The sequence below is a fragment of the Microseira sp. BLCC-F43 genome (assembly GCF_041929235.1).
In the GTDB taxonomy this organism is placed as follows: domain Bacteria; phylum Cyanobacteriota; class Cyanobacteriia; order Cyanobacteriales; family Aerosakkonemataceae; genus Microseira.
The window spans coordinates 1-56,125 of record NZ_JBHFNP010000283.1 but is presented as its reverse complement, the minus strand read 5'-3'; the positions used below and the strand labels follow the sequence as shown (position 1 = coordinate 56,125).

Here is a 56,125-nt window from a genome sequence, read left to right as displayed (position 1 = left end):
AATAAAAAGTAGTTTTGGTAAGGTGAAAAAGCCTATGTAGCAGAGGTTAGTATTATGTCTTTACAAGAGCTAGGAATGTTAGCATTATTACTAAGTCCCGGTCTTTTACTTTCCATTTTGATTATGGTGACGTTCGCGGCGGGTGGTTGATCGCAAGGAGTGCGAATTAGATTCTACATGGGAATCCGGATACCAAAGATTAACGGCTTGTTAAGTTTATTCCTGCAATCGAATTGTCCCATCTGCCAGCGTCAAACGCCGGAAGTGTTATGTCTGTACTGTCAGCGACAACTGCAACGGTGTCAACTCAATAGCGCGAGGCAACTTTGGCACTCTGAGTTGCCAGTGTTTGCTTGGGGTAGCTATGGCGGTGCGGTTAAGCGATCGCTCGCTGCGCTGAAATACGATAATAAACCCCAAATCGCCCAACCCTTGGGACAATGGCTCGGTAAAGCATGGCTCAATTCTGACCTCGCCAGGACCGAGAAACTGACAGTCGTCCCGATTCCCCTCCACGCCAGCAAACAACGCCAGCGCGGATATAATCAAGCCGAATTGCTGGCAGAAAGTTTTTGTCAGGTAACGAGATTACCCTTGCAGCGACACGGCTTGGAACGAGTGCGGGAAACTGAAGCTCAGTTTACACTGGGAGCGGCAGAACGGGAGAAAAACCTCCAGAGCGCTTTTGCAGTGGGGAAAAAATGGCAAAAGTCAGGTTCTGCTGCCAGCGTGCTGTTATTAGATGATATTTACACAACTGGGGCGACGGCGCGGGCGGCGGCTGATGTGTTGCGCCGACAAGGGATAAGGGTGTATGGTTTGGTAGCGATCGCTGCTTCCGGGCAGAATGTTTCTCCCCGATAATTTTTAGATAAATTTAAGATGCGGCTGCTGCCAATCAAAGAAAGTCTAAACAGCGACCTCTATAATTAACACGCTTACGCTTTTTTTGCCGAAATACTGCGCTTTATCATGATTCAAGCTTTCGCTACTCGGTTTAGATCCGTACCGATAGTTCCTGCCACCTTGCTAGCGCTCAGTCTGTGTGCTGGCGGCGTTCGCGCTCAACAATGTCAGGCGTATAATCCACAGCCTTTACCCCCTGGTGGCGAGGTGAGCGGTAACCTCTCAGATAAAGATATTCCCACGGGACAGGGCGGGTTTGCGCAAGACTATACGGTGACTCTGACTGGGGGAGACAATGTAGCGATCGATCTAACGTCTGAGGGCTTTGATACGATTGTGACGCTGCTATCTAAAGACGGCGCAACGGTAGCGGAAAATGATGATGGCCCAGATGGCAGCACTAACTCGCTTTTATTCACGCGCATTAAAGATGGAGGGACTTATATTGTCCGGGTGCGAGCTTTCGGCGAAACCGCAGGGGGTGATTTTAAGCTTAAGGTAACGCGGTTGCGACCCGTTCAGTAATGGAGACGCTTTGACGCGGGGAGGCGGGGACGCAAAGATGGGGGGACGCAAAGATGGGGGGACACGAAAACTCTTGAACTAGAAGTAATTTCTTCCCGATTTTCCAAATCTTCTCTATCTTCCCCATCTTCCCCATCTTCATCATTATTTCCCCCCTCGCCTCCTTAGCGTCCCCGTGTCCTTAGCGTCCCATTTTCCCCACCAATTTAAAGTCCAGTTAGCAGACAGAGTAATAAAGCTTCTGTCCACTCGACGACGGCACCGTAAGTATCGCCGGTATGACCGCCCAATTTATGATTAAACCAGGCACCTGTGAGAACTGCGATCGCTCCTCCACCAAAGGTCATACCAGCGGCTAAAATCCAACTACGCCGCTCCAGGAAAATTTGTAAGGCGCTTAGTGCCAACAATAGCACCAGTCCCGGCAACAAATCGTTAGGCGAATGAATCGATTCTTTATGAATGGCACCTTTGCCCTCTGCTTTGAGGTAAGGATAAGAAATAATTGCCACCAGCTGTCCCCACCTTCCCCACCCCGCTGCTGCCATTAACACAACCGGGCGATAGGATTCTAGATCGCACAGAGCGGTGGTTTTGAGCAGTAATACCGCGATCGCTGCCATCGCCCCAAATGCCCCCGTCAGGCTATCTGACATCACCTCTAAGCGACGTTCGGGATCTTGAACTGCCAGTCCATCCGCCGTATCCATCGCTCCATCGAGATGCAGTCCCCCAGTCAAAGCGATCCACGCCACAACTACGAGGGCAGATCGGGTGAGGTCAGGCATTCTTAGCTGTTGTAAGCCAAAATCAAGCAATCCCAACATTCCCCCAATCATCAATCCGATCAGGGGGGCGAGGCGCGCCATTCCCCGGAAGGCGAGCGTCCAACTCGTGGGCACGGGGAGACAGGTGTAGAATGCGATCGCGGCGGCGAGTGCCGCCCCCTGTCTTTGCCAAAATGGGCTTTTCGATTGTTCCAAGCGTCGATGATTCACCGTCACACTCCTACCGCCTACCGTATCCCTACGCCAGTGCGTGTATCAAATAGCTAGATTTGAGGTCGTCAAGTAAGTAAATTCCATTACGAAGGGGTGATAAATTCTCCAAATAACATAGTGATTATTTCGGACATACCAGCTATTCTGGAATTAAAGCCGATTCTACAAGTCTTCGCCCAACCCATACCCTGGATTTGAGGCATCCTGTTTCAGGCTGCTTGATGTTTTTAATCTTAAGGCAAGCCTGTAGGGTCTGACCCCTGTTGTTGTATCTACCAATTTCCTGCCAATATCAAGGCGCGTTGAGGCCAAAGGTATTTATCTTTATGCGACACGATCCATCCCCTACTCAGCTGCCAGCTCCCTGTATTATCGATACGGGCATTGTTGTTAACAAGTTGGACATGCATAGACTGCTAGCAGATTTGCACCAGGTCCGTTATCTCCACATCCAGGACGAACGCTTGCAAAGTCAGGGAGAAGGATACGTGCTGGAAGTCTTTGCCGATCCAAATCGCGCTACGTTAGTTGCTAACCGCGCAATTTATTTGAATCTCTATAGTTTCGATTATCTGGAATTAAAACAATCCCCAGAGAGCGAGTGCTATTTCGATCTAGTTCAAGATAGTCGCCGCTTGCGCTTGATTCCGATCTCAAATTCCCTGCAAGAGCGATGCACTGCCAAATTTAATGCCGCCGCCCTAGATGCAGTCGTCGATCAAGTCCTCTCCGGTAAGTGGGATCTGCAAATTGACGAAGATGATGAGCCTTTTTAATCTAGTGCAGGTGTGCAGGGTAGCACAGGCGTCTCGCCTGTGTGAGCGGGTGAGAATTACTTTTGCCCGATGCCCTATTTTGCCAAATATAGCAACCGCACTGGCATAATGAACGTTCTTAGAGCCTGAAATCCAAGATTGCTAGACCCTTCAACCCCATTGCCCCTAGCCCCTAGCTATATCAGCCGGTTTGAATTAATTTTGAGCTACAAATTTTCTTTTCAATGTCAGGCTCGCTGTAGCCATACTAAAGCGCGTGTAGGTGTTTTTACTACGCCACATGGAATTGTAGAAACACCGCGCTTTATGCCCGTCGGAACCCTAGCCACCGTCAAAACTGTAACTCCGGCGCAATTACGGGACACGGGGGCGCAGATGGTTTTAGCGAATACCTATCACCTCCACCTCCGACCAGGAGAAAATATTGTAGCCAGTGGTGGTGGTCTCCACAAGTTTATGGGATGGAACGGTCCGATGCTCACCGATTCGGGCGGATTTCAGGTTTTTAGCTTAAGTGGAATACGTAAAATTACTGAAGAGGGAGCAAGATTTCGATCGCCGTATGACGGGCGCGTCATTGAATTAACGCCAGAGCGATCGATTCAGATTCAAAATGCGCTGGGGGCAGATGTAATTATGGCGTTTGACGAATGTCCGCCTTACCCCGCGAGTCGAGAAGAGGTGGAAGCGGCAACTGGGCGGACTTACCGCTGGTTAGAGCGATGTATCAAGGCACACGGGCGTGCCGATCAGGCATTGTTTGGAATTGTGCAAGGCGGGGTTTATCCTTCTTTGAGGCAAGAAGCCGCAAAAGCTTTGGTAGACTTGGATTTACCGGGATATGCGATTGGCGGCGTCAGTGTGGGAGAACCGGCAGCACTGATCGAAAAGATTGTAAAAGTTACTACACCGATTTTGCCATTCGAGAAGCCGCGCTATTTGATGGGGGTGGGGACATATCGCGAAATGACGCAAGCGATCGCCGCTGGTGTGGATCTATTCGATTGCGTGATACCCACCAGGTGGGCGAGACACGGGACGGCGATGGTAAGCGGGGAACGCTGGAACCTGAAAAACGCCCAATTTAAGGAAGATTTTACACCGCTGGATGAGAGTTGTCCTTGTTATACTTGCCAGAACTTTAGCCGTGCTTATTTGTGCCACTTGGTGAAGTCGCGGGAAATTTTGGCATACACGTTACTATCGATACACAACATTACCGAACTGATCCGTTTTACGCAGCGGATCAGGGAGGCGATAGCGAGCGATCGCTTTGCAGAAGAATTTGCTGATTGGCTTGCGCCTGAACCCGATTCATAAGGCGCATAGCATGTTAAGATATACGACAATTATGAAAAAAGCTGTGTTGGAGAGGAAACATAATTCATGGAAGCAGCGCTGTTGTTGGCAAAACTGCCTGAAGCTTACTCAATTTTCGACCCCCTGGTAGATGTTCTACCTGTGATTCCCGTGTTTTTCTTGCTGTTAGCCTTCGTATGGCAAGCAGCTGTTGGTTTCAGATAAACCGATAAAAGGATTATCTAAAAGAAAAATAGGTGGCTACTCTGGAGACGGGGTAGCTGCTTTTTTTGACCTCTCCCCCTACCCCTCTCCTGCAAGGAGAGGGGAGTAACCTCTTGACCTCTCCCCCTACCCCTCTCCTGCAAGGAGAGGGGAGTAACCTCTTGACCTCTCCCCCTACCCCTCTCCTGCAAGGAGAGGGGAGTAACCTCTATTTGTAGGGTGGGTTAGCCCGCAGAGTACGGCACCAGTTGACGATATTTAGTATCTATGAGTTCTTGGGCGTAAAGCGGCAAAATTGGCTCGTAGTAAGCGCTTTAGCGAAGACAGCGCCGCGTCAGGGAATCGCGCATCGTATGTGCAGTTACAGTAAGAGCAGCCTAACATGGTGAATATCTGACCTAAGATTGTATAACCCTGTATGCTTACCAATAACCAAATCGTCAGTTCATCCCCAGAAGTTATGGGGGGTACGCCAGTTTTTACAGGAACTAGAGTCCCCGTTCAAACGCTCTTGGATTATCTGAAAGCGGGAGAATCTATTGATGAATTTTTGGATGGATTTCCGACTGTAACAAGAGAGCAGGTGATTAGTTTGCTAGAAATAATGGAAACGCAAATTACGAATATGGTTGCATAGCATGAAACTGCTACTTGATGAGTGTATCGACCGCAAACTAGCGAGGGAACTGACAACTTATGAGGTAAAGACAGTTCCGCAAATGGGATGGGCAGGAATTAAGAATGGTCAACTTCTTACCCTCGCCGAAGCCGAGTTCGATGTTTTTATTACAGTAGACCGCAATTTGTCATTCCAGCAAAACCTACCAACATTTAACATTGCTGTTCTCGTACTACAGGCATCATCAAACCGATTAGCCGATCTCAAACCCCTCGTCCCTAATATTCTGTCTATTTTGCCCACAGCAGAAAAAGGTAAAGCTACAGTTGTGAGCATTTAATTGAGAATTGGCGATCGCCTGTGGATACAATAATTGATATAAGGAGAAATTGAACCATGCAACTAGAAGATTACTTTAACTTTCTCGCACCTAATGACATTCGTCTCAAAGGTTCGCGCATCGGCATTGAAACTATTTTGTACGAGTATATCTATCGCGCCAGGACTCCAGAGGAAATCGCCAATATTTATACATCCCTAAGTCTCGAACAAGTTTATGCCACAATTCTTTATTACTTGCACAACAAAGAAGAAGTTAGCAAATATATTGCTGACTGGCTAGAGTGGGGACACAAAATGCGGGAGGAACAAAAACGCAATCCGCCGCCAGTTGTGCAAAGATTGATGAAAATTAAGGCAGCAAAAGCAGAGATGAGAAAGGCAAGCAATGCTTAAATATCTCATTGATGAAAATGTCAATCCAGTTTATAAGCTGCTACGCATTTAAATCCAATAAAGAGGCGGGCAAGATGCCCACCCCACAAGAAGAAGGGAAAATTTGACTCTCAAATTAGGTGCGTAGCAGCTTACCCATCAACTGCGACGACGCGAACCGGATTTAGTAGTTCGTGCAGTAGGAGAACCTGGCTGTCCTGCAAAAGGCACGTTAGACCCGGAAATATTGATTTGGTGTGAAGAATATAACTTTGTGCTAGTGACAAATAATCGCACTTCAATGCCCGTCCACTTAATCGAACATATTACCCAAAATCGTCATGTGCCAGGGATTTTGATTCTCAATCCGGATATGAGTATTGGCGAGACTCTTGAAGAGTTGATTTTGATTGCGGGTGGTTCTTTTGATGAGGAATATCAAGACCAAATTGTTCACTTGCCCATTCCTCAATAAGGATGCGATCGCGCGGGGGGCGGGTTTATCAATACAATTCGCTTTTGATCAAAGGAAACTTGTAAAACCCGCCCCAAAAACACCATTAACTGTATGAGTAGAGACGTTACATGTAACGTCTCTACTACAGGACTGGATATAAGGATGCGATCGCACCGTTCTTAGTAGGCGCTTCAGCGCCGTCAGCAGTTTCACCATACTACGCAGTTGAATTGTAGAAAAACTCTATTTAGCAGCGCTGTCGTCAATATTTATGTCTTGTATTGACACTTCTGAAAGTTTTGATGTTGGTATTCTCAGGTTAATCAGAAATACTATTTGATTATTATCAATAGTTATATTAGTTATATTAACTACACTATTTCCAGGTAGCAAACTATTAACTGGCACTTGAGCATTTGACTGAGTTTTATATCCTGCATCCTCAAGCCATTCAGTAATATTTCTCCAATTACCTATCTTTTCATTACATTTATCCAGCAGACTTTTAACATACCTGTAAATAGTGGCACATAGATCGGTTTCAACTCCCTTAACATCCTTGCCAAGCTTTTCCGCTATTTCAGCCGGACTATAACCGCAAAGCAACCCCCGCAGGTGCAGCTTCTCCACGGGTGTCAAACGCTTCCCCTTAGCAGATGCCAAATCTGCGTACAGCGTTTCCAAGTCCCAGTGGTTCGCCGCTTGGGTAAACTGCTCATTAGCCGATGCCATAGCTGGAAGTAGCGGAAATTACTTACGTAATCCTAGCATACTTCCTGATATTTATCAGGAGACGGCTAGTTATAGCTTGTTTATTCTAGGTAAAGAATAACTGAGAGCAGGTAAGTTTAAGGGTGCTGTAAGTGGAACGGAGGCGGCAATATAGGCAAAAAGCCACTCCAAGACGGAAAAGCCTCGGTTTTGCGACTATTTCTCGGAAAGTCTGGTTTTGACAACGGTTGTGAAAAATTAAATTATGACTTTAAGTACATTCTTGCAAGGAGATGATAAGACTTCTATAGAAAAGGCAGAAGTCCTATACATTACCAAAAAAACAGTCAGGTTTGGTGATGATGTTTATCAATTTCGCAATGTTACTGGATTTGGTATAGGTGAAGTACAGACTAAAAAAATTCCGTATTTATTTATTTTTGTCTTGTTTGTATTGGGAGCTATTGTTGGCAATTTTGCTCAAGAATGGGGAGGGATACTAATTATGATTTCAATTGCAGCCTTGATATATAATATTGCTCAACCCAAAATGTACGGACTAAAATTATATCTGAACTCTGGAGATGGAAAAATATTTATAACTAGCGATACAGCTTGGTTAAAGAAGGCAGTTATGAAACTATATGATTTTACAGAAAATGCTCAAGACGGCAGTTCCATGACTATCCAAATTGGCGGAAGTATTACAGGAAATATCATACAAGGGGGTAAAGTTGGTGGGGATGTATCAAGTAAACATTAATAATTATAAAGTGATATGAAGCTCAATTCAGGTGTCATTTTGGAGAATTGTGGTATGGCAAATAACTCAATCAGCATTGGCGGAGATTTTGAAGGAAATCTGATACAGGATAGTACTGTGAAAGGTAACGTATCAGCTGCTATCAACAAAATACCTCCATCTACTGACCCTGAGAAACCAGGAATAAAAGAGCTTCTGGAAAAGCTAAAAACAGCTATTGAAACTGAACCTGGTTTGGATGAAAAGAACAAAATAAAAGCCTTGAAGCAAGTAGGAGAACTCGAAAAAGCGGCTCAAAATTCCAATGAAGGAGAAGTGCAGGGGAAGGCAGATAATGCTATTACGATGTTGAAAGGAATCTTTTCTGGATTACAAACTGGGGCAACTTTGCTAGAAGCTTGGAATAATATACTTCCCTTGTTATCCAAGCTATTCGGTATCTGATAGTTTAGAGAAACCCGTAAATGCGATCGCTCCCCCATCACCCTATCAAATTGAGGAGCGATATGCCGACCGCACGCTGCGCGTGAAGCGAAGCTACCCTTGCAGCGAATCGCACTAGAGTTTACTCAGTGAAAGTTCATTACGAATCGACTCGGTAATTGCGTCTATCAAGACTAAGCGCTCCTTAATTAATAATTGTAAAACTGGCTGCATTAACTCTGGCAAAGATAACCCTTCTAAGTTTGTTAATGAACTATCTTTCGTTTGAGGGGAAACACCTTGTTCCAAACTTTTTGCTAAGTCTGTCCTCAGTGCTGCCAAAAACATAGAGTCATTGCCGAGATCGGATGCCTCATCCTCATCTATATCTTCTATGTTATTGAGACGTTCTTGATAGGTTTCCATCAAACGATCGATGGCTTCAATGATAAACTGTATGTCTTTAAATGATAAATTCATTTGACTCTCCTCAGATGCGATCGCTGGTAGGTAAACAATCCTATCATTCAATTAAAAATGCCAAATCTGTTAACTTACTTTATAAAAAGATGCACGTATTAATCGAAGTGCTGCGTATTCATCCATCAGCATAGTTTTACTCGGTTTCCATAACCAGTGGTTATCGCGGTCGTTAAGCAATTATAATTCCTGTGGGATGTCAGTACCAGGGTCTAATTTCCACCAGTTTTTCCCAGATCCTTGGGTGGCAAATGTAGAAACCCCTCCTGGTGATTTGCCATCGGCTAAAGTAGTCATCACCCAAACTTGCTCGTTCTCATTATAAGTGGCAATATCCTTATTAGGTCTAACATTGTCCATTCTGGGAGAATTAGCATTGCCTTGTCGATAGAGAGCAATTGGTGTTTTCGCGATTTAGTCAGGGTTAAACTTCAACTCGATCGTAACTTTCAACTTTAGTTATTTAGGGTTGGTTGATTTAGATGCGATCGCACTCTTCCATCCCCCCAAATTCCATCATAACCAGCGCATCGGCTACAATAGGAATACTAGCCAGATTTGCTCGCAATATGAACAGTATTGAGTGCAATTACAGGCGAAAACCCCATAAAACCCGAACAACGCGGAAGAGTCAAACAGATGGCCCAGGCGTGGCTAGAATAAGGTAAAAATCAGAGTTGTAGGGGCACGGCATCAATAAGCTTTGCTCTTAACGATAAGGTTTTCTCCCGCCGTGCCCCTACCAGGATCGTTGACAATAAGCCTCCGAAGACTGGCTGAAATTAAGCAATACTCCAATCTTCAAACACCAAACCGGGAACTCGTTCAAAATCCCGTCGATTTCGCGTTACCAGAATACCGTTTCTAGAGATTACAGTAGCAGCAATGCGTAAATCTTGGGTACCAATACGAACTCGTTGCCGAACTAATTCAGCGTAACAATCATAAGCATCTTGGTCAAAATCAAGCACATTCACAGTTTTGAAGTAATTTAGAGCCGCTGCTAATTTTGCATAAGCTGAAATCAGTGCATCTCCAGAATTTGCCCTCCTAATACGATTCAGCCGTCCATAGACTTGTTCTTCAAACGTGATAATTGTGACAGCAATTTCTTCAGGATTGGTTGCATTAACACGCTGCCTTACAACTGGATGATCGTTTTGAAAAAGCGAGACACAATCTGTATCAAGTATCCACAAACTCACTTAGCTTGTTCCTCTGCATCAAGTTGTTGATAATACGCTTCCATCTCGGCATCGAGTTCGCGACGATAGGCTTCAATATCTGCTTGCACCGCCTCGAAGTCTGGATCGTCTTTGAACATACCAGCAAATTTCATCCAAGGATGCTCGGCTTTAGAAGGTAAATCGATTTTATCAGTAATAACTTCTACTTTTTCCAAACGTGCTGTTAAAAGCTGGTTGATACTTTTTAATACAGTTTCTTTCGTCTCCCCAGTTGCTTGAATTTCTGGTAATCCCCACACCGTCGCTTGATAATTTCCTTCTGTTTCTTCAACTATTACGGTGTAAGTTAATTTTGAGAGGGGGATTTCTTGCGAGACTACTTCAGCTTTTTCTAGACGCGCTTTTAGATGATGGCGGAGATTGGCGATCGCACTCTCTTTCGTCTCCCCAGTCCCTTGACAATCTGTTAATCCCCACACCGTTGCTTTATAACTTCCCTCTGTTTCCTTTTCAACCAATATAGAGTAAGTTAATTGGGTCAATGGTTGGCCTAAAGTCGTTACTAAAGTAGCGTTCATAATCTGTCTTAGCCTCGGTTTTTATTGATTATAACTTACAAATTTTTGAGCCTGTTTGGGACGCGATCGCCGAGCGATTTTATAATTAAATCGCTCGGCGATATGCCATTGGCACGCGCTTCGCGTGAAGCGAAGCTACCCTTGCAGCGAATCGCATCCAGATAAAATAAGAGCAAATCGCTGCTTACAACTGTTCTGGGTTAATCCCTCTTTGCCGTAATTGTTCGAGTAAAGCTTGATACCGTTGCTGTTCTTGTTCTAGTTGCGCGATCGCTTCTTCTGCTCGTTGTCGTTCTTCTTCTGCTCGTTGTCGTTCTTCTTCTGCTTCAGCTAAAGCTATTTCCTTAGCAATACGTTCTTGTTCTCGCAATCGATCCAACTCTACAAAAGTGAGAAAACGCTGACCATCTGGATGATAAATTTCCAGCGTATTTTCTGTCAGTTCAAAACGAATTCCTAACCGAGGACTTACCCACCCATTCATATTCTCAATCCGCTCTAACCAATCTCCGGAACGGATTAATCCAGCTATCTCTATACCATCTGGATCGTAGATGTAGTATTCTTCCACACCATAGCGTTGATAAAACAGCAGTTTATCTGCCATTTTTCCGGCACGATTTCCTGGAGATAACACTTCAAACACAACTTGGGGAGGAATATTATCTTCTTCCCATTGTTTGTAAGAACCCCGCCTTCCTTTTGGTCTACCAAAGGCAACCATAGCATCAGGAGCTTGACGAATTTTATTGTTGCCCCGAACGGGATACCAAAGCAAATCGCCAGCGACAAAAACATCAGCCACATCAGCAAATAAAATCTCTAAGTTTTCCTTGATAACTACAATCCATTTAAACTGTTCGGTGTTATCTGCCATTGGTTGTCCATCGCTGTCGGGGTAGATAATTTCTGGGCTGGTTTCAGAGGAGAGTTGTTGTACCATATTTTTTGCTAGGTGTAACTCCTAGTTGTAGGATAGCTTGCAAGTAATTGAAATGGCGATCGCTCACCCCCCAGAAACCCGGTTTTTTAGAAAAACCGGGTTTCTTTCATGGCTAAAATTTACTTTTTAGCAGCCACAAATGATGGATTAGACAAAGATTCTGGCATTTCAGCTAACAAATCTCCTTCTAAAATAGAACCATCGGGTGCTTATAAAACAAACCCAGCATCGCGAATCATTTCTAAGTCCATTTTGGCAGCTTGTCCGGCTGTGGTCAGATAATCGCCAATAAAGATAGAATTGGCTGGATAAAGTCCAAGGGGTTGGAGCGATCGCAGATGCACTTCCCTTCCCCCCGCTATCCGGATTTCTTGAGATGGCAGTATAAACCGGAATAAACAAAGAATCCGCAAGCATTGACGCGGATTTAGTTTTTCCAACGCTTCAAATGGCGTACCGGGAATCGGAATTAAAAAGTTAATCGGCACGCTGGTGACTTCTAATTTGCGTAACGATAAGGCTAAATCAATTACATCATCGTCGGATTCGCCCATGCCGAGAATTCCGCCAGAACAGGTGGTGATTCCGGCAGCTTTTACATTTTGGACTGTTTGAGTGCGATCGCTAAAATTATGCGTGGTACAAATTTCCCCATGATAATCTTCGGAAGTATTCAGGTTGTGATTAACCCGATCGACTCCTGCTGCTGCTAATCTTTGCGTTTGTTCTTCACTCAATAAACCCAAACAAGCGCAAATTTTTAGGTCGTAATTGGCTTTAATTTCTTGTACCGCTTCTAAAACCCTGCCAAAAACCTTCTCTCCCGGCGATCGCCCGGAAATAACCATGCAGAATGTGCCTGCTTTTAATTGTGCAGCACGTCCGGCGGCTTCCAGAATAGTTTCTTTTGCTAGCAGCGGGTATTTCTCAATCTCTGCTGTCGAAATTTTAGACTGAGAGCAGTAATGACAATCTTCCGGACACAAACCGCTCTGTGCGTTGAGTAAAAAGTGTAACCGGACTTTATTTCCCCAATAATGACGGCGCACTCGGTACGCCGCCGCTAATTGCTCCAAAATTACTTCATCAGGGGCGCGAAGGACTGCAAGTGCTTCATCGCGAGTAATTAACTTGCCAGCGAGGGAACATTCGGCTAGTTTATTCCAATTGGGAAGATGGGTCATGGTTATTGAAACTAATTTTGTTGCGGACAATTGGGTAGAATTTATATCTTGCATCCAAAGTGTGTGGGGCGGGCAAGATGCCCACCCCACAAAGCTAAAAAAATTATTGTGGGGTAGGCATCTTGCCTGCTGCCTCCCCACCCCACAAAGCTAAAACAATTCTTGTGGGGTAGGCGTCCCGCCTGCCCCTCAATAGATCCTTAAGCCGCAGTCCTTGCGCCGATCGCCTTTTGGTAAGCCGGACGCTCGGTCATGCGCTTAATATAATCCAAAACAGCCGGATAAGCGCTCAAATCCAACTTCAGCATCATCGGGATGTAAGCTAAAATCGACCCAACCGCCACATCGGCGACGCTGAATTCTTCGCCCAGCAGGAATGGTTGCTTTTCAAAGATTTCATTCAACGGAGTCAGCAGGCGGGGTGTTTCGCGATCGCGACTCGCTTCCACAAAAATCCCCGGTCCTAATGTCGCATTCCCAAACAGCACCCATTGGGCAATTTCGGCTTGCTTCTCTAACGAGTCCGATATTTTACCATACTTTTGCGCCAAATACAACAAAATGGCTCCGGATTCCCAAAGTTTAAAATCCCCATCGACAATAGCGGGGACTTTCCCCATCGGGTTAATTGCGAGAAATTCGGGTTGCCGATGTTCCCCATTTTGCATGTCCAACAGAACAAACTCGTAGGGAACGCCGATTTCTTCTAGATACCACTGCACAATTGAAGCCCGACTGCGGGCACCGCCGTAAAGTTTTAGCATGTTTAACTTGGGTAATTGGTAATTGGTAATTGGTAATTGGGCAGAGGGGCAAAAGGGGTAGGGGGGCAGGGGGGCAGAGAGTCAGAGGGGCAAAAGCGGATTTTGAATCTATATTCTCCCCATCTCCCCATCTCCCCATCTCCCCATCTCCCCATCTCCCCATCTCCCCATCTCCCCATCTCCCCCCTGCTCACCTGCCTATAATACTTTGTGGGTGTACTCGTGCTGTTTGACGTTGTCCTCAGTGCGGACGATGCGCTGCGAGTTTAGCACCCGCTTGCGGTCTACCGAGTAGTTGAAGTCATTTTTTATGCTTCCTGGGGGAATAATATTTTTGGCAGCGGGTTTGCGCTTGTAGGTGCGGACAGTGGCGATCGCTCGTTCCACAAACTCCGCCCCAAACTGCGCCGCAGCGGGAAACTCTGCTGGAACAAGCAGTCTATCGTCCGCTAAAACCGCTCCCAAGGTTGTCCCCACAGCCATCTGATAGGAAGTTGGGATTCCCTTAACAATTGCTTCCAAAGCTGCTGAGGGAATCGGTTCTACAATGGGAACCTGATGTACTTCGCCGTCTTCTTTAATAAAACAGGTCGCCAAACCAACAACCAGGTAGTCATCTGCGGATACATCTGGGGCATTGGTATAGGATGTTGCCGTTGTCATGGGAATCTTTTTAAGTGTTTAACGGATGGATACAGATAGTGTCTATCCGTTGGATTTTACCTCTGTTTTGGGTGCATCATCGATGGTTTAATACAGCCAACAACGTTTGCATTTGCTAGGAAAGATTACCTATTGACCAGAAAATTTGGCTTTGTTTCCGAAATCTCGAACTACGGGACTGTAGTTTGTATTGGGTTGAACAAAACCGATTGCGATCGCTTGCATCATCTGTCTTTTAACAGATTCTCTGCCAAACAGAGGTTTCTACCCCAAGACACATCAGCAAGTGACACATTGGCAGAGCAATAAAGCTCTGAAAATTCATAAATTAATGTAACAAACCACCGCAAAAAAAAGGATCGCATGAACGCTCGCTTTTCTCTCAACAATCAAGACAGTGGGATACACCAGGGTCGCTTGACTGTTCCTCTAGCAGCAGCGGCGTCTCATTATAGCCAGCGGGAGCTTAAAGATTGTCAATGCTTTCATCCTGAAACATTTATTTCGGCATCTAACCAAAGAGAGATTTCATCACAGACTCGATTAGAAAAAGACAACCGCTTGCGTCAGGTTGCCCTTGAGAAAGCACAACAAGGGGAATATAGCAAGACAATTGAGATTCTAACTCAGTTGATCGATCGCAATGCAGGGAATGCAAACGACTACAACAATCGCGGTTTAGCATATTTCCAGAGCGGTCAACTCGAATTGGCGATCGCTGATTATAACCAAGCTATCCAACTCAATCCCCATCTGGCGGGTGCTTATAACAATAGGGCGAATTACTATGCTTCCCAAGGAAGGTTAGAAGAAGCGATCGCCGACTACGACAAAACCATTGACCTCAATCCCGTCCATGTCCGCGCCTGGATCAACCAAGGAATTACATTTCGCGACATGGGAGAATACGAACAGGCAATTGATAATTTTGAGTTTGCCCTGCGCTTGGGGTGGCTAAAAGGTCACGTCTATGCCGAACGCGGTCGGACTTACCACCTGCTGGGGGATTGGAACTGCGCGATCGCCGATTACCAACGCGCCCTAGAACACTTATCTCAATCGAACCCATCAAGCGCTAGCGCAGCAACACGCCTGCGCCAGCAAGTAGAAAATTGGTTGAACGAGCTACTGAGTCCGTTTCAATCTTGAGGTCCGGTGAGATTATCTTCGGCATCTCGATTCTTTTCCATCAAAATAATCTGACGCCGCTCCGGATCGACGCGGTGGCTATTGTCTTGCATCACACTTTTCGATTGTTGCGGATCGAACGCGCGTTTGAATTCGTTTTGCAAGCCATTTACACGCGCTTGCGTTTGCTTGACTTCCTCGCGAATTTCCCGCAACTTGGTTTGAGTAGAGAAGTGATAAGGCAACAATTGCACTAGAGCAGCCACAGCAGCGATAGAGAGGGTGACGTTGACCGCTAACTTGGCAAATGTTTCTAGAGCGATCGCCCTATAAGACTGACTGCGCCGCTGGTTTTGAACTCGGCGAGTACGGCGGCGAGGTTCTGGTGCTGGGAGGGGGCGTCTTGACGATTGAGTTGCGTTCATTGTCCGGTAGTCGTAAAGTACAACCTTTGGGGTAAATGCCCAATAATAGCCACTTACGCGCTTTGCTTTGGCTTGGGATTGTGACGAAACATTGCGCGAACGAACTACACTCTCCCCGCCGCAAGCAAGCTAGCAGCGTCAACATCCTAACAGTTGAACGGTACTTCTGCCAGATAGTACATCCCCACACAGAACGCTCTCCCACGCTGCACAGAGAGAGGGAGAGGGATAGGGAGAGACAAGGGAGACAAGGAAGACAAGGGGACAAGGGGATGTTCCTTCTCGACCCGTCTCCCCCTCTCCCATTCGACCCGTCTCCCCCCATGCCCTCAAGAGGGGTTATTTATAAAGTTCGGTTGACAAGCGGAAGGCGAGGATAGCGGGAATCAAGGCTACAACCAGCGCCACGTAAACTTGGGTATCGCTTATAGACATAGTGGGATAACTCCTGATTAATGGGTTAATCGTTCACCAATTTCAACCAAATAGGCGCTCATGTGGAATATTTTGTTACAACTTGCAACAATAGTAGGGCGATCCCCACTCGCTTAGGTAGGATCTTTGGGATTAAGCTTAGGTAAAATAGCTGGGTCTGCCCAAATTGAAACCCCGCTGGTGGCTGTTGATTTACAACTCTGGTAAGAAAAATCGTTAATGCTCGACCAAATACTAAACTCTCCATTTAATCAAGGACTTGAGGCGCTGCTGCTGTTGCCGGTTCTGATTGCTTTAGAAGCGGTACTATCGGCGGATAACGCGATCGCTCTCGCTGCAATCGCCCAAGGACTAGAAGACAAGAAACTTGAACGTCAGGCACTCAACCTCGGCTTGTTAGTCGCCTATGTGCTGCGAATGCTGCTAATTTTAACCGCCACCTGGGTGACTAAATACTGGCAGTTCGAGGTATTGGGTGCGGCTTACCTGCTGTGGCTCGTGTTCCAGTATTTTACGTCCGATGAGGACAAAGAACACCACCACCACGGCCCTCGCTTTACCAACCTCTGGCAAGCCATCCCCACGATCGCGCTTACCGATTTAGCATTTTCCCTCGATAGCGTCACGACTGCGATCGCTGTTTCCAAACAAACTTGGCTGGTACTTTTGGGAGGCACTATCGGCGTGATTACCCTGCGGTTTATGGCAGGTTTATTCATCCGCTGGTTGGGTGAGTACGTTCATCTCGAAGATGCTGGATATTGTACCGTAGCCCTGGTGGGCGTGCGATTGATGGTGCGAGCCATTAACCCAGATTTAGTGCCGCCAGAGTGGTTAATGGTGAGTGCGATCGCTTTACTATTCCTCTGGGGCTTCTCCAAACGCACCGCCCCCGATACCGCAACCGAAGTCGAAGTACAAGAAGTACAAATTGATACCCGCGAGCAAGTGGAAAAACGGTAAGCCCAAATCCGACACCCTTAAGGGTGTCGCTATACAAACTAAGGCTGCCAGAGCAGCCTGTAAAAATTTTAGCCCGCGCAGGCGTCTCGCATATTTGCTTAAAAACCCGGTTTCTCAAACAATACCTGCGCCAAAATCCCACCCTCTTGGGTGGGATTTTGGGTCAAAAGCTTCTGTAGATGGCTGGTGCAAAATAGTTTGACCGCTGAGGCGGGATGGAAATGAGCTGCTGGTGTGGGTGTTTAAAATTGTTTCAATCCTGGCACAAAAAGCGAAATCCCAGCGGCAAAACAATTATCTTGGCGGCAATGCTGCCATCCGACTCACTCGGTGCGATCGCTTGCTTGTAACTAGCAACTTGAGCTAATTATTATTCACCCCACTGATCGGGTAAACCTGTGGGAAGTAGCATCAATGACGGGGTAGGGTCACGGCATCAATAAGTTTCGTCGCTAACCCGAAATTATTTAATGCCGTGCCCCTACAATCTTGGTCGGTGTTATGGCGATCGCACCTGACCCATCTCCCCAAAAGCTTACGCACCTTACCGCCATTCAAGAAACAGGCGATCGCTCACGCTAGAAACCCGGTTTCTGGCCTCTTTTTACGTAAGTTCTGCTGTACTCTGCTTGGGGAAACTCTGGTAGAGCAAGTTGCGACGATGAGTAACACAATCCCCGTGTATGCGCTCAAGGGGAAGTGGCAATTGAATTGCCTACTCCCCTTTTACTCAGCTAATTCCTATCACCTCACTTAAGCTAGAATTGCCAAGTGTGTGCATCGATTTCCCACTAGCTGAACACATGGCACATTCACAATCCACGGGTCTCAGTGGCAAGGGTGAATTATAAGGGGACGCAGCAGTGGCAGTTAATCCGGTAGTAGCTTGGTCGGGAGCAACTGAGTTAATCGCTGGAGCAGATGTTAATTCCCAACCAGTAGAAGCATTGTAGGTGTAATAGTTACCGGCAACTAAGAATTTCATGGAACCGCTAGATCCGTAGTAGTTTTGAATCGATAGCGAACCATTTGACCCCAAACCTATGTTTAAATTCGTGCCGCTGACTGTAGGTGTTAAGTTAGAGAGGCTTTCGCCAGACAATTCCAAAACATCTGAAGAACTGGTGGATTCAAAGATATCGTTTCCAGTGAAAGTGCCAAAACTATAGCCCAAGAATTGATTGGCAGCACTATTAGCAATGATCCGATCGTTCCCTCCAGAGTTGATCAAGTTTTCAATTACTGTGTTGTAGGCAAGTGTAGTGCCAAAGCTAGAAGTGGTGTATGTGCCTCCCGTAGACCTATCGGTATAGGTTAAGCCGTTGTAAGCTGCTTGTGTTGTGAGAATACCCCCTTGATTCATGTCAAAGTAGTAGCTTGTTGCAGCTGCTAAACCCGAAAAATCTAAAGTGTCGATGCCGCCACTGTCCCACAGAGATTGCTTGATTTGGCTGGTACTACCCTTAAACTCACCGCCGACGGTGTACCCATGAACGGTGCTGAAGGAGTAGGTTGTGTTTGCGGCATTATTACTTTTGGCTCCATAAATGTATTGCAATGCTTGAATGTCATAAGCCATTGGTGTTATTGCCTTAGAGCCATTGAAGTTATACGACATTACCGTATTGGTAGTGTTGTCTTGTGCAGGTGACAAGAATGGTCCTTCCCCAGTCCCTGAACCGTTATAGTTACCTGGGTGTTTGAGTCCTAAAGCATGGAAGGTTTCATGAATCAGCGCCATGTAACCATGATTACCAGGGGTTCCGGAAAAACGGTTCACAGAGTCACTCTCGTAGTTTGGGTTCAAATGTACGTCACCAGAGAGTTTGTCAGTATTCGAGTAGGGATAGTAGGCGTAGGCGTAGCTTGGGCCATCAGAGAACATATAACGGATCACACCATAGTTGGTGGCTGTATCCGCAACTTCAACAAAACGAACGTTAATCAGTGACTCAAGGGATGAAAGAATTGAACGGACATTGCTCTTAATCCCCTCGCTGACAGGAGAAACAATTTCGCTGCCGTAGTAAGAAGTGGCACCTGCGCTGCTGAGGAAGCTATAGCTAATGGTGCCTCCATTGGAACTGGTGTTCCAATATGCGAAATTGGGGTTCGATAAGGCATTGATTAACGAGTTGGATGAAGCAGTGCCGGTTGCAACAATCGGATCGGTAACAGTAGCAGCGTCATTGTCCCCAATATTCACCGTCGCCCCATTGGCGCTGCCGATAGTGTAAGCGGCATTCGTCAATAAAGTGACAATCGCCGTCTCATTACCTTCGACCAAACTGTCATCGATGACGTTAATGGGAAGCGTGACTGAAGTCGCCCCCACTGGAATCACCACGCTACCCGTGAGGCTACTATAGTCGCTGCCATTGGTAGCAGTACCGCCGACACTGTAGTTGACCGTCAGTGCTGTTGCGGTGCTACCAGTGCGGGTGATGGTAAATTGACCGGGATTAGGAGTTTGACCAGTTAAGGTTTCTGCGGCAGATGTGTCTGTGGCGCTGATGGTGATGGTGGGAAGTGCAACATCATTATCTGCGATCGCTACCGTCGCACTGTTGGCAGTCCCTAAAGTGTAGGCACTGTTCGATGCTAAAGTGACGACAGCTGTGCTATACAAAACTTGGCTAAACTTATCTTGTGCTTCACCATTCAACTAGAAGTAATTTCTAGAGGGTCTGCTTCCTGCTTCCACCAAGGGAGTCGGATCCTTCTTGTCCACAGGCGTAAATTCGGATGTAGCCCACCCTATTTTAAGATGAGTAACTGTTTTTTGAAGCTTTTAGCCATTGTTCAACCATTATTTTGCACCAATTTAGCGAATCGTAGTATCCCGTTCGACCTTTTTACAGGCTGGTTAGTTTTGCAGCGGCTGTGGTTTACAAACCAAACAATTTTAAGCCTTGGTTTTCGGCCTTCTCAGAAACATAGCAGAAAATTACAACCGAGTCAACACTATCGCGATAAGTAAAAACTATGAGTAACTTTAGCAAAGTATTTTGCTATTTAGTCAAGCTCTCGTTGCCTTCTACCTGAGTGTCATCGATGACATTAATAGGTAAAGTAACCGAGGTAGCACCCACAGGAATAACGACGCTACCCGTGAGGCTACTATAGTCGCTGCCATTGGTAGCAGTACCGCCGACACTGTAGTTGACCGTTAATGCGGTGGTGGTACTACCAGTGCGGGTAATGGTAAATTGACCGGGATTAGGGGTTTGACTTGTTAAGGTTTCTGCGGCGCTGGCGTCTGTGGCGCTAATAGTGACAGTGGGTGGGGATACCACAGGGTTAGCCGTCAAGCTGAGATTGTAATTAGTATTTACCCCACTGATTGGGTAAACCAGTGCGAAATAAGTACCGGCATTGAGGGTACGGCTAATCGCGTCTGGAGTTGTACCGACGTTTTGGGAACGTTGCAACACATCGTTACCATTGATGATGCCGTTGTTGTTGACATCCTGAATTAACTGCACATCCGCATTGCCACTCAACCCGTTGAGGGTGAGGCTGAAATTGCTGTTGCTGTTGAGGGTGAAGCGGTAGAAGTCGTTGGTGTCTGCTGTACCTACAAAGTCGCTGAAAGTTTGAGTGCCGCTGAGAGTGCCAATGTTGCGGGCACTACCCAGGGTGTTGTCCATTTCTATCCCAATGGCTTTTCCATCTAACGTTATAGTTGCTGTATCATCTTCAGCCTTTAAAGCCAGAAGTTCACCCTCGCTTAACTGCTTGCCTTGAATGGTTGCAGCAAAAATTTCTCCTTCATCTCCCGCTGCATCCAAAACATTGATTTTCGAGTCTATATAATGCCCAATCTCTTCGAGAAGCACGCTGGTAATTGCTCCTGGATTACCAGCATTTTGAGCAATGAATTCCTGGGATAAATAAATCGTGTTGGTCACGCTAGCAAAAGCGCCATTCGCCCCATTCAAGGTGGCAGATGGCAGAATCTCAATCCCTGGCAGGTTACTAAAATTGCCCCCGGTAAATTCTTGAACTAACTCACTAGCTACTTCGGCATTCCAATTATTGCCAAAAGCTAGATTCATCTTGGCGTTGAAATCTGGAGCGGTTGCAAATCCTTTCAGATAACCAGGCGCCGATTGCAGCGCTTTCTCTACAATGTCCTTCGATAAAACCTCGCCAGTTAGCGGCTCTACCGATGATTTATCTGCCGCAGTGTTGCTGTTGTAATTGCCTGAATTTAAAGCTTGATCGCTTTGATATCCTAGCGACAAATGAGATATCAAAAGATTATCATCACCGCTGCATGTGAAATTTTTTATGTCTATTTTTTGACTAAATGCACTATTTTTGATCGGGTAGGTTAGCATTTCAATGCTTGATTCTAAATTCAATCCGGAATTAGTGAAAGACTGCTTGAAAGATGTACCCCAAATGTTATTTGGCTCTGAGCGTAGCGAATCAAACATTGACTTGTCCATAAAATTCTTAATAAATAACATAACCAGGAGTTTGATAATTTTATCAATACAAAATAAAAGATTTTACGAATTATTTAATTTGCGGGGCAATTAAGTATTAATACGGTGAATAAAAATTACGTGTTTATCAGGATAAATTAGCAGCGATGATGATTTTGAAGGGGAGCGATCGCCTGCAACCCCCGTATTCCCCACAAGCAACTTTTCACTCAACTAACCCCAAAGTTGCCTTAATTCCGGTAATAACCGCAATTCCAGAACTAACTATATGAAAAACTATCCGGTACACCGAGAAAGTACGGATAAAATAGACCGATAAATTACGCAAAAACTCAAAAACCGAGTGGCAAGTAGGCGCCCAAGCGCCTACTACGAACGGCCTAAAAGAAACCCGGTTTTTTGAAAAAACCGGGTTTCTGGAGCAAGGCGTGGGTGTGATGAACTACTAAATTGAAAAATGCGGATGGCAAATTGAAAGTTGTTTAATCTGCTGCTTCAATTTGCCATCTGAAATCTCAAATTTGAAATTACAATCTCACTTGCTGCAAATTGCTGCGGGGATTAAAACTACGGGATGAGCGAATTTTTTCATAATATTCTCGCTCGACGGCACTAATTTCTTTCGGTGCCACAATAGTAATTTTCACCATTTGGTCGCCGCGCCCACTTTTAGGATTAGGCCAACCTTTACCGCGCAATCGGAGAGATTGTCCAGAACGAATTCCAGGGGGAACGTTTACCGTCACGTTGCCATCGGGAGTGGGTACTTCTATTTTGGCTCCCAATACCGCTTCATCTGGAGCAATTGGCACTTCGCAAACCAAATTATCTCCCTCAAATTGGAAGAATGGGTGCGGTTGCAGTTCAATATTCAGGTACAAATCCCCCCGTTGTTGGTTGTAGGGACTCACCGCACCTTTGCCTTTGACGCGGATGCGGCTACCTTTCTTCGCGCCAGGGGGAATGCGGACGTTAATCTCTTCTGTACCGAGGTTTAAACGCTTCTGGACGCCGTGAAAAGCTTCCGATAGGGAGAGGGTAAGGGTTGCTTCTCGATCGGCGGTTGAGCCTGCGCTAGCGCTAGTGGTGTTATATCCATCAAAGCCGCTAAAGTTGTCAAAGCCGGTGGAGCGACCTGTAGACGTGCGGTAGGAGTAACTCCGACTCCCAGAGCGTCCAGTTCCAGTTTGAGCGCCGGTGCTGCCCATGCGACCGAGCAATTCGTTGATAAACTCATCGAAATTGGAGTATTGACTGAAGTCGAAGCCGCTAAAATCAACGTTAGTGCCAGCAGCGCCACTACCGGGCCATGTTTGACCGGCTTGTTTCCAATATTGCCCGAATTGGTCGTATTTTTTGCGTTTTTCTGCGTCTGACAGCACTTCGTACGCTTCGTTAATTTCTTTGAAGCGGGTTTCGGCTTCTTTGTTGCCCGGGTTCATGTCGGGGTGGTATTTTCGTGCTAGTCGGCGGTAGGCTTTTTTAATTTCGTCGGCACTAGCAGTTTTGTTCACCCCCAGAACGGCATAATAGTCTTTAAAATCAGTTGCAGCCATCCACCAATCTCCTCTCGATTAAAGATTTTAATTTATTGGTTTTCTCTATTTTGGTGCTTGTTTTTTATAGTTAGTTAGGTTCAATGCTAGAATTAGGACAATACCTAATTAATGGGCATTATTATCTTTAATTGTGCCTTTTAGAATATCAAAGGTGCAAGTTCGGTCGGGTACGGTTCTTTCTCACTTGCGCGAGGGCACTAACCGTACTACACCCACCCGGATAGTAGCGGATCAGACAATCGAGTCCATCTGCCAAAGATGGTGGCTCTTGCCGCAATTGGCGGTGCATCCGCAATATAACATCATCGGGGACAATTCGCCGCCTGCGGCGATTGCGGAAGAGACACAGCCAAACGGGGGTATCTAACCACAAGCCGGTAATATGGGTGAAGCCTGTATCGCGGGCGAGGGCGATTGCTTCTCGCCGATGTTGTAGCACAGCATTCGTAGCATCAAAAATTGCTGACCTTGCAGAGTTTTGGCAAATTGCACCAACTGCTTGGTGCAATTGTCGCTGTAATTCCTGTGCAATTAAAACCCAAGATCCTTGGATTGCTTCATCGCCAAACAGTTGACCACGGATGGCATCGGTAGAAATTAGTAGATGTCCCTGAGAAGCTGCAACGATTTGTTGCGCCAGAGAAGATTTACCGCTTCCAGGAAGTCCGATGAGGAGAACGAGTTTGGGCATAAAAATTTTAGATTTTAGATTTGAGATTTTAGATTTTAAATCTCCAATCTCAAATCTCAAATCTGAAATTAAATGATCGTTCCATCAGGAATTACAGCACCCTTCAACACGACAACAATGCCGTTGCGGATGTAGAATCCTTCACTTTCGCGATTGGCTTCTTCGACGCGGTCTTTATTAATAATTTGCACGTCGCAGCCAATGCAAGCATTTTTGTCGATAATCGCGCGGCGAATCGTCGAGTTGGAGCCGATCCCCACCGGAACTTTATTATCTGGACAGGCGGATCCCCCTTCGGCGTATGATTCGTAGAAATCTGCTCCCATTAGCAGGGAACTATCGATCAAGCTGCCGGATTCGACGAGCGAGCGCACTCCCAAAACCGAATTTTCAATCCGGCATTCTTTCAAGATGCACCCTTCACTAATCAGCGATTCCGTTACCCGGCAATCCAACACTTTCGACGGCGGCAAGTAACGGGATCGAGTATAAATCGGCGCTTGTTCGTCGTAGAAACTAAACGGCGGATGCGGTTGTCGCGTCAGCGCCAAATTGGCTTCGTAGAACGATTCAATGGTTCCGATATCTTCCCAGTAGCTATCAAATAAGTACGCTTGGACGTTATAGTCCTTCGATGCAGCTGGGATAATTTCTTTACCAAAATCAGTGCGTTCTTGCGCTTCTTTCAGCAGGGTTAACAATGCTTCTTTTTTGAAGACATAAATCCCCATTGAAGCAATGTAAGGCATTTTCTCTGCTTCTTCGCGACTCAACCCCAAGGTTGTAGTATCGACCTGCATCTGCTTCAAGGCGTCGCCTTTGGGTTTTTCGCTGAATTGAACCACCCTGCCAGAAGAGTCGATTTTCATCAAGCCAAAATCCGAGGCGCGTTTCTCATCCATCGGCACCACGGAGATGGTAATATCCGCATTGGTGTCGCGGTGGCGCTGCCAAAACTGGCGATAGTCCATCCGGTAGAGGTGATCCCCGGATAAAATCAGGTATTCATCCACATCCCATTCGTGAAACAGCCACATATATTGGCGTACCGCATCTGCCGTCCCCTGAAACCAGTTGGGGTTTTCGGGGGTCTGCTGTGCGGCGAGTACCTCGACAAACCCCTCGGTGAAACCGGAAAAGTTGTAGGTACGGGCAAGGTGGCGATTGAGGGATGCCGAGTTAAATTGCGTCAGAACGTAGATTTTGAAGATCTCTGAGTTAATGCAGTTACTGACGGGGATATCGATCAGGCGATATTTCCCTGCCAGCGGGACTGCTGGTTTTGCGCGTAGCTTGGTGAGGGGGTAAAGGCGAGTACCCGCGCCCCCTCCCAGGATAATAGCCAGAACTTTTTTCACAACAAACCTCTCGAGATGCCGATCGTTCCCAAGTACAGTGTCTGATTGTCGGGGATCGATTGCAAGAGGGGAAATGAAGAAATTGACTAATGATTTGCGGCTGTGCTTTTATATCTAATGGCGGAGTCTAGGGTCTCCCCTGGCGAGTGACGACTCTGGCGCGCGTCGCGCTCTTGACTGGCACAGAGCGAAGATTTTAGTCGTTTTTAGCCAGAATCAAATTGAGTACGTTCAACTCGTTGGAAGTTAGCAGATACTTATCGGTAAAAATCTTCGCTCTTAATTCTTCTAAACTGTAGCTCCTAAACACAACAAACGGGAAATCTTGATATTTGTGACCAATCGGCAAAATATTGCCTACAGGGTACAGAGAGCGAATATAAACTTCCAGAATATTCCGGAAGCTTTCGCCTTCGGGTTCTTCAGGATCCCTGGCAAAATAATCGCTGATGATTTCACCGCTAGTGAATGTAAATAAGGGCAAGGCGTAATAGCGAACCCACTGCTGGCTTTGTTGCTTATATCTCTGGGTTTTTTCGTCGCAATTTCTCAACTTTTTGACTAATTCTATGGCATCTTTAATCGCCGCTTGCCGACTTGGCGGGTAGGTTTTACTGTGGCTGATGATTTGCATTTTCTGCAACAGATCGTCGTTGACAACCCTGCGGATTTGTGCTTGAATTAGCATTTCGTATATTTCTTCTAAATTTTCATCTGCGGGAACTACCAGCAGGCTACCGCTAATATAACTCAGTTGGAGCGCCCCAAAATTTAATAACCCATCTAAACCGTTGTTACCTATCTGTAAAAACTCTTTGGTAAACGATTCGCCCATAGCAAGATAAGAAATTTCCTCGGTTTTCTTATCCTCTGAATTATGCCAAACAAATTTTGAGCTACCCAGCAGTTGTTCTAACCGCTGATATACTTGTTTCAGAAGCGATACGCTTCTATTTCTCTTAGATTCATTCTTCATCTGACTAATCAGGTTAGCCATCTGACTAGAAAAAGTTTCCCCTGCTGCAAAGACGGACTTGCCGCCAATTGGAATCATGATAAAATTGTCTCGACCTATCCGACCATACCCGGAAATCCGGGTCATTATAGAAGTTTTTAAAACCAACAATATATTCACCAAACTCAGAACGCTTTCCTGCAAAGATAGCTGGGGTTCATTTTCATAATAAACCGCTCGATCTCCCTAGTAAAAAACTAGATCTTTTGCTTGATTATCTATCTCATCATTTCCTCGAACTCTATAAATCACCTGAATCAATTACATCAAGTTTTTTTCAATTTTAAATCGAGGGATTTCCACCAAGATATGCTTTGTCTTGGGAAAAGATAACCCCCGACTCCCGGAAGCGGTCATGAAGACAATTTTGACATCGTTTTTATACTGATTTATTAATGACTTTTCTTGTTCGGAAATATTGGCGTGTATTTCCAGGTATTCCTGATATTTCTCAAACTCTCCCCGATGTTTCCTAATCTTTTCAATCAGGTCAGCCAATAGGAGCTTATTGTGAATATAAACTATAATCTGGATCGCATCTGAACGCTGTAAAAGCGTTTCTATATCCTCTAAAATTCCCGATTGTATGGTTTCTACTAATTTGGTATTTTGCTTTAAACGCTCCGCTTCATTAAATTTAGCAGATTCCACAATAACTTTGTAGGTGAGGGATAAACTGCTTGCCGGATAGGAATTAGTATTGATAGCAGTCGCAGACAAACCCTTAAATTTAAATTGCTCTACATAAAGCGGTAAAATAGCCTCAGATGAAGCCAGACGGAAATAAATTTTATTCGGTTCTGGTGAAGGATTGGATAGGTGTTGTGCTATCACATTTTTGTCCACAATTGAAGCATCGGCAACGATAATTTTTGTGTTAAACCCGGATTGCGTATCGGCTAATTTATACTTGGTAAACAACATCTGACTAATGTTATTTAAAAATTCCACCCCGCCATCGTCACGTGTGATTTCATCTATCATGATGAATAAATGTTTGATGCGGCTAGAGATTTCTTTCATTCTGGCGGGGATTACTTTACCTTCTCGTTCGATGTAAGCATTCCTGAAGATTTTTTCAAAATGTTTTGTTTTAATGTATCGCCTGCGTCGGTTTTCTTTAAAGATTGGATGGAAAGGCGACGATGTTATGAGAAACTTGGCGATCGACCAAGGTAAATATAGCTGCGCAAATACTGTTTAAAACGCCTTCTGCGTCCGATATATTGGATTTCATCTTCGCTTATTCGCTTGAGTCTGTCGGGTCTCCAACCGCGTTTTTCGGATAATCTGCTATCGATAAAATGGACGGATTGTTCTGTAAAATTATCCTGACGCTGATTCCATTGATATGCGACTGTGTAGTTGCAAAATTTGCCATTTTATGCGATAAAATACCCATTGGTGTTGATGGCAATTAAGCGGCGATCGCATAACTCTCCCGTCTCTTCGTTTTTGAATTTATAGATAATATCGAGGTAGACTTGTTTTCTCGGAATAACGTAGAAGAATAAAAAACCTTCGTCTATTTTGCTTTTGAGAAATTCCACAATTGCCGGAGTTTTGCCAATCCCAGGATTTCCGGTTAAAAAGATATAATTTGCCTGAGAAACCAATGCCTTTTTAATCAAGTCTGCATCAGCTTGTCTCAAGTTCAAAGTTCCACTTAACCCCAATTGTTGCATTAGTTCAGGGTTGACTTCTGCGACTGAGTACTGTTTTGCCACCATACAGGTGAACTGGGTTGTTAAATTTCAGCTTTAAACCAAAGATAAATTCGATTTCTCCCCGGTTTTCATCTTTCGTTTCTCCTAAGTAACCTTCGATTTTGGGAATAATTGGCAGCATGTCAAACGCTTCGCCACGGGAAAACATATCTCTGTAGTTAACTGATGTTCCAGCGTAGTTTACTAAGTAATCTCCATCGGCTTTTTCGTCATTGTTGATGTACGCATCTATTAATTTGATCCCCCCAAACAAGTCTGCTAAATAAATCGCGGCTTTGGCGTTGGCGTCGCTGGCATTTGTGTTGATGTTGTCTTTGAGGAATTATAAGTAATTTATCTGTGCTTGTTTTTTGAGTTTCCCAAGGATTTCTGTGTCTACAATTCGCCTCAGTAGGTAAAAGTAAGATTTTTTTCTGCTTGTAAGTCATCGAGAATGTAACGCAGATCTTCCCGTTCCTCTTCACTTGCCCCAGCCAACTGAATATCGATATAATTTTCTAAACCCTGGCGCAACTGCGGTTCAAATTCCCTCGGGTTTTTCACAGCGATCGCTAATTTATGACACTTCAATAATTCCCTGCTGTTACCATCGCCACGATGGAAACTTAACCGCTGCTTTTCTTGATATTGCCTAAATGGATAAGTAAAATCTAACTTATTCTCATTGCCTTTAAAAGTTGCTAAATCGACAATTATACTATTGACAAATTCATCGATAGATGCTTGCCATGCTTGGTTCAGTGCTAACTCTAATAACCCCTGCAAGCGCTTTTTTATCTTCTGGATATAACCGGGAAAGCTTTGCTGAAAACCCGGACTAAAATTAACCGCCGCAGCACGAGTGCTGTTAGCAGACGCACCCAGGGGGTTTTCCACCTGTAACCCAGCGACTTGGGTAGCGATCGCGTCAATGTCGATCAGCAATTGTTGGTTATTTTCTCCCAGGCGAAACGGGTTGATCTCTAGAACTTTTGAAATTTTTTCCAGTAAATCACTATAATCTACTAGGACTAGCTCGTTGTTAGCTTGTTCTAAACTGTTGAACAGCGTGGGTTTGGCTGATTTTATTTTTATTCAACCACTAAAGCTAGTTCCAAGGAATCAGAGAATATCCGGAGATCGATATGCCGACCGCACGCTGCGCGAACGCTTTTGCAAGCTAACCCTTCCCGGAATTCTTCTTAGTAGTTTTGCAGATATAATAGCAAACCGGCAGAGATTTTTTCATGTCTCATTTGGGTTCGCTATTCCTGTTTTCCTTGCAACTCTTCCCACAACTCCTGTGTCAAGGTGTTAAGACAAACGATGTAACAAGTTTCTCCCAGGGCATTTTTCCGAATCAAGAACTGATTTTCCTCGTTTTGGAACAAGCTAAAACCCAAACTTGATAAAATTTCAGATCCTATTTGTAACTCCATTTTCAATCTCCTTAGCAAACAAGTTGGATTGTGGCGATCGCACTGCCAATATGAGTTGCACGATCGCTATCAATATCAGTCAACAGGGTTGTTAGTTGCCTTTTTCCTATTAGCTATGAGCGATTAGCCAATTTATCGAGAATCTCTATCAATTTTCCCTGCCTGTCATTAAAAACTAATTTAACCGGGCGTTGTTGCCAGTTTGGCATAAATTTACAAAAACTTACGAAAACGATGGTAAAAGGCGAAATATCAAAGCCTGCTTTTAACTGCTCGACGAATCTCTTCCAAGCGAATTGTTCTGCCTGCTGCCGAACCGGGACAAGTCGTTTGAACGCGATCGCGGTGACCGCAAATCAAGGGTAAATTTTTTACACCAAAGTCTGCGGTTGGAGTCGGTACGGGAGTCACCGGATCCCCGAGTCCATAGCGGCGAAACAGCTTGGCGCACAATGCCACCGCTGACTCAAACTGTGCCTGGGTAATCGGGCGACTGGTATAATTTCCATCAAACGCCATACCTAGCCCATCATTCACCCGATCGTGCGCTCCCCGCTTCAGTTGCGAGCGCGCTTCGTACACCCTACCGCTGGGCATGATGACAAAATGGTAACCAATATCGCTCCAACCCCTTCCGGCTGGCGGCTGCTGCACGTGGAACTGCTGAATTTGGCGCAACCGTTCCACCTCCGCAGATTGACTGGCATTAGTAGGTAAAGTGGGATACTCCGTATGGTGTAAAGTGATGCGCTGAGGTTCTAAGTCTTCCACTGCCGCTGGAGTAATATTGTTAATCCAAGTGCTGCGCGACCAAACTCGAATCGTTTGTCTTTGCACAGATAGTTCAAATTGGGCGCGGTCTGGTTCTGTTCCGATAATTTCAATTAGTCGCTTCCCGGTTTGATTAAATAATACCGGAACCTGCCATTGACCATCTTTGACGCGAGGACGTGCCAGTTCGTACTTTTTGTCTGCTAATAATACCAACTCGGAACCATCCGCGTAGCCAGATGTTTTACCAAATAATATAACAGTTTCTTGAGTTTCGACGACTTTGGGAGTCCTGACAAAACTGAGTGGAACAGGCGGCGGAAGCACTTCAATTGTTAACTCGACACTTTCATCATCAAGTGATAATTTAAGGAGACGATTCCCCGCTTGCTGGAAGGCAAACTCAAACCGCCAAGCGCCATCAGAGTTAACAACACCAGCAGAAGTTGTGAATTGGTTGTCGATTGTGAGGGTGAGGGTTTTGCCTGCATCTTCAAGCGAAGCAGTTCCGGCGATCGCCAACGTCTGTTTAGCCTGAATTGGTTCTTTTGGCGCTTCGGTAATTGTTAGCATTTGTCTATTGTTGAATCGTCCACCGTTTTCCATTTAAAGATAATACTGGCCTTTTTGAAAATGGGTAATACCCCTCACTCACTTTTTTTCTACCGCTTCCACAACGATCTTTTTAAACGAACCGCCAAGACGCCAAGAACGCCAAGAAGAAGAGAGAAAATCAAGGGGTAATCTTTGTGGATTTGGTATTACTCTGCAACAGCGCCCCGACGGATTCTTAAAAAAATGTATAGAATGGCGACGCTTTTCTATCAGAAGTGAGAGCCTGAAAACAGCCAATCGATGTATCTTGGCAATGGAAAGCTAGGAAGTTATTTATGCAGGTTAATACACCAGATTGGGTCAAGCACGCTGTTTTTTATCAAATTTTTCCAGATCGGTTTGCCAGGGGTAAGCAACCTCGCAAGTCGCACTTGCAGCACAGTCGTTGGGAAGATTGGCACGCCGCCCCAACACTTCAAGGTTATAAAGGCGGAGATTTATGGGGAGTGCTGGAAAATCTGGATTACTTGCAGGATTTAGGCATTAACGCGATTTACTTCACTCCCATTTTTCAATCTGCTAGCAATCACCGCTATCATACCCACGATTACTATCAGGTTGACCCGATGTTGGGGAAAAATGGCGCATTTCGGGAACTGCTAGTAGCGGCACACGAACGCAATATCAAAATCGTCCTGGATGGAGTATTTAACCATAGCAGTCGCGGCTTTTTCTTTTTCCACGACGTGTTGGAAAATGGCCCCAATTCCCCTTGGGTAGATTGGTTCAAAATTCAAGGTTGGCCTTTATCTGCTTACAATGGTGAATATCCTGCTAATTATTCAGGTTGGGCGGGATTGCGGGCATTACCGGAATTTAACCACGACAATCCAGAAGTGCGAGAATATATTATGGAAATCGCCGAATATTGGATGCATTTCGGCATCGATGGTTGGCGATTAGATGTGCCGAATGAAATTAAAGCCCCTGGGTTTTGGCAGGAATTTCGCGATCGCGTCAAAGCGATCAACCCGGATGCATATATTGTGGGGGAAATCTGGGAAGATGCCAGTCAGTGGTTGGATGGGACTCAGTTTGACGGGGTGATGAACTACCTGTTTGCTGCGCCTACGATCGCGTTTACGGCAGGGGATCGCGTAGACATCGAAAAAGTCAAAGGTTCCTCCTACCAGCCTTTCCCGCCCCTCTACGCCAAGGAATACGGCGAAAAAATCAAGCACCTGCTGCAACTTTATCCTTGGGAAATTCAACTAACCCAACTCAATCTATTAGCAAGTCACGATACCGCCCGACTGCTAACTATTGCCGGAGGCGACAAACCCAGCGTTGAACTATCAACGTTATTACTGTTAACATTTCCTGGCGCGCCTAGTATTTACTATGGCGATGAAGTTGGTTTAGCGGGTGGTCGAGATCCAGATTCGCGCCGAGGTTTTCCCTTAGAATCTCACTGGGAATTGGATGTTCTAGAATATCACCGCAAACTGATCGCCTTGAGACACGCACATCCTGCCCTTCGCACTGGTTCTTATGAAATCTTATATGCTGAGGGAACAGTTTACGTTTTCGCTCGCATTTTGGGCAATGAGGAAATAATTGTTGCCGTCAATATTGGCACTGCACCTGCTTTTGTCAGCTTTGAGGTAATGGGTTTAAAATCTAAACCCAGCAAGTTATTGTACGGCAGTGCTGATGTATCTTGGAACAACCAAGGAGAGTCTATCCAACTATCCTTGAATCTTCCCGATCGAAGTGGTTGTATTCTCGGATAATAGTCAAGGATCCTGGTAGGGAACATAAATAAGTTTTGCTCTTAACGAGAAGGTTTTCTCCTGTTCCCTACAACCAACCAATTTTAATCATTTAAATCCAAGCGGATTAGAAACAATTACAAATCCTTGTTATTCCAGGTTTTACTTGAGAATAAAATAACAAAATAGGAGTCAAATAAATGGTACATCAAGAACAAATTACAATCCCGACGAAAGGAAATGGTGATATGCACGATATTACCGAACAAGTGAATAAAATTGTGAAAAAATCTGGTATTTCTGTGGGAATGGTGCATATTTTTAACGTCGGCAGTACCGGGGCGATTGGTGCGATTGAATTTGAACCGGGATTGCAAAAAGATTTACCGGCAATTTTGAATAAATTAATTCCACCGAGTCGGGATTATTTGCACGAACAAACGTGGCACGATGGTAACGGACATTCGCACTTGCAAGCAACTTGGCTGGGGCCTGAGATAACTGTTCCCGTCAGCAATGGTAAATTAATCTTGGGGACGTGGCAGCAAATTTTTCATTTGGAATGCGATGTGAAATACCGTCAGCGGCAGGTGGTGGTGACGGTGTATGGGGAGTGATGGGGATTGGGGATGCGATCGCTTTAACGTTTTGGTGGTTTTGGCGGTCTTTGAGTTGCTGCATTGATATTTCCTCCCTTTCCTTGATTTTGTGATGATGGGTTAAAAGGTGGTGGGGAGTGGTTCGATTGCCGATTATCCTCATCAAGTTGATTCATTATCTGAAATGGAGTTGGCAGTACCAAACGACATTTGTACTCATTAACTGTCTTGTCACCTTCCTTCACAGGCTGACAGAGGTAGTCTTTTTCAACTTCGATATTCCTTTCGATTTCCATATATCGTGTCGTTGTCACAGGTGGGAAAATATCCCATCTCAGCATAGTGAGTAGCATCTTGATACGCGGCACATCTTTTAAATGTAGAGTTTCGCGGTTTCCTGCAATAAGAAAGTCTTGGGGGCAATCTTCGATGCTGATATTATTGACGATGTAGTTTTCAAAGTTTGTCAAAAAGCGTTTTTGTTCGTCGAGAGTAGCAGCGCGATCGCTTGTTACCCACTTTTCTCCATCAAATAGCTGAGTATATCGCTGCTGAGGATCTTTTTTGTAGCGTTCGTTTAGATGCAGTTCATATTTATCTATTGCTACAGCACCCATTCCTAAAGGCTTACCCATACCAAGAGACAAACGATATTTTTCCTTACCATCAAGGTTTATCATCTTGAGTTGTTCGGGATCGTCTCCTGCCAAAGTCAATATCCACAGTAATGCACCCAATTCAACATCACTCAAATTTTCAAATTGAATCGCAAACTCGAAAGAGACACCAGCTTTGATTGGCTTGATTTCGGTGTATTGCGCTTGCTTATCTTCCTCTGCTTCAGTAGCATCTGCTTGAATTCTATCCTTACTAACATTGCCTTTATGCCAGTAAAGTTTATGCCCTCTAATTACCGTTTCTGTAATTGGCTTACCATAGTGTTTGAGTTGGCTTTTTACAGCTTGGGTATCTTCCGGTTGCACTAAATAGTGCTGAAATGTCGTCGGTTTAGGACTAGCTAGAATTTGCGGTGTAATTGTTTCGTCTTTATCGACTAACCAAATCCCATTTTCATCAGACTGATAATTAGCATCAGTGATAAAAACACGCCCAGCACGAGATTGTTCGCGCTTCTCTTTGCAGTTTTCAGTAGCATCTGGTTCTGTTTTATCTTTTTTCCCCCTGACAAAGCCAAAAATTGCATCAGTTAAATCAATTTGTTCAGATTCTCCAACTTGTTTAGGAATAAAATTAACTGCTGAAGCAGCTTGACCGTCATTGTTGGGAGAATAGGGGATACGAAAGTTAGGACTCTGCCCAAATAATGTAACAATTGCTTGTTCATTTTGTGGTTCACAGTAAAAAATAGGTAGACCTTCTTGCAGCACTCCCATCTTTTCATCGAATCGATTTTTAGGATTATTTTTAAATGGCTTTTCCTGACCCTTCTGAAAATTAGTAAGTGCGTCCCGATAATTTCGGATTGCATCAGTGCTAATTTCAAGTCGTGTAGCAGAGCGATCGGCTTCGCCAATGATATAGTGATACTTGCGCCCTTCTTTTTTCCGTAATAGTTTATCTCGTTCTTGTTCGGTAGTTTTTTCTATCATATTTTCTAGCATATTACCGCTAGTAACGAGCCACCCCTGTTGGGAATATCGAGTTAAGTTTTCACTGACATTGACAGATTCTTCTGTTACCTCAAAACTAATCTGGAGATATTGGGGAATATAGCTAGCCTTTTTCATGATACTTAGGGAAGGCAGATTGTCTTGAATATCCTCTTCCTTAACTTCTCTAAATAATTTATCTTCAATTTCTTGAGCTGGTTGCAAAAACCATTTACTTTGTTTTTTTTCAAATTCTAAGTAACCAGCTTTAACATTTTTCAAACTGTCTTTATATGGCTTGCTGAGAGGGTCGTCTTTATCAGCCGCAACTGCACGGAAGAAGAATTTTTGCTGGTCTGAAACTTGTTCTATCTTGCCAAAACTGATAATTTCTACCAAAGTTCGCAGCATTCCTCGCAGACTGCTACCTGGAAGGACAGGATGTAGATTTGAAGGATGCAGGAAAAATTCAGCTTTCTTTTTACGCTGTTCTGGTGTCAAATCTTCATTGGAAGTATCGCCAAAAGTTGCGAAGTCAACAGGAGTTAGACCACAACGAATGTATAAAGGTGATTCTGTCTTGAGCGTACAGATAATTTTACCAGTGTGGCGATCGCTATAATAACGGTCATTGTCTCGCAGCTTACCATTACACTCAACTTGTGCTGGCACAACTTTATTAGGAAGTTCGACAAAATTATAGGGAGCAATTGCTTTGCGATCGTCAGGTACTTGCTTTAAATGTCTTGGATTCATTATCTTGACTCCTTTTTGAGAGATACTAGACGGCTAAGACAAATCTTCGCTACTCCATCTGAGTCGTAGCAGAAATAGTGATTTACTTCCAATCGAACTGGGCGATATAGTTCATTTCTATCTTTGCTAAAGTAAGTTTGATCTACAGAGATAGGAACAGCGTGTTTAAGTCCCTGAGAACCATCTGACAGTAAGGTAAAGTTACCATTTGTCTTTCCCTGCGTACCCCAGAGAATTTGCGATTCAGGAATCAAACCTATGTGATTTTGAGCAATTAAGTCTGAAACTTTGCTGTGCAAAATTAGACGCGATCGCCACACACCGTTATCACTCCAAAGCAAGACTTCACCCGCTTCTCCGAAAATACGACATTGTTGTAATGTTGACAGCCGCAAACAGGAAAACTGGCACTCTGGAAAAGCACGATCGGAGGTTTCTAGAGCGAGATTTTCAACATCAAAACGTCCCCAGATAATTCCATCTTCGGCATGAGCTAATAGGTATGGTAACTGATAATTTTCAGTTATGGCGTGTTGCGTTAACCAATCCTTCAGTGATGTTTCTGTAAGTGTTTCTTCTGAAATCTGTGTAAGTTGCTGATATACTTTTAAGTTCATGGTGCTTCCTCCACAAACTTCTGTACGAACTCTTCTAATCTTTCTCTATCTTTATCGCTAACTGTGAGCTTGTCATTTTCCTCAGAAATAGTCCATGTATGCTCTGAGGTTTTAGGATCTTGCCAAACTATTGTTGCTTCCACTCCCTTTAACCTTCCCCGTCCAATACTAATGGTTCCGCCTATAGGTAAATCCCCCGTCCACAAATCTTTAAGTAACAACAAGAGTCAACCAATTTCATATTCTTTGGGTTGACGTAGTTCTAGATTTAACTCAAAATGCTTTGCTGTTTGTTTGGGGTTAGATTTACCTTTTTTTAATTTCCGAGGGTCTTCTTTTTGCTCTATACCAAAGATAGACTGTTCGCTAAATAATGCTCCGTGATAAGTTCCGCCTGTGAAGCGATCGATCGCAATCCGGCTTTGTACTAGATCGTCTGTACTTTCTATTATGCTTTCATCGATAAATAAGCGGCTTGCCTTAGCTTCTTTTGTCTTTTCATCAACTTTGCCAAATAAGTCATAAACAATCTTTAAGTCTTTGCCTAGTGTATTGACAATTCGCTCCGCTCGATGCCACAACACACCTGCTAAACTTGTTCCAGAAACAACTGGCTCAAGTTTTCCCTTTCTTTGCGATCGCAAATGTACGACATCAGGCACAGATAGTTTTGAGTTTTTATCAGCAGCCGATCTTTTCGTTAAATCTTGACCAGAACGGATAAGTAAGGGACTAGCTAGTTTAAATTTGGCGTGGATGAAGAGGCGATCGCGTTGATCTGGTTTGTCTATCTTTAGCTGCTTGAGTTTTTTATTACTCAATAAGCGATCGCTTGGCGATTTTGTATATTGCTTACTCCAAGAGCGATCAAAAGTTAACCAGGCAAGGCGATCGCTATGTTTCGTTAAATCGAATTCCCAAATTTGCCATTCATCCACATGACAGCGACCAAAACCACGCTGCTTCTTCATACCAATACTAATTTCACCAGACTTTAATCCCTCTAATGCGAGCGCAAGTGCTTCTCTTATCTGATTTTCGTCTTTATCTTTTTCAATCAACAACTCAAAGTTAAGAGGAAATTGAGTTCCTGCTGTCAAAAATTCCAAGTCGTACTTTTCTCCATCCTCTGCCGTACCAGTTACTCCATTAATCTTTACTCCATCCCGCAACTCAACTTGAGGAATATTACTGCTGAGAGAATCATCAATAATCAGTGTACTTTGAGTATCTTTTTCCCTTAGTGTTATTTTTTCTTTTTCGCTTTTGTCTTTCTCATTCTTGTAAGCAAACAAATCGCCAAAAAGTTTGGGTGCTAGATCCTGGCGAGTGGCACTTTTGTAGTAATCCTTTTCATATTCATGCAGATAGTTTCGCAAAGCACCTGCAATTGATGACCCAGTTAGTAAAGCCTTGGGACTAATACTGTCGCGTAACAGCATCATCTCTATTACTCCTTCAGCGTCGCCATTACTCAGACAGGTAGGTGTGTCCAGCACTAAAACGCCGCGTACAATGATGCGCTTGATAATCTCTCTTCCATCACGTTTTCTACTCATCTTGATTCTCCTTAATAGATTTTTTTGCAACAGCCATGATTAGCCGTAGCGTGTATTCTAGCTTCAGCTTTTCAACTATATTTGAAGGAACTGACTGACCAGCAACTTTGACTTCTAAATGCTCTGAATCTATCCAGGTGCTTGGTTCATTTAACCAATCACAAATTCGCTTTTTGAAAGATTTTCCATCGACTTTCGTATCTTCAAATTGACCAATAGCATTTTTGGGCAAATTTTCTAGCAAATCGGTAACTGGATTTTTCCTTTCTTCAGTGAGAGCTTGTCTTGCCACAATTATTAATCTGGAAAGCTGGCTATTACTCAGTTTGCTTGGTCTAAGTTTAACTCTATCTACTTTGTCTAAAAGTCCCATAGCCAACTTTTGTTCTAGCAGCCTTTTTGCCATCGTTGCAGCTATTTGACTGTCTTCAGTGTTTGGTGCTAAATTCGGTTGATGAGTTGCATCATTTTTTGAGTCTGATAGTATTGCTTTAAATTCTCGATGTTCTTCCAGCCAGTTAACTGCTACTCTTCCAAAGCCATCAACCCGCCTTTCACCTATTCCTTGATTTTCTAAAGTACGAATTCGGTCTATATTGAGTTCTCTCACATAGTTGAATACAAAAACACTTCCTGCTGCTAGGGCTGGAACTTGGGGTAATGGTAATCCCCATTTACGGTTAAATCCCCCAACAACAAGACTGCTTATAAAACTAGATTGTGGCTCTAGTTTTACCTCTAGTAATTGTTCTAGTAACTGAGTAAGTGGATCTACTTTTCTATCTCCATCATCTGCGATCGATTCCATTGAGGGTATTGCTACATATTGACCGCAGCGATCGCGTAAAATTAAGTCACTTAGAAGAGTGATACGAAGAAGTTCTCTATCCTCCCGATATTCATGGTCAATTCCTACTTCCTGCCAGATATCGTGTTCTTCTATATGACTTATTTCGGTATGTCCATAACCTGCACTTTGAGAACCACCTAGCCATATATCTTTTGGTTGCAGCAATGGCTTGATTTTTGCTACATCATCAGCATTGTCACAGAGAATAACTCCCTGGAAAGTTTGTCCCGCATCTAAGGCATCATAACGAAATACAGCGCCGTTATCATCTGTGCCTCTACCTTTTTTGCGATCGCGCATATTATGAATGTTAATCCGTCGCTTCTCTTTGTAGAGAACTACGTCTTCATCATCCACAGTACAAAAACTTTCATTCAAGGATTTGTAAGAAATCTTCGGATCGGGTTGATCGTAACTGAAATCATAAATATTTACAGGATTTGAATCTGTAACCTCATCACCCTTTTTCTTTAACCAAGAACGCGGTACAGGAAGAGTACGTTTTTCTTTATCATTACTATATAAATAAGCATTTAAGTAGCGAGTGCTGCCATCAAAAAATAATCGCTTTACGTCTGGAAATTTTGAATCATCCAAAATATCATCAGTGTTTTGCAAACCGTGATTTTGGAGATAGCGACTAATCAATACTCCTCGAATCATGCTACCGGGAATATAGGAAAAAGATACATCACTGTTTGGATATCCTTGCAGCGATGTCGCTAAAATTGGTTGCTTAGTATGCAGTAGAAAAGTAATTGCTTTCATCCCTTTGTTTCCTGATCAAAATAACGAAAATGTTCTTGAGTAACTTCTTTACCATTCGAGTCATGCAGCGTACACTGAACGTGACCTCTCCCCCGGTTTCTTACACTACCAACCCGCCGCAGTGCTAACGTACTTATGGCTAAGAGTGCTAGCATATCTGCTGTTGGTTTCTCTTCAAATAATAGTTGTGCAGTAAAAGTCAAATCTCGGATAACAACTCGACTTGAACGCAAGCTATGTTCTACAGGTGCGCCATCTTCAGGGTCAATAGAAGTTTGACGGCGAATGGTAGTCAGAGAAGCAAGCACATCTGATTCGGTTAGTCTTCTTTCCTGACCCCTGCGTTCTCTATCCCTTTCCTGGTCAAGTTGAATTCCTACTTCCCTTCGTAAATCTGGGGGTAAACAAGCATCACCAACGTGCATTTTAGAGATAGTTTCAAGGGTGCTACCAGGTATGCCAAATAAATGCTCCACTGCTTCTATCCAACGCGAAGGTGGCGGAGCGGAAATGACAGTAATTAAGTTATCGCACTCCTCACTTAATAAGCCTTTGAGCGTCCGCCCACGTAAGTAGGGAAATCCATTAGGATCGTGTTCTACTTCTTGGTCAATTAAACCTGCGACTCCATCACCACGTCCAAAAGTTGTATCGCTAAGGAGTAGTATTTTCAGATAATAAATCTCCATTGGGTTTCTCCTTTAATGGCACATGAAATTCCATTGCTTCAATTGCATCAAAATATCCGCAAATTTTCTCATTTTTTCTGGGATCATCAGTCCAGCCACATTGATAAAACTCATCATTACTTTCTTTGGTAAACTTAGGTAGATAGTTCTTATCCAAACAGTAAACCTGTAAAAACTGTTTAGTTTTTTGTGTACCTTGGCGTAAATGCTCTCGCAATGCTATTACTTTATTGCGACTACCTGCCCAGTCTGGATGCGTGTTAAAGTTATGCACTACTTGAGAAAAATCATACCAATTGCGCCAATCATTATCAGACTGTAAGTAGAGAGGTCGCATGGTGAGATTACCTTCTGCCACTTGATATTCTCGTTTGCGAATTTCACCGATCGATCCTAACAAGCCACTAGCAGCAATATGCCAATCAATTGCCGAGAAATCCGAGCTTCCTAATCGTTCTTTCTCGTCACGCATAAATTTTTTAGCGTTGCTGCACAGTGCCTCACTTAGTTGATAAGATCTGGCAAATGGATAATGAGTCTTGACAATTGCTATTCCTGCACAAGCCGTTAAGTCTTTTCCATCAGAAATATTTTCTTTTTCAGCTTCAAATTCCTTGAGGTAGAGTGCAGCTAAACTTAATCCCAAACGTCCATCACACACAAATGTGACATCATCGCCCCCATATACTATGGGACGAAAAGGTAAATATTTTTTACCATCTCTTTCTGTAATTGCAAACGGCTCCTGTAATTTTCCCTCTGCTAATTGGATAACTCTATCTGCAACTTTTCGGAGAGCGTTTATCCCTGCTTGGTTAACTTTCTCAGAGAGGTCACGCATACGGCTAATATAATCTCGATCTGATTGAGATTTACTGCCATAGTCTTTGAAGCGATCGCCCATTCCATTCCCATCAGCGTGAACGATCGCCATGTAACTACTTCTTCCCTCAGTGCGACCTAAATCATCAACATCATAAGGAACTATGTAATCACCAAGATCCAAACCCTCAAAGATAGTCTTGATTAGCTGTTTGTTAGCTGGAGCATCATTTTTAGAGTCAACGGTTCTGAGTTTTTCAACGATTTCTCTAGAAACCGGATAACTGGTAGGGACACTGTAGCGATCGCTAGTATCCACTGCAACTAACCCAGTAGAAAGACAGCTAGCCGTCACCCCTAAACCGAGCAAAGGAACAGAAGGATTGTACTCGCGTTTCTTCCGTTCTAATTCTTTCATTAAACAATCTATAACTTCCCATAAGCTATTTCCCCATTCAAAAGGTTGACTGTGAGCGACTACAATTTTTAAACCTGGTGCTTCTCGCAATATCTTTTCGCTCAAGGTTCTAGTAAATTTGACAGCACAGTCTCTATCTTTGAAGAGAATAACTGCGTTACCGCCTCCCGTATAGACTAATTCAGCATCTAGATTATCTCGGTCAATCTGTTTTTCTGGTTGAGTTAGAGGAATATAAACATTCTCTCCAAATTTTTGACGCAAAGCCCACTTAACCCATTCATCAGTTGCTCGATCGACTAAATACGAGCCACCAATGTTCTCGCGCAAGCGGTTGCTACCGAAGATGTATGGCTGTATTCCCGTTGGATCAATTACAGTTGCAATATATTTACTCATGGCGCGTAGTAACAGTTAATTTCTTCAATCCAGTTTTTAATATGAACATGAAGATTATCAAGCTCCTTACAGCCAAAAACCACTATTTTTGGGTCTTTTTTATCTACCTCACTGTCAACTTTCATTTCGTCTGCTAAATCTTTTGGTTTGTCATAGCAACAGACTAAAGCCACTCGTGCTTGCTCTCCACCCAATTGACGCGATCTGATATAAGCTTCAAATAGTTTTGATTTACAAAGACTTTTGCTCGCGTCAGTGGTACAAGATAAAGCAAACAGTTGGTAATCTTTGACGAAGGCAACATCAAACTCGAATTTTTCTTTTTTCGCATCCTTGACTTTAAATGACATTCCGCTATCATTTATCAAACCAGGATGATTTTCAGAAAGTAACTGAACTTGATGTAATACATAATGCTCCAACCAAAGACCATCAAGCCATCGGCAAGCGTCCTTAGATTTCTCCAAGTGAGGCTTGTCAGCAGATTGTTTGGATTTTTCAGCAAATTGATTGAGTGATAACTCGATTTCAGATTCACCCAAATACTTTTCCTCTACCAAAAGCTTAGTTACCTTTTCTATCTGTTGTGTATACTCTGGATCCCATAAAGCATTGTAAAAATTGACAAGACCTTTTACTGTTTTAAAATTTTCTTGTTGAAAAGCCTCTAAAAGAGATTTACCTTCTTCCGGTTGCTTGAGATACTCCTGCAAGGCTTTATTCATTTGCTGAACAGCAATATCTGGTTTTAAGATAACTTTATCTATCTGATTGTCTTTATTCCATTCCCATTCTGGGGCTTTATTCTGCTTTTTTTTCAGTAGTTTTGTAGCAGGTTTGAGTACGTTATCGCACCACCAGCGCCATGCTATTACTAAACTCGGAGCGGTATGTAATTTTGCCAACTCTATCGCTAATTCAGGTAGGATCGGCTTGGTAACTGGTTTTTTATCTGATTCCCAGCGTAAATCATGCAGGTCAAATATTTCTTCTAATGAAAGTTTTTCGTTTACTAGTTCTGGTTTAGGAGAGTCATTTTCCCTATCTATAAGCATTTGTAAACTGCGAGCGTCAAGATAACTAAACTTGGCATCGTCAACTCCTGAAGCTTCAAACAAGGCACGATAGCTGTGAACTGACATTGCTTTTGTACCACCTGTATAATTCAAACCAAAAGTAGCGTTTGGATGTTCTTTCAGGATTTTTTTTACCTGGTTTTGGATTTTGTCTCGAATAACACTGGAGTCAGCCTCACTTTTGCCTAGTGAAATCAATTCAATATTTACAGGATCTAGCCTTCTCTTTAAACAATCTGCTTTACTCGCTGTGTCTGTGCTGTGTACCAAGTAAACAGTGCCGCCCTCTTTGAGCAACATCTTTGCTGCAATGTAGTTAGGTAAGGGGTTCTCACCAACGAGTAAGAACAAATGGTCAACTTTGTAATTTGTGTCGGATGTACTCATATCGTGTTGCTAAATTCCACTAAATATAGATTTAAGCCAACAGAATAGTTTGGGGACTACTCTCGCGATCGCTCTCCCCAGCAACGAAAGCTAACTTGTTCGTCTTGCCTAATTATCGCATCCTATCGGACTACCCCTATTTCCGATACCTGCTACTCTAGAAATCGCAACATTAATTGATTAATTTACAATGAGCGTAATTTTCCGTAATCCCCCCCAATCCAAGTTATTACAACAGTTAGCCAATGGCTCTCTAGACCAAAGTCAAAACCTGATCCGCGCTCTGAGATTATGGGTTTTGTTACGTTGGTTCTATAGCGACGATGGATATACTGTTCTCCCCCATTGCTTTACCTATGCTGATTGGCGCGAAGCCTTTTTCGGTGAAAATTACAAAGACGAAAAACAGGAAAATATTATTAACTATCCAGAGCCTAACTGTGCTTGTCATAAAACCACAAGACAGTGGTTAGTAGAATCTAATATATCTGTAGATGAATGGCGACATTCTCTGGGAAAGCAAATCCCTATTACTGATGCGGTTCTAGATACTAGCTTAAAAGAACGGTTATTTGCTCAGGTTCGCAAATCCCTTCAGAGTGACTTCGATTTATTGGTTAGTCGCAATTGGCTGCAACGAGTCACTGATGTGGCAGGTAGGAGCAAGCAATATCGCCGCGTGGAAAAATTTCCTTCAATTTTCCATCAAACAGAAAACTCTAACCTTGAAAATTTTTTGACTCCTAAAGCACAAGCTTATGTGTCTAGCGCATTGGGTATGTTTAGTTTTCTCGATCCTACTTTCCCCGTATTAGCCGAACAAATTTCAGAAGAGATACCAGATGAAGACAATCATCGAGTGTTTTTGTATGTTGATTATGTTGTACCAGAATCGAGTCCTATGCAAGATGCAGTCGATCAAATTCAGAGTGAATTGCAAGAACTTTGGGATTCCGGGCAAATTCCACCTTTACTCCTAACCTATCGCAGCGCTCATCAAAATCTGATTAAGGAATGCGTAGTTTACCCCGTTTGCATTTACTTTATGGAACGTGCTAAATATCTCTGTGCTTATGGCAGCACTCCTAAAGATCAAATCAGTTGGTATAAATATCGCCTCGATCGAATTATTTCTAAGCGCATAGAACCTTTGGATTGGCAAGACCCCCGCATTCCCCAATTATTAAGAGAGCAATATGCAGAAAATCGCTTGCCCACTCCCAAAACAGTTAATGCAATGTTAAAAAAAGCTTGGGGTTGCGACTTTTATAAAGAAACAGCGCTGATGGTATTGCGATTTGAGCGGGATTTTCATCAAAGTTATATTGAGGGGATTAGTATTCACAATAGTTTTACTTTGATTGACTGCGATCGCGCCGCCACATTAATCAAACAATACACTCCCAATCCAGTACACCGGAAGACTCTTTTAGAAGTCCTCCAGTCTCGTCCTACTACTGATGTGTACTACCAACTCTCTTACCGAGTTACAGACTACTATGTAGTTAGATGGTTACGAGCGTTAGGTTCAAAAGTGGAAGTCTTAATACCTTGGCAGTTGCGAGAAGACATGGCATCAGAAATCCAACTTACTATGAACCTCTATAAATCGCTGTAATCAACTCTGCCCAAAACTAGCAGCAGGTAAATCGACTTTAAACACTTGGGAAATCGAAATATCAGGAGTATGCGTCGCCACCACCACTGCACCCAAACGGGGGTCATAACACCCCACCCAAGCTGCTGGATGGCATTCGTGAACTAAATAACCGTACAACCAAATCGCTGCTTTCCCCTCAATAACAATGCCTTGGGAATAATTAATCCCCGCTGGCAATTTCAACCCCTTCAAATCCCCAGGCGTAATGATGCCGTTTTCGTTGGCAATCTCAACGTGCAGGTGTTGGTAAGGTGTCCCATCTTGGGTTTGATGAGGAATGACTGTAAGTTGAATCGCGCTCATTTTTCTTCCTTTTGGATGACGATAAGCATACTGTAGCATCCCCTTGGAAGTTGCCTCTTCCAAATTCAGAACGCAATTTGTGTCTACTGCCTCAACCTAACTTACAAGCTAGGGAATATAGATAGCAATTAACCAAATAACCGAATTAACAACAAACAGAAATGTGTCAAAAATATATATAGATGTTGCGCGTAAAGCTTTCCACATATAAGCTCACTTGATTGTCTTTAAACCCTGTAACGGATAGACAATAAATTCAGGAATTGACTTGTGATTAAAACTTTCATCTAATGCGTCTCGATCGTTGAGGTATTGGGTTATTGCCGTCGCCCTATTGATACAGTAATATTGCACCCTCCAGTACGTTGCTTCTAAAAACCAGAAACCAAACACAATGACATAGCCAACCGGAATAATCAAATCAACTTTGATTGTAAAAGCCCAACCAATCAAAGCCACCCATAGGGTAATGGCAGCCGTTTTTAATTGCAAAAGAATAGTCGTAAAGGCTGCAATCTTTTTCTCTAGTTCTTCGGCCCCTTTTTGCAGCATCGCGAGTTGAAATTCAAATCTATCCATGTCAAATTGCTAATTTTGGGCGCTGTATATAAGATAGACTAATATTCCTTTCGCCAAATCCAAATGGTTGATTTTCCCGACGTTGAGCAATTCTGGCGATCGCCTCCAGAACCGATAAACCAAATTCTCGATACTCCCCCATCTCCAATTGCCTGGATTTGTCCCAATCTGCAATGGTTGGTAGAGTTAGAACACCCGGAACTACCTCCGATTTCCCTTTTAGCTGAACCAGAGGTAGCTGTAGCAGGATTTCGCCTCAATCCTCAAACTAATGGCCCTGCCCGCCATAACGCCTATCGCAGTATAAAAATAAGACCGCTCGAGTCAAATACCCCGAAAGTGGTAGATTTGCCACCGGATGCCAAGATTAGCTTTCTCAGGTCGTCGCCAGATGGTAATAAACTGGCGTTTACGCTGACTCAAGCCGATGGGTTAGAATTATGGGTTTTGGATCTAGCAGAAGGCATTCCCCGCCGCTTGACCGATGCAGTTTTGAATGCGGCTTATGGTAAACCATTTCGTTGGGTATCGAATCAGTCGTTGATTTGCAAGTTTATTGACAGCGATCGCGGCAACCCTCCCATACAGTCTCCCATTCCTTGTGGCCCGCTCGTGCAAGAAAATTTGGGGCGCAAGTCTCCCAATCGCACCTACACCAATTTGCTCAAAAATCCCCACGATGAAGCGCTATTTGAATATTACATAACTTCCAGTTTGGTAGAAGTAACGTTAGATGGTCGCTGTATCCCTTTGGTCGCACCTGGTTTGATTGATGAAGCTAGACCTTCTCCCGATGGGAATTTTATTCTCCTCACCACCCTACACCGACCGTTTTCTTACCAACTGCCATCCTCTTTCTTTCCTCATCGGATAGAAGTATGCGACCTTACAGGCAAAATTATCCATCAAGTCGCCGATCTACCCCTCGCCGATAATCTTTCTACCAAATTTGACGCGGTGCGAACTGGACCTCGACGAGTTGGATGGAGAAGCGATCGCCCTGCTACCCTATTTTGGGTAGAAGCATTAGATGAAGGCGACCCAACTTTAGATGTACCCTTCCGCGATGCCCTATTAGAACTCGATGCCCCGTTTACAGATACTCCCAAACTCCTCTGGAAATCCGAACATCGCTTTCCTTGCATCTGTTGGGGTCGAGAAGATGTCGCCTTGGTCTGGGAACGCTGGTATGATAATCGCAAGTCCCGTATCTGGCGACTTCATCCCAACTCCCCCGCCACACCCCCAAAATTGCTAGTAGACCGCAGTTATGAAGACAACTACACCGATCCGGGGTCGCCAATAATGGCGTTAAATCAATACAGACGCACCGTTTTGCGCTTCACCCCCGATGGTAAAGCAATCTATCTGGGCGGGCGAGGCGCATCCCCAGAAGGCGTTTATCCCTTTCTCGATTCTATGGATGTGGAGACGGGACAAACTCAACGTCTGTGGCGATGCCAAGACCCTTATTTTGAGTCAGTCCTTGACTTACTCGACGACGAAAACGTGATGCTGACTTCTCGCCAATCTAAAACTGAACCTTCTAACTTATTCCTGCGAAACCGCAAAGATAACCAAACCGTCCAACTCACTTTTTACCCCGATCCCGCACCCCAATTTGCTGATGTTCGCAAAGAAGTAGTACATTACCAACGCGCAGATGGCGTGCAGCTATCCGCTAAACTTTACCTACCTGCGGGATACGACCCCACCCGCGACGGTGCCTTGCCAACAGTGTTTTGGGTCTATCCAGAAGAATTCAAAAATCGGGAACTTGCAGGGCAGGTCACCAAAGCGGAAAATACCTTCAGTCGTCCCCACCGCACTTCGGTTTTGTTCCTCCTAACCCAGGGATATGCCGTTTTAGACAATCCCAGCTTGCCGATTATTGGCGAAGGCGATGCCGAACCCAACGATACTTATGTGGAACAATTAATTGCCGCGGCGCAAGCAGCAGTAGATTATGTCGTCGGGCGGGGCATTGCCGATGCCAATCGCCTATGTATCTGCGGACACTCTTACGGAGCTTTTACCACCGTAAATTTACTGGCACATGCAGACTTGTTTCGCGCCGGAATTGCCATGAGTGGCGCTTACAACCGCAGCCTGACACCGTTTGGGTTTCAGGGAGAACAGCGCAATTTTTGGGAAGCGAGCGAAACTTATATTCGCATGTCTCCGTTTACACATGCTGAAAAAGTGAAAGCGCCCCTGCTGCTAATTCACGGGGAGAATGATAGCAATCCCGGCACCTATCCATTGCAAACAGAACGACTTTATGAGGCGTTGAAAGGATTGGGGGCAATTGTGCGATGGGTAGTATTGCCGTTAGAAGACCACGGGTATCGTTCGCGGGAAGCCGTGGGACACGTATTGTGGGAGATGGTGAATTGGTGCGATCGCTATCTTACTCCTAGCTAATGGCTAATTGCTAATTGCTAATTGTTAATTGGTCATGGGAATATTTTCGCAATCTACTATTAGCCATTAGCCATTATAATCTTGTTCCCAGGCTCAGCCTGGGAACGAGTGAGCTAAACCGAATTAGCGGTGGGAGGATGTTACTCTGGAAGGAGAACGGTATCTATGACGTGAATTACGCCGTTATCTACTTCCAGATCGGGAGTAATAACTGTGGCATTATTCACCTTCACACTTCCGTTCGAGGCATCTATTTTCAGATTAGAACCTTCAACAGTCGCCGCCGAATCAATTTTGACAACATCAGCCGCCATCACTTTACCAGAGACAACGTGATAGGTCAAAATTTTTGTCAGTTGCGGTATATCGTTTAACAGCGAGTCAACAGTACCTGCTGGCAAATTGCCAAATGCCTCATCTGTTGGCGCAAAAACGGTAAAAGGTCCAGGACTTTTGAGCGTGTCTACCAAACCAGCTGCTTGAACAGCAGCTACCAGAGTCTTGAATGAACCAGCACTAACGGCAGTATCTACAATGTCAGCCATTTTTTCCACCTTATGTCTAGTTTTTGACTCTGAACTGTTTTGAGCCAACATAATTATAAACACATTTTTGGCCAAAAACCAAATTAGATCTTTTCCGGTTGTATAGTCCATTACAAAAAACGGTTGATTTTATCCAGGGTGCTTGTTTGAGGCAAATATTGTTTCAATAAGAAGTTGCTTTTACATTTATAAAAAGCTCTAATACTTTGGCAACGGAAGATGGTATTATATCATCTTCCGTTGCATCGGAGCGCGCTACTTTTCTCCGTCTCGCTTTCAAGATTGCGCCGCCACCAAGGCAGGTATTAATACAGTATCAATCGCGTGGATAACGCCGTTATCGGCTAAGATATCTTGTTGCAGCACCTTAGCATCATTCACCCGCACGCCATCGGAATTATCAATCGCCAAAACTGAACCTTCAAACGTGGGCGCTGCGTCGATTTGAATCAGGTCATCCGACCGCACATCCCCTGAAACGACATGATAGGTCAATACTCGCTTCAGCTTGGGAAGATTATCCAACAAATCGGCGATTTCGTGGGCGGGTATTTTGGCAAACGCTTCATCAGTCGGTGCAAATAGAGTGTAAGGTCCAGGACTTTTAAGAATATCTAACAAACCCGCCGCTTCCCACACCGTCATCAAGGTTTTAAAACATCCAGCATTGCTAGCAGTCTCTACAATATCAGCCATGAGTTTTCCTAAATTTTTATAGCTTCTTGTTCATGAATACAAGCGGGAAAACACCAGGCGCATCCCCCTAAAGTTAGCTGCTATAGCGAATTCCGCGCTGATTCAACTGCTGGATGAAAAATTCTTCTAAAGATGGACGCGCCAGATTTAAAGCGATAATTTGAGCATCCATCTGAGGAAGGAGATTGAGAAAATCTTGCAGGTTGACTTTTAAGATACCCTGCCAATAGTGATTTTCGATTTCTAAATCTTCTATCCATTTTTTGATTGTATCGAGATTGCCGCCCTTGCCTTTCACGTGGTAGGTGTTGGTAGTACCCAAGAGTTCATCTAAAGCACCAATGCAAATTAGTTCGCCTTGGGCGAGGATGGCGATGCGATCGCAAATCTTCTCCACATCCGATAGAATGTGGCTGTTGAAGAAAATCGTCTTCCCCTGAGCTTTCAACGACAGTATAATTTCCCGAATCTGATATCTTCCCATCGGGTCCAAACCCGACATCGGTTCATCCAGAAATACCACATCCGGGTCGTTAATCAGCGCCTGCGCCATGCCGATGCGCTGTACCATCCCTTTAGAATACTGTCGCAGTTGCTTCTTCTTTGCCGCCGATTGAGCAAGTCCCACCAAATCCAACAACTGGGGGATGCGCTGACGCTGCACCGATGGGGGAATTTGAAACAATCCGGCGGTAAACTGCAACAACTCCCACCCGGTTAAAAAATCATAGTAATAGGCATTTTCCGGTAAATATCCTACCCGCTGTTTAACAGAGCGATCGCCCAACGCTTCCCCCAACAACATCCCCCGCCCCGCCGTCGGACGCACAATACCCAGCAAAGTCTTCAACAGAGTTGTTTTACCCGCACCATTTGGTCCCAACAAACCAAACGTTTCCCCCCGATACACACTCAGAGTACATTGCTTCAAAGATTCGACTTTTTGGTTCAGCCAAAACCCAGTACGATAAGTTTTACCCAACTCATAAGTTTGCACCACAGGTTGACGTTCCCCTGTTATAACTGCATCTTGTGAAGCTGCGGCAGAACTCATAGAACCTGACCCTTGTACGCCCTTATCTCAACGATACTTACAATCCTGGCATAAATGCCCACTCATTACAAAAACTCTCTATATTTCTCTTCCTCTGCGTCCTGGAGCGTCCTCTGCGGTTCGTTCTTCGTCTTGGCGTACTTGGCGTCTTGGCGGTTCATTTAAAAATTTAGCTATCACCAATTGCCAATAATAACTTTTCCACCGAAGCATTAGGTTCTAAAAACGAAAACAAATGCTTATAAAGCAATCTCCCATCTTTATCTAAAACAAACTGACCAGGCAAAGGCGCACCCAAAGCCTGCCCCACCTGATAATCGCGAAAACTTTTACAACTATGGTCGATCAACAAAGGCATTTTTAACCCCAAATCTTGTCCAACTTTTTCGCTTTGTTGTTTATCCGTACTGGTAATCATCAAAACTTCTACCCCCCGTTGAGTAAACTCCTCGTACTTTCGATTCAAATCAATAATGTGGGGGTAGCACAAAGGGCAATATTGTTTTTCTGTAAAAATGCGAGTAAAAGCCAGTACGACGGGTTGTTTACCTCGATAATCCGATAATTTAACCGACTTTCCGCGAGTAATATCCGGCAATTCAAAATCCGGCGTTCTTTCCCCCAACTTCAAACTATTCGTCGCCGGAATCGGCAAAAAATTGCGGAAAAACCGCTGATTTATTAAACCGCTAAAATCTGTCGATGTCAGCATAATGGGTAATGGGTGATGGGTAATGGGTAATGGGTAATTGGTAATTAAGGATGAACGATGACCAATTACCTGTTACCAATTAGCAATTACCTAAACAGCAGAGAAGTAAACTTTGGACTTGACTGGGTCGGGAGTCATAGTCTTGTCACCGGGTTGCCAACCAGCGGGACAAACTTCATCGGGGTGCGACTGAACGTACTGAATTGCCTTCAGCGTCCGCATGGTTTCATCAACGCTGCGACCGAAAGACAGGTTATTGATCGTGGCGTGTTGAATCATCCCTTCTTTGTCGATAATGAACAGACCGCGCAAAGAAACGCCTGCATCGGGATCGAGGACGTTGTATGCGGCGCTGATTTCTTTCTTGATATCGGAAACCAGGGGATAAACTACATCGCCCACACCGCCTTCTTTACGGTCGGTTTGAATCCAGGCGAGGTGAGAAAATTCGCTGTCCACGGAGACGCCCAGGATTTCGGTGTTGATGGCTTTGAATTCTTCGTAGCGATCGCTAAACGCTGTAATCTCGGTCGGGCAAACAAAGGTAAAATCCAGTGGATAGAAGAACAGCACTACGTACTTGCCGCGATAGTCCGACAGTTTAATCGTTTTGAATTCTTGATCGAGTACAGCCGTTGCAGTAAAGTCAGGTGCGGGTTGACCGACTCGCAGGCATCCTTCCGAACTGTAACTTAGGGGCATGAACTATTTCTCCTTGATCATTTTCCTTCTACTCTTGCGCTCCTTCCAGGTAAGGTAGTAAGGGCAGATCTTCTAGCGGATTTCTGCGCTGCCAGCTTCTCCTGACCAAACTTACCCTAGGGCGCCAAGACCGATCGTTTACGATCTGTTCCGACTATATCATACTCATAACGATTTTGAGTAATTCCGAGACTCTGGGATACCAGCACAAGATAAAGATATGGATAATTTAGATACGCGGGAATGGTTACTCACAAACGGATTAGGCAGTTTTGCGAGCGGGACGGTATGCGATGCCCGTACACGTACTTATCACGGGTGGTTAGTTGCGGCACTAGAACCACCGAGTCAGCGGACGCTGTTGCTGTCGCATTTAGAAGCAAGTTTGGAAGTGGCGGGGCGAGTTTGGGGACTGGGAACGAATTTTTGGCAGAGTAATACGATTTCCCCGTTGGGTTATCAACAGCTGCGTTGTTTTACGATCGACCCAGTGCCAACTTGGGTTTGGAGTTGGGAAAATTGGCAACTGAAGCGCCAGTTGGTGATGCCTTATGGTTTGGGTAATCGGTCATCGGTAATGGGTAATGGGGGAGGCGGGGGAGACGCGGGGAGTGAAGAAGACAAGCGGGACAAGGAACTGGAAGTAATTTCTTCCCCACCTTCGATCGCCAATGACCAATTACCAATTACCAATTCGATTTTGATCCGGTATCGTTACGATGGGGCTGACGCGGCTATATTAAGGCTGCGACCGTTAATCGGCGATCGCAATTTTCACCACCAGCAATCTGCGACACCAGAATGGCAATTTTCCCAATTAGTCAGGCAAGGGCAAGTTTGTCTGCAAGCAATTCGTCCGGGGTGGGTGGGGACGCCTTGGCAATTGCGTTGGAGTCGGGGAGATTATCAACCGGAGGGGGTGTGGTATTGGGGATATCGCTATCCGGAAGAAACGCTGCGGGGGTTGGGCGATCGCGAAGACCTTTACAGTCCTGGTTATATAACTGTCAGCCTACAACCGGGAGATACTGTCATCTTTGAAGCTAAAGTAGGATGGCCCGCACCCGAAGCTGTTTTGACCGCAGAAGATTTTGAGCAGGCATTGCTGGCACAGCCGTTACCGGAAAAGCAACCCACAACTGACAACGATATTTGGCGGCAATTGTTACGTGCTGGGGAGCAATTCATCGCCTACCGCGCTTCGATTAGCGGGCCGACAATCATAGCAGGCTATCCTTGGTTCAACGACTGGGGAAGGGATACTCTAATTGCCCTGCCTGGATTGGCAATCGTACCACAGCGCTTTTCCCTCGCCAAAGGCTTGCTGCAAACCTTCGGTCATTATTGCGATCGCGGATTGATTCCCAATGCATTTCCAGATGCGGGAGCAGAACCTTTCTATAACAGCATCGATGCTTCCCTATGGTGGATCGAAGTCTTGGGAATTTACTTGGAAGCAACCGGGGATTGGGATTTTTTAGTCGAGCAATATCCCACCGTGCGGCAAATTTATAAAGCTTTCTGCGGCGGGACGCTTTACAATATCCGCGTCGATGCCACCGACGGACTGCTGACTTGGGATGCTGCGGGTGTGGCGCTGACTTGGATGGATGTAGTGGTTGACGGTCATCCCATCACCCCCCGTTGCGGTAAAGCCGTGGAAATTAACGCGCTGTGGTATTCAGCCTTGTGTTGGGCAACCCAGTGGGCAGAAAGATTGTCAGCGCAGATGCCAGAAAAAGCCGAGAAGTTACAAGCTCAGCGCTCGCGCTACCTGATGCAAGCCCAGCAGGTACAGCAATCGCTGCAAAAATTCTGGAATCCCACCAGGCAATATTTCTACGATACGATTTCCCCAGATGACCAACCCGACCCCAGCATTCGCCCGAATGCTGTTTTGGCGCTGTCGCTTTCCCATTGCGGGTTCGATCCGGATCAAGCACGGCGGGTGTTGCAGCTGGCAAGAGATCGCTTGCTCACTCCCTACGGTTTGCGATCCCTAGACCCCGCCGACCCTAAATACATCGGTCACTACGGTGGCAACCCCAAGCAGCGGGACAGCGCCTACCATCAAGGCACTGTTTGGAGTTGGTTGATCGGCGCGTTTATCGCTAGTTGGAAACGCTTCTACCAAGGCGAACCAGTTCCCTTTGATTGGCAACCTTTACTCGATCACTTCCAGCACCAAGCTTGTCTGGGTTCGGTTTCCGAAATCTTTGATGGCGATCCGCCCCACCTGCCCAAAGGCGCTTTTGCTCAAGCTTGGTCTGTCTCCGAACTGATTCGTCACTGGCGCAATTGATTTTACATTTGAGATTTTTGCCGCTACTACCAATCCAATTTAATCTACCAGTTGCGTCAGTTCTGGCTCTAAATCTGGCAAAATCTCTTTATCATAAGTTGCCACTTCTATCAATCCCTTTCACTTTCCTAATTAACTTATGTTAAGGCGCTTCTTTTTTTTTATAAACAAAAAAAATTTTTTCCCTAAATTGGCGGTGCTTGTTGTATGAATAATACAACTTCAACTAACGGTTTTGCGACGTTTCCAGTCTTTTTTTAAATTTTCACATACGCCGCCGAGATTATGAAAAAATTGTACTACAGGGTCAAAGGATAGTAAATACGTAAATAGTTAAGAATTTTTCTCAACTATTTGGTAAATTGTGGCGGAATGTTACTCAAAGTTAAAATTGGTAAATACAAATATTTGAGTAGGCCAGGAATTTTTATTAAATAAACTTATAACACTCGACATGCGAGTTGGTTTTAGATAATTTTGGCTTATTGACACTCCCCGGCTTAAAAGACTGGGGATTCTGTACTCAACGTCAGAGTTTGCTCGCTTCAGGTTTGCACCAACTAGCGTAGTGACTCCAACTCCGGAGCGCGTTACTTTGGGAATGCCCTTCCCTAGCTTGCTCCAGCAAGATTTAAAATGTTAATCGCCGCGTTTTCCTCTGAGTCTCGATTCACTCTAAATCCACACCTACAAACATGGGTGCGAGTTGATAGAGACTTCTTCACAATTGCGCCACAACTGCTACACTTTTGACTTGTATATTGTGGGTTGACTGCAACAGCTTTCCGGTCAAATTTACAAGCATTATACTCAAGCCATTCTCTAAACTGCGTCCAACCCGCATCGCTATCCCCCCAACCCCCCTTATTAAGGGGGGCGAAGGGGGGATGATTCTTGACCTGATTGCGAACATTTAAGTTTTCATAGGCTACTAAGTCGTTAGACTTGACGACGCAACGCGCTAGTCTCTTAGCGTGTTCATTACGTTGCCTACTTACTTTTAAATGCTTCTTAGCAAATCGCCTTCTTGCTTTGCGGCGTCCGTTCTTACCTTTCTCTTTTTTGTAAATCCGACGTTGAGCATATTTTATTGATTGCTCAGCCTGACTCAAAAAGCGCGGGTTTTCCTCCTGATGTCCGTTAGAATCTGTGTAGAAAAACTCAAGCCCCACATCCAATCCAATAGCGTTTGTGGTTGGCTGTATTTGCTCTTTAACTTCCATGTCAATAGCTAGCAAATTGACAATAGTAGCCTTCAGCCCGACGCACCAACCTGACAGGTTTAATCGATTTGACATAGTAGGTATGAATATCCCACTTACCTAATAGCTTGAGTGAGCCAATTCCTTTCTTCTCGGTAAATTTTATGCGGCGCAAGGTTGGGTGCAACTTCCACCCGCTAACCTTGTATTCAACGGAGCGGTTATCTTTTTGAAAGCGCGGATAACCCTTTTTGCCTGGTTTTTTAGATTGGCAATTGTTGGAAAATCTGCCAATAGAAAACCTACCTCGCTCAGCCGCAGCCTGTACCGCCATTGAGTTTAGGTCTTTAACAAAAGGAAAGTCATTGCGTAATACTGTTGAGTACTTGTTTAAAGCAAAGCCATTGATTTTAGCCGCGGCTGCGTCCATCCAATAATAACGGATACACTTGTTTTTGACGAACTGAACAGTACGTATAGCTTCTTCAATTGCCTGATATTGGGCGGGTTTTGCTTTGACTTTGTACTCTAATACAAGCATCTGAAATTCCCCGATTGACCTATTTTTAGGCTACAATGACCACAAACAATCGTCAAGGGCTTTATGAATGAAATTTAATGCTAACGATTACCGCCATGAAAGTAATGCGGTATCGCTCGTTAATTACCATCTTGTTTGGATTTCCAAGCGCAGAAAAGCTGTATTGGTTGGGGATATAGCGAATTTATGAAGTCGCAAATGAAAACCGTTGGCGTATTATAGCTTTGGAAATTATGCCCGACCACGTTGTGCGATTCGTTTAGGCGAAAACGAAAGGCTATCAGCCCTAAGTGTATGCCTAGCAAGCGTTATGGCCCGTCGTATCGGCTGAACTGAACCTTGACAACTTAATGACCATGTGGGTGA

At 44.5% G+C, this 56,125-nt stretch carries 61 protein-coding genes; 20 read left to right on the top strand and 41 right to left on the bottom strand.

Translation table 11 applies throughout. The features are described from left to right. Positions 1–177 precede the first annotated feature (177 nt). Positions 178–864, top strand: a complete 687-nt coding sequence (locus tag ACE1CM_RS38210) for a ComF family protein (RefSeq protein ID WP_374884166.1) — start codon at positions 178–180, stop codon at positions 862–864. A 108-nt stretch (positions 865–972) separates the two neighbouring features. Further along, entirely contained in the window at positions 973–1,431 is a 459-nt protein-coding gene (locus ACE1CM_RS38205; protein WP_374884165.1) for a PPC domain-containing protein, read from the top strand. A gap of 206 nt (positions 1,432–1,637) precedes the next feature. Here the strand turns inward: ACE1CM_RS38205 and cobS are convergent, their stop codons facing one another. Beyond that, entirely contained in the window at positions 1,638–2,429 is a 792-nt protein-coding gene (cobS, locus tag ACE1CM_RS38200) for an adenosylcobinamide-GDP ribazoletransferase (protein WP_374884164.1), read from the bottom strand. Between the two features lie 329 nt (positions 2,430–2,758). On the opposite strand from cobS, the gene ACE1CM_RS38195 reads away from it, so the two are divergent. From ACE1CM_RS38195 to ACE1CM_RS38165, 7 genes are all read left to right on the top strand, one after another. After that, on the top strand, positions 2,759–3,208 hold the full coding sequence (locus tag ACE1CM_RS38195) for a hypothetical protein (protein WP_374884163.1): 450 nt from the start codon (positions 2,759–2,761) through the stop codon (positions 3,206–3,208). A 201-nt stretch (positions 3,209–3,409) separates the two neighbouring features. Next, entirely contained in the window at positions 3,410–4,528 is a 1,119-nt protein-coding gene (tgt, locus tag ACE1CM_RS38190; protein WP_374884162.1) for a tRNA guanosine(34) transglycosylase Tgt, read from the top strand. 66 nt (positions 4,529–4,594) lie between these two features. After that, complete coding sequence (locus ACE1CM_RS38185) at positions 4,595–4,732, top strand: photosystem II reaction center protein K (protein ID WP_226592548.1); 138 nt, start codon at positions 4,595–4,597, stop codon at positions 4,730–4,732. 418 nt (positions 4,733–5,150) lie between these two features. Next, positions 5,151–5,369, top strand: a complete 219-nt coding sequence (locus ACE1CM_RS38180; RefSeq protein ID WP_374884161.1) for a DUF433 domain-containing protein — start codon at positions 5,151–5,153, stop codon at positions 5,367–5,369. Between the two features lies 1 nt (position 5,370). Then, on the top strand, positions 5,371–5,691 hold the full coding sequence (locus tag ACE1CM_RS38175; RefSeq protein WP_374884160.1) for a DUF5615 family PIN-like protein: 321 nt from the start codon (positions 5,371–5,373) through the stop codon (positions 5,689–5,691). A gap of 56 nt (positions 5,692–5,747) precedes the next feature. Beyond that, on the top strand, positions 5,748–6,086 hold the full coding sequence (locus tag ACE1CM_RS38170; RefSeq protein ID WP_374884159.1) for a DUF433 domain-containing protein: 339 nt from the start codon (positions 5,748–5,750) through the stop codon (positions 6,084–6,086). A 253-nt stretch (positions 6,087–6,339) separates the two neighbouring features. Beyond that, positions 6,340–6,540: a hypothetical protein gene (locus ACE1CM_RS38165; RefSeq protein ID WP_374884158.1), complete on the top strand. Its 201-nt coding sequence runs from the start codon at positions 6,340–6,342 to the stop codon at positions 6,538–6,540. A gap of 225 nt (positions 6,541–6,765) precedes the next feature. Here ACE1CM_RS38165 and ACE1CM_RS38160 read toward each other — a convergent pair whose 3' ends face one another. Further along, on the bottom strand, positions 6,766–7,254 hold the full coding sequence (locus ACE1CM_RS38160; protein ID WP_374884157.1) for a helix-turn-helix transcriptional regulator: 489 nt from the start codon (positions 7,252–7,254) through the stop codon (positions 6,766–6,768). A gap of 244 nt (positions 7,255–7,498) precedes the next feature. Between ACE1CM_RS38160 and ACE1CM_RS38155 the strand changes: the two genes are divergently transcribed. Next, the gene (locus ACE1CM_RS38155; protein ID WP_374884156.1) at positions 7,499–7,996 is read left to right on the top strand and encodes a DUF6232 family protein; all 498 of its coding nucleotides are present in this window, start codon (positions 7,499–7,501) and stop codon (positions 7,994–7,996) included. Positions 7,997–8,011: 15 nt separating this feature from the next. After that, positions 8,012–8,440, top strand: coding sequence for a hypothetical protein (locus ACE1CM_RS38150; protein WP_374884155.1), 429 nt, complete (start codon positions 8,012–8,014; stop codon positions 8,438–8,440). 114 nt (positions 8,441–8,554) lie between these two features. On the opposite strand, the gene ACE1CM_RS38145 is transcribed toward ACE1CM_RS38150, so the two are convergent. The 8 genes from ACE1CM_RS38145 to ACE1CM_RS38110 form a co-directional block, all read right to left on the bottom strand. Continuing rightward, positions 8,555–8,950 (bottom strand): hypothetical protein, encoded by a 396-nt coding sequence (locus tag ACE1CM_RS38145; RefSeq protein WP_374884154.1) that lies wholly within the window; start codon positions 8,948–8,950, stop codon positions 8,555–8,557. Between the two features lie 129 nt (positions 8,951–9,079). Continuing rightward, positions 9,080–9,259, bottom strand: a complete 180-nt coding sequence (locus ACE1CM_RS38140) for a hypothetical protein (protein WP_374884153.1) — start codon at positions 9,257–9,259, stop codon at positions 9,080–9,082. 422 nt (positions 9,260–9,681) lie between these two features. Beyond that, a complete protein-coding gene (locus ACE1CM_RS38135; RefSeq protein ID WP_374884152.1) occupies positions 9,682–10,104 on the bottom strand; it encodes a type II toxin-antitoxin system VapC family toxin in 423 nt (140 codons plus the stop codon). After that, positions 10,101–10,664, bottom strand: a complete 564-nt coding sequence (locus ACE1CM_RS38130) for a type II toxin-antitoxin system HicB family antitoxin (protein WP_374884151.1) — start codon at positions 10,662–10,664, stop codon at positions 10,101–10,103. Before ACE1CM_RS38130 ends, ACE1CM_RS38135 begins: the two co-directional genes overlap by 4 nt. 184 nt (positions 10,665–10,848) lie before the next feature. Then, positions 10,849–11,607, bottom strand: coding sequence for a Uma2 family endonuclease (locus ACE1CM_RS38125; protein WP_374884150.1), 759 nt, complete (start codon positions 11,605–11,607; stop codon positions 10,849–10,851). 209 nt (positions 11,608–11,816) lie between these two features. Continuing rightward, on the bottom strand, positions 11,817–12,791 hold the full coding sequence (gene bioB, locus ACE1CM_RS38120; RefSeq protein WP_374884149.1) for a biotin synthase BioB: 975 nt from the start codon (positions 12,789–12,791) through the stop codon (positions 11,817–11,819). Between the two features lie 200 nt (positions 12,792–12,991). Next, a complete protein-coding gene (locus tag ACE1CM_RS38115; protein WP_374884148.1) occupies positions 12,992–13,555 on the bottom strand; it encodes a glutathione S-transferase family protein in 564 nt (187 codons plus the stop codon). Positions 13,556–13,753: 198 nt separating this feature from the next. Further along, entirely contained in the window at positions 13,754–14,218 is a 465-nt protein-coding gene (locus tag ACE1CM_RS38110) for a hypothetical protein (protein ID WP_374884147.1), read from the bottom strand. Positions 14,219–14,581: 363 nt separating this feature from the next. Here ACE1CM_RS38110 and ACE1CM_RS38105 point away from each other — a divergent pair, with 363 nt between their 5' ends. Then, a complete protein-coding gene (locus ACE1CM_RS38105) occupies positions 14,582–15,367 on the top strand; it encodes a tetratricopeptide repeat protein (protein WP_374884146.1) in 786 nt (261 codons plus the stop codon). Here ACE1CM_RS38105 and ACE1CM_RS38100 read toward each other — a convergent pair. Continuing rightward, entirely contained in the window at positions 15,358–15,771 is a 414-nt protein-coding gene (locus ACE1CM_RS38100) for a hypothetical protein (RefSeq protein ID WP_374884145.1), read from the bottom strand. The genes ACE1CM_RS38105 and ACE1CM_RS38100 overlap by 10 nt on opposite strands. 339 nt (positions 15,772–16,110) lie before the next feature. Continuing rightward, positions 16,111–16,206, bottom strand: a complete 96-nt coding sequence (gene psaM / locus ACE1CM_RS38095) for a photosystem I reaction center subunit XII (protein WP_226588577.1) — start codon at positions 16,204–16,206, stop codon at positions 16,111–16,113. Between the two features lie 219 nt (positions 16,207–16,425). Between psaM and ACE1CM_RS38090 the strand changes: the two genes are divergently transcribed. Continuing rightward, a complete protein-coding gene (locus ACE1CM_RS38090) occupies positions 16,426–17,169 on the top strand; it encodes a TerC family protein (protein ID WP_374884144.1) in 744 nt (247 codons plus the stop codon). Positions 17,170–17,644: 475 nt separating this feature from the next. Next, positions 17,645–17,926 (top strand): hypothetical protein, encoded by a 282-nt coding sequence (locus ACE1CM_RS38085; protein WP_374884143.1) that lies wholly within the window; start codon positions 17,645–17,647, stop codon positions 17,924–17,926. On the opposite strand, the gene ACE1CM_RS38080 is transcribed toward ACE1CM_RS38085, so the two are convergent. Both ACE1CM_RS38080 and ACE1CM_RS38075 read right to left on the bottom strand, forming a co-directional pair. Beyond that, complete coding sequence (locus tag ACE1CM_RS38080; RefSeq protein WP_374884142.1) at positions 17,900–19,834, bottom strand: Calx-beta domain-containing protein; 1,935 nt, start codon at positions 19,832–19,834, stop codon at positions 17,900–17,902. The genes ACE1CM_RS38085 and ACE1CM_RS38080 overlap by 27 nt on opposite strands. A 346-nt stretch (positions 19,835–20,180) precedes the next feature. Continuing rightward, positions 20,181–21,611, bottom strand: a complete 1,431-nt coding sequence (locus tag ACE1CM_RS38075) for a Calx-beta domain-containing protein (RefSeq protein WP_374884141.1) — start codon at positions 21,609–21,611, stop codon at positions 20,181–20,183. A 158-nt stretch (positions 21,612–21,769) separates the two neighbouring features. Between ACE1CM_RS38075 and ACE1CM_RS38070 the strand changes: the two genes are divergently transcribed. Next, positions 21,770–21,895, top strand: a complete 126-nt coding sequence (locus ACE1CM_RS38070; protein WP_374884140.1) for a hypothetical protein — start codon at positions 21,770–21,772, stop codon at positions 21,893–21,895. Positions 21,896–22,150: 255 nt separating this feature from the next. Here ACE1CM_RS38070 and ACE1CM_RS38065 read toward each other — a convergent pair whose 3' ends face one another. The 10 genes from ACE1CM_RS38065 to ACE1CM_RS38020 form a co-directional block, all read right to left on the bottom strand. After that, positions 22,151–23,179 (bottom strand): DnaJ C-terminal domain-containing protein, encoded by a 1,029-nt coding sequence (locus tag ACE1CM_RS38065; RefSeq protein WP_374884139.1) that lies wholly within the window; start codon positions 23,177–23,179, stop codon positions 22,151–22,153. Positions 23,180–23,327: 148 nt separating this feature from the next. After that, a complete protein-coding gene (locus tag ACE1CM_RS38060; RefSeq protein WP_374884138.1) occupies positions 23,328–23,873 on the bottom strand; it encodes an AAA family ATPase in 546 nt (181 codons plus the stop codon). A gap of 68 nt (positions 23,874–23,941) precedes the next feature. Beyond that, the gene (locus ACE1CM_RS38055; protein WP_374884137.1) at positions 23,942–25,231 is read right to left on the bottom strand and encodes a glucose-1-phosphate adenylyltransferase; all 1,290 of its coding nucleotides are present in this window, start codon (positions 25,229–25,231) and stop codon (positions 23,942–23,944) included. A gap of 196 nt (positions 25,232–25,427) precedes the next feature. Beyond that, positions 25,428–26,333 carry a hypothetical protein gene (locus ACE1CM_RS38050; RefSeq protein ID WP_374884136.1) on the bottom strand — a complete coding sequence of 302 codons (906 nt, stop codon included), beginning with the start codon at positions 26,331–26,333 and terminating at the stop codon, positions 25,428–25,430. A gap of 174 nt (positions 26,334–26,507) precedes the next feature. Next, positions 26,508–27,230 carry a hypothetical protein gene (locus ACE1CM_RS38045; protein WP_374884135.1) on the bottom strand — a complete coding sequence of 241 codons (723 nt, stop codon included), beginning with the start codon at positions 27,228–27,230 and terminating at the stop codon, positions 26,508–26,510. 398 nt (positions 27,231–27,628) lie between these two features. Then, entirely contained in the window at positions 27,629–27,976 is a 348-nt protein-coding gene (locus ACE1CM_RS38040) for a hypothetical protein (protein WP_374884134.1), read from the bottom strand. Next, positions 27,936–28,226 (bottom strand): hypothetical protein, encoded by a 291-nt coding sequence (locus tag ACE1CM_RS38035; protein ID WP_374884133.1) that lies wholly within the window; start codon positions 28,224–28,226, stop codon positions 27,936–27,938. The genes ACE1CM_RS38040 and ACE1CM_RS38035 overlap by 41 nt, the downstream gene beginning before the upstream one ends. Before the next feature lie 134 nt (positions 28,227–28,360). Then, positions 28,361–28,897, bottom strand: a complete 537-nt coding sequence (locus ACE1CM_RS38030) for a hypothetical protein (RefSeq protein ID WP_374884132.1) — start codon at positions 28,895–28,897, stop codon at positions 28,361–28,363. 320 nt (positions 28,898–29,217) lie between these two features. Beyond that, positions 29,218–29,391 carry a hypothetical protein gene (locus ACE1CM_RS38025; protein ID WP_374884131.1) on the bottom strand — a complete coding sequence of 58 codons (174 nt, stop codon included), beginning with the start codon at positions 29,389–29,391 and terminating at the stop codon, positions 29,218–29,220. Between the two features lie 252 nt (positions 29,392–29,643). Continuing rightward, positions 29,644–30,735: a peptidoglycan recognition family protein gene (locus ACE1CM_RS38020; protein ID WP_374884130.1), complete on the bottom strand. Its 1,092-nt coding sequence runs from the start codon at positions 30,733–30,735 to the stop codon at positions 29,644–29,646. Positions 30,736–31,052: 317 nt separating this feature from the next. Here ACE1CM_RS38020 and ACE1CM_RS38015 point away from each other — a divergent pair, with 317 nt between their 5' ends. Both ACE1CM_RS38015 and ACE1CM_RS38010 read left to right on the top strand, forming a co-directional pair. After that, on the top strand, positions 31,053–32,510 hold the full coding sequence (locus ACE1CM_RS38015; protein ID WP_374884129.1) for a glycoside hydrolase family 13 protein: 1,458 nt from the start codon (positions 31,053–31,055) through the stop codon (positions 32,508–32,510). A 179-nt stretch (positions 32,511–32,689) separates the two neighbouring features. Beyond that, a complete protein-coding gene (locus ACE1CM_RS38010) occupies positions 32,690–33,106 on the top strand; it encodes a secondary thiamine-phosphate synthase enzyme YjbQ (RefSeq protein ID WP_374884128.1) in 417 nt (138 codons plus the stop codon). Positions 33,107–33,129: 23 nt separating this feature from the next. Here the strand turns inward: ACE1CM_RS38010 and ACE1CM_RS38005 are convergent, their stop codons facing one another. From ACE1CM_RS38005 to ACE1CM_RS37970, 8 genes are read right to left on the bottom strand one after another with little or no spacing between them, the layout of a single operon-like run. Continuing rightward, positions 33,130–35,454, bottom strand: a complete 2,325-nt coding sequence (locus ACE1CM_RS38005) for a TIGR03986 family CRISPR-associated RAMP protein (protein WP_374884127.1) — start codon at positions 35,452–35,454, stop codon at positions 33,130–33,132. Further along, positions 35,454–36,071, bottom strand: a complete 618-nt coding sequence (gene csx19 / locus ACE1CM_RS38000; RefSeq protein ID WP_374884126.1) for a CRISPR-associated protein Csx19 — start codon at positions 36,069–36,071, stop codon at positions 35,454–35,456. Before csx19 ends, ACE1CM_RS38005 begins: the two co-directional genes overlap by 1 nt. Then, positions 36,068–36,295 carry a hypothetical protein gene (locus tag ACE1CM_RS37995; protein WP_374884125.1) on the bottom strand — a complete coding sequence of 76 codons (228 nt, stop codon included), beginning with the start codon at positions 36,293–36,295 and terminating at the stop codon, positions 36,068–36,070. Before ACE1CM_RS37995 ends, csx19 begins: the two co-directional genes overlap by 4 nt. 3 nt (positions 36,296–36,298) lie before the next feature. Continuing rightward, on the bottom strand, positions 36,299–37,630 hold the full coding sequence (locus tag ACE1CM_RS37990) for an RAMP superfamily CRISPR-associated protein (RefSeq protein ID WP_374884124.1): 1,332 nt from the start codon (positions 37,628–37,630) through the stop codon (positions 36,299–36,301). Further along, positions 37,623–39,248, bottom strand: a complete 1,626-nt coding sequence (locus ACE1CM_RS37985; protein ID WP_374884123.1) for an RAMP superfamily CRISPR-associated protein — start codon at positions 39,246–39,248, stop codon at positions 37,623–37,625. Before ACE1CM_RS37985 ends, ACE1CM_RS37990 begins: the two co-directional genes overlap by 8 nt. After that, positions 39,245–39,937, bottom strand: coding sequence for an RAMP superfamily CRISPR-associated protein (locus ACE1CM_RS37980; protein ID WP_374884122.1), 693 nt, complete (start codon positions 39,935–39,937; stop codon positions 39,245–39,247). The genes ACE1CM_RS37985 and ACE1CM_RS37980 overlap by 4 nt, the downstream gene beginning before the upstream one ends. Next, positions 39,903–41,576, bottom strand: a complete 1,674-nt coding sequence (locus ACE1CM_RS37975; protein WP_374884121.1) for a hypothetical protein — start codon at positions 41,574–41,576, stop codon at positions 39,903–39,905. Before ACE1CM_RS37975 ends, ACE1CM_RS37980 begins: the two co-directional genes overlap by 35 nt. Then, positions 41,573–43,039 (bottom strand): Card1-like endonuclease domain-containing protein, encoded by a 1,467-nt coding sequence (locus ACE1CM_RS37970; RefSeq protein ID WP_374884120.1) that lies wholly within the window; start codon positions 43,037–43,039, stop codon positions 41,573–41,575. Before ACE1CM_RS37970 ends, ACE1CM_RS37975 begins: the two co-directional genes overlap by 4 nt. Positions 43,040–43,229: 190 nt before the next feature. On the opposite strand from ACE1CM_RS37970, the gene ACE1CM_RS37965 reads away from it, so the two are divergent. Continuing rightward, positions 43,230–44,657, top strand: coding sequence for a TIGR03985 family CRISPR-associated protein (locus ACE1CM_RS37965; protein WP_374884119.1), 1,428 nt, complete (start codon positions 43,230–43,232; stop codon positions 44,655–44,657). Here ACE1CM_RS37965 and crn3 read toward each other — a convergent pair whose 3' ends face one another. Together crn3 and ACE1CM_RS37955 are read right to left on the bottom strand one after the other, a co-directional pair. Further along, the gene (crn3, locus tag ACE1CM_RS37960; protein WP_374884118.1) at positions 44,658–45,002 is read right to left on the bottom strand and encodes a CRISPR-associated ring nuclease Crn3/Csx3; all 345 of its coding nucleotides are present in this window, start codon (positions 45,000–45,002) and stop codon (positions 44,658–44,660) included. 213 nt (positions 45,003–45,215) lie between these two features. Beyond that, entirely contained in the window at positions 45,216–45,581 is a 366-nt protein-coding gene (locus ACE1CM_RS37955) for a hypothetical protein (protein ID WP_374884117.1), read from the bottom strand. 63 nt (positions 45,582–45,644) lie between these two features. Here ACE1CM_RS37955 and ACE1CM_RS37950 point away from each other — a divergent pair, with 63 nt between their 5' ends. Beyond that, positions 45,645–48,005 (top strand): S9 family peptidase, encoded by a 2,361-nt coding sequence (locus ACE1CM_RS37950; protein ID WP_374884116.1) that lies wholly within the window; start codon positions 45,645–45,647, stop codon positions 48,003–48,005. A 140-nt stretch (positions 48,006–48,145) separates the two neighbouring features. Here the strand turns inward: ACE1CM_RS37950 and ACE1CM_RS37945 are convergent, their stop codons facing one another. The 5 genes from ACE1CM_RS37945 to ACE1CM_RS37925 all read right to left on the bottom strand — a co-directional run bounded on the left by ACE1CM_RS37945 (position 48,146) and on the right by ACE1CM_RS37925 (position 51,714). Then, positions 48,146–48,550, bottom strand: a complete 405-nt coding sequence (locus tag ACE1CM_RS37945; protein WP_374884115.1) for a fasciclin domain-containing protein — start codon at positions 48,548–48,550, stop codon at positions 48,146–48,148. A gap of 276 nt (positions 48,551–48,826) precedes the next feature. After that, the gene (locus ACE1CM_RS37940; RefSeq protein WP_374884114.1) at positions 48,827–49,246 is read right to left on the bottom strand and encodes a fasciclin domain-containing protein; all 420 of its coding nucleotides are present in this window, start codon (positions 49,244–49,246) and stop codon (positions 48,827–48,829) included. A gap of 73 nt (positions 49,247–49,319) precedes the next feature. Next, entirely contained in the window at positions 49,320–50,300 is a 981-nt protein-coding gene (locus tag ACE1CM_RS37935; protein ID WP_374884113.1) for an ABC transporter ATP-binding protein, read from the bottom strand. Positions 50,301–50,469: 169 nt separating this feature from the next. Further along, on the bottom strand, positions 50,470–51,012 hold the full coding sequence (locus ACE1CM_RS37930) for a peroxiredoxin family protein (protein WP_374884112.1): 543 nt from the start codon (positions 51,010–51,012) through the stop codon (positions 50,470–50,472). A gap of 90 nt (positions 51,013–51,102) precedes the next feature. Then, positions 51,103–51,714 (bottom strand): peroxiredoxin, encoded by a 612-nt coding sequence (locus tag ACE1CM_RS37925; RefSeq protein WP_374884111.1) that lies wholly within the window; start codon positions 51,712–51,714, stop codon positions 51,103–51,105. A 220-nt stretch (positions 51,715–51,934) separates the two neighbouring features. On the opposite strand from ACE1CM_RS37925, the gene ACE1CM_RS37920 reads away from it, so the two are divergent. Continuing rightward, positions 51,935–54,016, top strand: coding sequence for an amylo-alpha-1,6-glucosidase (locus ACE1CM_RS37920; protein ID WP_374884110.1), 2,082 nt, complete (start codon positions 51,935–51,937; stop codon positions 54,014–54,016). Positions 54,017–54,627: 611 nt separating this feature from the next. Here ACE1CM_RS37920 and ACE1CM_RS37915 read toward each other — a convergent pair. Both ACE1CM_RS37915 and ACE1CM_RS37910 read right to left on the bottom strand, forming a co-directional pair. Next, positions 54,628–55,314 carry an RNA-guided endonuclease InsQ/TnpB family protein gene (locus ACE1CM_RS37915; protein WP_374884109.1) on the bottom strand — a complete coding sequence of 229 codons (687 nt, stop codon included), beginning with the start codon at positions 55,312–55,314 and terminating at the stop codon, positions 54,628–54,630. After that, positions 55,241–55,759 carry a transposase gene (locus ACE1CM_RS37910; RefSeq protein WP_374884108.1) on the bottom strand — a complete coding sequence of 173 codons (519 nt, stop codon included), beginning with the start codon at positions 55,757–55,759 and terminating at the stop codon, positions 55,241–55,243. Before ACE1CM_RS37910 ends, ACE1CM_RS37915 begins: the two co-directional genes overlap by 74 nt. Positions 55,760–56,125: the final 366 nt, after the last annotated feature.

Coding starts and splice junctions, on each gene's coding strand:
- ACE1CM_RS38210 (WP_374884166.1), top strand. CDS start 178: ATGGGAATCCGGATACCAAAGATTAACGGCTTGTTAAGTTTATTCCTG.
- ACE1CM_RS38205 (WP_374884165.1), top strand. CDS start 973: ATGATTCAAGCTTTCGCTACTCGGTTTAGATCCGTACCGATAGTTCCT.
- ACE1CM_RS38195 (WP_374884163.1), top strand. CDS start 2,759: ATGCGACACGATCCATCCCCTACTCAGCTGCCAGCTCCCTGTATTATC.
- ACE1CM_RS38185 (WP_226592548.1), top strand. CDS start 4,595: ATGGAAGCAGCGCTGTTGTTGGCAAAACTGCCTGAAGCTTACTCAATT.
- ACE1CM_RS38180 (WP_374884161.1), top strand. CDS start 5,151: ATGCTTACCAATAACCAAATCGTCAGTTCATCCCCAGAAGTTATGGGG.
- ACE1CM_RS38175 (WP_374884160.1), top strand. CDS start 5,371: ATGAAACTGCTACTTGATGAGTGTATCGACCGCAAACTAGCGAGGGAA.
- ACE1CM_RS38170 (WP_374884159.1), top strand. CDS start 5,748: ATGCAACTAGAAGATTACTTTAACTTTCTCGCACCTAATGACATTCGT.
- ACE1CM_RS38160 (WP_374884157.1), bottom strand. CDS start 7,254: ATGGCATCGGCTAATGAGCAGTTTACCCAAGCGGCGAACCACTGGGAC.
- ACE1CM_RS38155 (WP_374884156.1), top strand. CDS start 7,499: ATGACTTTAAGTACATTCTTGCAAGGAGATGATAAGACTTCTATAGAA.
- ACE1CM_RS38150 (WP_374884155.1), top strand. CDS start 8,012: ATGAAGCTCAATTCAGGTGTCATTTTGGAGAATTGTGGTATGGCAAAT.
- ACE1CM_RS38140 (WP_374884153.1), bottom strand. CDS start 9,259: ATGGACAATGTTAGACCTAATAAGGATATTGCCACTTATAATGAGAAC.
- ACE1CM_RS38130 (WP_374884151.1), bottom strand. CDS start 10,664: ATGAACGCTACTTTAGTAACGACTTTAGGCCAACCATTGACCCAATTA.
- ACE1CM_RS38125 (WP_374884150.1), bottom strand. CDS start 11,607: ATGGTACAACAACTCTCCTCTGAAACCAGCCCAGAAATTATCTACCCC.
- bioB (WP_374884149.1), bottom strand. CDS start 12,791: ATGACCCATCTTCCCAATTGGAATAAACTAGCCGAATGTTCCCTCGCT.
- ACE1CM_RS38115 (WP_374884148.1), bottom strand. CDS start 13,555: ATGCTAAAACTTTACGGCGGTGCCCGCAGTCGGGCTTCAATTGTGCAG.
- ACE1CM_RS38110 (WP_374884147.1), bottom strand. CDS start 14,218: ATGACAACGGCAACATCCTATACCAATGCCCCAGATGTATCCGCAGAT.
- ACE1CM_RS38105 (WP_374884146.1), top strand. CDS start 14,582: ATGAACGCTCGCTTTTCTCTCAACAATCAAGACAGTGGGATACACCAG.
- ACE1CM_RS38100 (WP_374884145.1), bottom strand. CDS start 15,771: ATGAACGCAACTCAATCGTCAAGACGCCCCCTCCCAGCACCAGAACCT.
- psaM (WP_226588577.1), bottom strand. CDS start 16,206: ATGTCTATAAGCGATACCCAAGTTTACGTGGCGCTGGTTGTAGCCTTG.
- ACE1CM_RS38090 (WP_374884144.1), top strand. CDS start 16,426: ATGCTCGACCAAATACTAAACTCTCCATTTAATCAAGGACTTGAGGCG.
- ACE1CM_RS38075 (WP_374884141.1), bottom strand. CDS start 21,611: ATGTTTGATTCGCTACGCTCAGAGCCAAATAACATTTGGGGTACATCT.
- ACE1CM_RS38070 (WP_374884140.1), top strand. CDS start 21,770: ATGATGATTTTGAAGGGGAGCGATCGCCTGCAACCCCCGTATTCCCCA.
- ACE1CM_RS38065 (WP_374884139.1), bottom strand. CDS start 23,179: ATGGCTGCAACTGATTTTAAAGACTATTATGCCGTTCTGGGGGTGAAC.
- ACE1CM_RS38060 (WP_374884138.1), bottom strand. CDS start 23,873: ATGCCCAAACTCGTTCTCCTCATCGGACTTCCTGGAAGCGGTAAATCT.
- ACE1CM_RS38050 (WP_374884136.1), bottom strand. CDS start 26,333: ATGACCCGGATTTCCGGGTATGGTCGGATAGGTCGAGACAATTTTATC.
- ACE1CM_RS38045 (WP_374884135.1), bottom strand. CDS start 27,230: ATGATAGATGAAATCACACGTGACGATGGCGGGGTGGAATTTTTAAAT.
- ACE1CM_RS38040 (WP_374884134.1), bottom strand. CDS start 27,976: ATGGTGGCAAAACAGTACTCAGTCGCAGAAGTCAACCCTGAACTAATG.
- ACE1CM_RS38025 (WP_374884131.1), bottom strand. CDS start 29,391: ATGGAGTTACAAATAGGATCTGAAATTTTATCAAGTTTGGGTTTTAGC.
- ACE1CM_RS38020 (WP_374884130.1), bottom strand. CDS start 30,735: ATGCTAACAATTACCGAAGCGCCAAAAGAACCAATTCAGGCTAAACAG.
- ACE1CM_RS38015 (WP_374884129.1), top strand. CDS start 31,053: ATGCAGGTTAATACACCAGATTGGGTCAAGCACGCTGTTTTTTATCAA.
- ACE1CM_RS38010 (WP_374884128.1), top strand. CDS start 32,690: ATGGTACATCAAGAACAAATTACAATCCCGACGAAAGGAAATGGTGAT.
- ACE1CM_RS38005 (WP_374884127.1), bottom strand. CDS start 35,454: ATGAATCCAAGACATTTAAAGCAAGTACCTGACGATCGCAAAGCAATT.
- csx19 (WP_374884126.1), bottom strand. CDS start 36,071: ATGAACTTAAAAGTATATCAGCAACTTACACAGATTTCAGAAGAAACA.
- ACE1CM_RS37990 (WP_374884124.1), bottom strand. CDS start 37,630: ATGAGTAGAAAACGTGATGGAAGAGAGATTATCAAGCGCATCATTGTA.
- ACE1CM_RS37985 (WP_374884123.1), bottom strand. CDS start 39,248: ATGAAAGCAATTACTTTTCTACTGCATACTAAGCAACCAATTTTAGCG.
- ACE1CM_RS37980 (WP_374884122.1), bottom strand. CDS start 39,937: ATGGAGATTTATTATCTGAAAATACTACTCCTTAGCGATACAACTTTT.
- ACE1CM_RS37975 (WP_374884121.1), bottom strand. CDS start 41,576: ATGAGTAAATATATTGCAACTGTAATTGATCCAACGGGAATACAGCCA.
- ACE1CM_RS37970 (WP_374884120.1), bottom strand. CDS start 43,039: ATGAGTACATCCGACACAAATTACAAAGTTGACCATTTGTTCTTACTC.
- ACE1CM_RS37965 (WP_374884119.1), top strand. CDS start 43,230: ATGAGCGTAATTTTCCGTAATCCCCCCCAATCCAAGTTATTACAACAG.
- crn3 (WP_374884118.1), bottom strand. CDS start 45,002: ATGAGCGCGATTCAACTTACAGTCATTCCTCATCAAACCCAAGATGGG.
- ACE1CM_RS37955 (WP_374884117.1), bottom strand. CDS start 45,581: ATGGATAGATTTGAATTTCAACTCGCGATGCTGCAAAAAGGGGCCGAA.
- ACE1CM_RS37950 (WP_374884116.1), top strand. CDS start 45,645: ATGGTTGATTTTCCCGACGTTGAGCAATTCTGGCGATCGCCTCCAGAA.
- ACE1CM_RS37945 (WP_374884115.1), bottom strand. CDS start 48,550: ATGGCTGACATTGTAGATACTGCCGTTAGTGCTGGTTCATTCAAGACT.
- ACE1CM_RS37940 (WP_374884114.1), bottom strand. CDS start 49,246: ATGGCTGATATTGTAGAGACTGCTAGCAATGCTGGATGTTTTAAAACC.
- ACE1CM_RS37935 (WP_374884113.1), bottom strand. CDS start 50,300: ATGAGTTCTGCCGCAGCTTCACAAGATGCAGTTATAACAGGGGAACGT.
- ACE1CM_RS37930 (WP_374884112.1), bottom strand. CDS start 51,012: ATGCTGACATCGACAGATTTTAGCGGTTTAATAAATCAGCGGTTTTTC.
- ACE1CM_RS37925 (WP_374884111.1), bottom strand. CDS start 51,714: ATGCCCCTAAGTTACAGTTCGGAAGGATGCCTGCGAGTCGGTCAACCC.
- ACE1CM_RS37920 (WP_374884110.1), top strand. CDS start 51,935: ATGGATAATTTAGATACGCGGGAATGGTTACTCACAAACGGATTAGGC.
- ACE1CM_RS37915 (WP_374884109.1), bottom strand. CDS start 55,314: ATGTCAAATCGATTAAACCTGTCAGGTTGGTGCGTCGGGCTGAAGGCT.
- ACE1CM_RS37910 (WP_374884108.1), bottom strand. CDS start 55,759: ATGCTTGTATTAGAGTACAAAGTCAAAGCAAAACCCGCCCAATATCAG.